The 56380-nt window shown below is 63.6% G+C and carries 53 protein-coding genes and 1 pseudogene (2 of these 54 only partly in view); 37 read left to right on the top strand and 17 right to left on the bottom strand.

All coding sequences use genetic code 11. The features are described from left to right. The 5 genes in view from ACFE8X_RS01580 to ACFE8X_RS01560 are tightly spaced (at most 14 nt apart) and all read left to right on the top strand, a layout consistent with a single transcriptional unit that may run on beyond the window. Positions 1–525 carry the 3' portion of an aldose 1-epimerase family protein gene (locus ACFE8X_RS01580; protein WP_375449679.1) on the top strand. It extends 657 nt beyond the left edge of the window, so 525 of the gene's 1182 nt are visible here — the last part of the coding sequence; its start codon lies off the left edge, out of view; the stop codon is at positions 523–525. Further along, the gene (locus ACFE8X_RS01575; RefSeq protein ID WP_375449678.1) at positions 522–1295 is read left to right on the top strand and encodes an SDR family NAD(P)-dependent oxidoreductase; all 774 of its coding nucleotides are present in this window, start codon (positions 522–524) and stop codon (positions 1293–1295) included. The genes ACFE8X_RS01580 and ACFE8X_RS01575 overlap by 4 nt, the downstream gene beginning before the upstream one ends. Before the next feature lie 14 nt (positions 1296–1309). Next, positions 1310–2503, top strand: a complete 1194-nt coding sequence (locus ACFE8X_RS01570) for a CaiB/BaiF CoA transferase family protein (RefSeq protein ID WP_375449677.1) — start codon at positions 1310–1312, stop codon at positions 2501–2503. Then, complete coding sequence (locus ACFE8X_RS01565) at positions 2500–3645, top strand: extracellular solute-binding protein (protein WP_375449676.1); 1146 nt, start codon at positions 2500–2502, stop codon at positions 3643–3645. Before ACFE8X_RS01570 ends, ACFE8X_RS01565 begins: the two co-directional genes overlap by 4 nt. Beyond that, positions 3642–4424, top strand: coding sequence for an enoyl-CoA hydratase/isomerase family protein (locus ACFE8X_RS01560; protein WP_375449675.1), 783 nt, complete (start codon positions 3642–3644; stop codon positions 4422–4424). The genes ACFE8X_RS01565 and ACFE8X_RS01560 overlap by 4 nt, the downstream gene beginning before the upstream one ends. Before the next feature lie 32 nt (positions 4425–4456). On the opposite strand, the gene ACFE8X_RS01555 is transcribed toward ACFE8X_RS01560, so the two are convergent. From ACFE8X_RS01555 to ACFE8X_RS01530, 6 genes are all read right to left on the bottom strand, one after another. Next, a complete protein-coding gene (locus ACFE8X_RS01555) occupies positions 4457–5203 on the bottom strand; it encodes an SDR family oxidoreductase (RefSeq protein WP_375449674.1) in 747 nt (248 codons plus the stop codon). Beyond that, the gene (gene eno / locus ACFE8X_RS01550) at positions 5200–6519 is read right to left on the bottom strand and encodes a phosphopyruvate hydratase (protein ID WP_375449673.1); all 1320 of its coding nucleotides are present in this window, start codon (positions 6517–6519) and stop codon (positions 5200–5202) included. Before eno ends, ACFE8X_RS01555 begins: the two co-directional genes overlap by 4 nt. Continuing rightward, a complete protein-coding gene (locus ACFE8X_RS01545) occupies positions 6516–7526 on the bottom strand; it encodes a phosphotransferase family protein (protein ID WP_375449672.1) in 1011 nt (336 codons plus the stop codon). Before ACFE8X_RS01545 ends, eno begins: the two co-directional genes overlap by 4 nt. A gap of 40 nt (positions 7527–7566) precedes the next feature. Beyond that, complete coding sequence (locus ACFE8X_RS01540) at positions 7567–7758, bottom strand: hypothetical protein (protein ID WP_375449671.1); 192 nt, start codon at positions 7756–7758, stop codon at positions 7567–7569. A gap of 208 nt (positions 7759–7966) precedes the next feature. After that, complete coding sequence (locus tag ACFE8X_RS01535; protein ID WP_375449670.1) at positions 7967–8722, bottom strand: SDR family NAD(P)-dependent oxidoreductase; 756 nt, start codon at positions 8720–8722, stop codon at positions 7967–7969. 1 nt (position 8723) lies between these two features. Beyond that, positions 8724–9425: a creatininase family protein gene (locus tag ACFE8X_RS01530; RefSeq protein ID WP_375449669.1), complete on the bottom strand. Its 702-nt coding sequence runs from the start codon at positions 9423–9425 to the stop codon at positions 8724–8726. A 127-nt stretch (positions 9426–9552) separates the two neighbouring features. Here ACFE8X_RS01530 and ACFE8X_RS01525 point away from each other — a divergent pair, with 127 nt between their 5' ends. Together ACFE8X_RS01525 and ACFE8X_RS01520 are read left to right on the top strand one after the other, a co-directional pair. Then, positions 9553–10500, top strand: a complete 948-nt coding sequence (locus ACFE8X_RS01525) for an isoaspartyl peptidase/L-asparaginase family protein (RefSeq protein WP_375449668.1) — start codon at positions 9553–9555, stop codon at positions 10498–10500. A gap of 162 nt (positions 10501–10662) precedes the next feature. Further along, positions 10663–11379 (top strand): GntR family transcriptional regulator, encoded by a 717-nt coding sequence (locus ACFE8X_RS01520; protein WP_375449667.1) that lies wholly within the window; start codon positions 10663–10665, stop codon positions 11377–11379. A gap of 9 nt (positions 11380–11388) precedes the next feature. Here the strand turns inward: ACFE8X_RS01520 and ACFE8X_RS01515 are convergent, their stop codons facing one another. The 10 genes from ACFE8X_RS01515 to ACFE8X_RS01470 all read right to left on the bottom strand — a co-directional run bounded on the left by ACFE8X_RS01515 (position 11389) and on the right by ACFE8X_RS01470 (position 23302). Beyond that, positions 11389–13062 (bottom strand): M14 family metallopeptidase, encoded by a 1674-nt coding sequence (locus ACFE8X_RS01515; RefSeq protein WP_375449666.1) that lies wholly within the window; start codon positions 13060–13062, stop codon positions 11389–11391. Between the two features lie 22 nt (positions 13063–13084). Next, positions 13085–14089 carry an ABC transporter ATP-binding protein gene (locus ACFE8X_RS01510; RefSeq protein WP_375449665.1) on the bottom strand — a complete coding sequence of 335 codons (1005 nt, stop codon included), beginning with the start codon at positions 14087–14089 and terminating at the stop codon, positions 13085–13087. Continuing rightward, positions 14086–15096, bottom strand: a complete 1011-nt coding sequence (locus ACFE8X_RS01505) for an ABC transporter ATP-binding protein (RefSeq protein ID WP_375449861.1) — start codon at positions 15094–15096, stop codon at positions 14086–14088. The genes ACFE8X_RS01510 and ACFE8X_RS01505 overlap by 4 nt, the downstream gene beginning before the upstream one ends. Before the next feature lie 46 nt (positions 15097–15142). After that, positions 15143–16546 carry a dihydroorotase family protein gene (locus ACFE8X_RS01500; RefSeq protein WP_375449664.1) on the bottom strand — a complete coding sequence of 468 codons (1404 nt, stop codon included), beginning with the start codon at positions 16544–16546 and terminating at the stop codon, positions 15143–15145. Next, the gene (locus ACFE8X_RS01495; protein WP_375449663.1) at positions 16546–17973 is read right to left on the bottom strand and encodes a hypothetical protein; all 1428 of its coding nucleotides are present in this window, start codon (positions 17971–17973) and stop codon (positions 16546–16548) included. Before ACFE8X_RS01495 ends, ACFE8X_RS01500 begins: the two co-directional genes overlap by 1 nt. Continuing rightward, entirely contained in the window at positions 17970–19151 is a 1182-nt protein-coding gene (locus tag ACFE8X_RS01490; protein ID WP_375449662.1) for a pyridoxal phosphate-dependent aminotransferase, read from the bottom strand. The genes ACFE8X_RS01495 and ACFE8X_RS01490 overlap by 4 nt, the downstream gene beginning before the upstream one ends. Position 19152: 1 nt before the next feature. Further along, positions 19153–20382: an amidohydrolase family protein gene (locus tag ACFE8X_RS01485; RefSeq protein ID WP_375449661.1), complete on the bottom strand. Its 1230-nt coding sequence runs from the start codon at positions 20380–20382 to the stop codon at positions 19153–19155. Between the two features lie 76 nt (positions 20383–20458). Next, positions 20459–21541: an Ldh family oxidoreductase gene (locus ACFE8X_RS01480; RefSeq protein ID WP_375449660.1), complete on the bottom strand. Its 1083-nt coding sequence runs from the start codon at positions 21539–21541 to the stop codon at positions 20459–20461. 4 nt (positions 21542–21545) lie between these two features. After that, complete coding sequence (locus tag ACFE8X_RS01475; RefSeq protein ID WP_375449659.1) at positions 21546–22424, bottom strand: DUF4438 domain-containing protein; 879 nt, start codon at positions 22422–22424, stop codon at positions 21546–21548. Beyond that, entirely contained in the window at positions 22421–23302 is an 882-nt protein-coding gene (locus ACFE8X_RS01470; protein WP_375449658.1) for a DUF4438 domain-containing protein, read from the bottom strand. Before ACFE8X_RS01470 ends, ACFE8X_RS01475 begins: the two co-directional genes overlap by 4 nt. 194 nt (positions 23303–23496) lie before the next feature. Here ACFE8X_RS01470 and ACFE8X_RS01465 point away from each other — a divergent pair, with 194 nt between their 5' ends. The 14 genes from ACFE8X_RS01465 to ACFE8X_RS01400 all read left to right on the top strand — a co-directional run bounded on the left by ACFE8X_RS01465 (position 23497) and on the right by ACFE8X_RS01400 (position 37183). Next, positions 23497–25017 (top strand): carboxypeptidase M32, encoded by a 1521-nt coding sequence (locus ACFE8X_RS01465; RefSeq protein ID WP_375449657.1) that lies wholly within the window; start codon positions 23497–23499, stop codon positions 25015–25017. Positions 25018–25035: 18 nt separating this feature from the next. Then, entirely contained in the window at positions 25036–26232 is a 1197-nt protein-coding gene (locus ACFE8X_RS01460; RefSeq protein ID WP_375449656.1) for a pyridoxal phosphate-dependent aminotransferase, read from the top strand. A 9-nt stretch (positions 26233–26241) separates the two neighbouring features. Further along, entirely contained in the window at positions 26242–26727 is a 486-nt protein-coding gene (locus ACFE8X_RS01455; RefSeq protein WP_375449655.1) for a VOC family protein, read from the top strand. 5 nt (positions 26728–26732) lie between these two features. Then, a complete protein-coding gene (locus ACFE8X_RS01450) occupies positions 26733–27734 on the top strand; it encodes a succinylglutamate desuccinylase/aspartoacylase family protein (protein ID WP_375449654.1) in 1002 nt (333 codons plus the stop codon). A gap of 22 nt (positions 27735–27756) precedes the next feature. Then, the gene (locus ACFE8X_RS01445) at positions 27757–28665 is read left to right on the top strand and encodes a polysaccharide deacetylase family protein (protein ID WP_375449653.1); all 909 of its coding nucleotides are present in this window, start codon (positions 27757–27759) and stop codon (positions 28663–28665) included. Beyond that, on the top strand, positions 28662–29147 hold the full coding sequence (locus ACFE8X_RS01440) for an ureidoglycolate lyase (protein WP_375449652.1): 486 nt from the start codon (positions 28662–28664) through the stop codon (positions 29145–29147). The genes ACFE8X_RS01445 and ACFE8X_RS01440 overlap by 4 nt, the downstream gene beginning before the upstream one ends. Continuing rightward, positions 29144–29821, top strand: a complete 678-nt coding sequence (locus ACFE8X_RS01435) for a GntR family transcriptional regulator (protein WP_375449651.1) — start codon at positions 29144–29146, stop codon at positions 29819–29821. Before ACFE8X_RS01440 ends, ACFE8X_RS01435 begins: the two co-directional genes overlap by 4 nt. Further along, complete coding sequence (locus tag ACFE8X_RS01430; protein WP_375449650.1) at positions 29818–30732, top strand: NAD-dependent epimerase/dehydratase family protein; 915 nt, start codon at positions 29818–29820, stop codon at positions 30730–30732. Before ACFE8X_RS01435 ends, ACFE8X_RS01430 begins: the two co-directional genes overlap by 4 nt. Next, on the top strand, positions 30729–31805 hold the full coding sequence (locus ACFE8X_RS01425; protein WP_375449649.1) for a Gfo/Idh/MocA family protein: 1077 nt from the start codon (positions 30729–30731) through the stop codon (positions 31803–31805). Before ACFE8X_RS01430 ends, ACFE8X_RS01425 begins: the two co-directional genes overlap by 4 nt. After that, positions 31802–33358 carry an ABC transporter substrate-binding protein gene (locus ACFE8X_RS01420; RefSeq protein ID WP_375449648.1) on the top strand — a complete coding sequence of 519 codons (1557 nt, stop codon included), beginning with the start codon at positions 31802–31804 and terminating at the stop codon, positions 33356–33358. The genes ACFE8X_RS01425 and ACFE8X_RS01420 overlap by 4 nt, the downstream gene beginning before the upstream one ends. A 98-nt stretch (positions 33359–33456) precedes the next feature. Continuing rightward, on the top strand, positions 33457–34431 hold the full coding sequence (locus ACFE8X_RS01415; protein WP_375449647.1) for an ABC transporter permease: 975 nt from the start codon (positions 33457–33459) through the stop codon (positions 34429–34431). A gap of 10 nt (positions 34432–34441) precedes the next feature. Next, positions 34442–35365, top strand: coding sequence for an ABC transporter permease (locus ACFE8X_RS01410; protein ID WP_375449646.1), 924 nt, complete (start codon positions 34442–34444; stop codon positions 35363–35365). Positions 35366–35390: 25 nt separating this feature from the next. Then, positions 35391–36458: a Gfo/Idh/MocA family protein gene (locus tag ACFE8X_RS01405; protein ID WP_375449645.1), complete on the top strand. Its 1068-nt coding sequence runs from the start codon at positions 35391–35393 to the stop codon at positions 36456–36458. Continuing rightward, complete coding sequence (locus ACFE8X_RS01400; protein WP_375449644.1) at positions 36455–37183, top strand: SDR family NAD(P)-dependent oxidoreductase; 729 nt, start codon at positions 36455–36457, stop codon at positions 37181–37183. Before ACFE8X_RS01405 ends, ACFE8X_RS01400 begins: the two co-directional genes overlap by 4 nt. 7 nt (positions 37184–37190) lie before the next feature. Here the strand turns inward: ACFE8X_RS01400 and gcvA are convergent. Further along, a pseudogene (gene gcvA / locus ACFE8X_RS01395) lies at positions 37191–38080 on the bottom strand (transcriptional regulator GcvA). A 104-nt stretch (positions 38081–38184) separates the two neighbouring features. Between gcvA and ACFE8X_RS01390 the strand changes: the two are divergent. From ACFE8X_RS01390 to ACFE8X_RS01315, 16 genes are all read left to right on the top strand, one after another. Next, entirely contained in the window at positions 38185–38595 is a 411-nt protein-coding gene (locus tag ACFE8X_RS01390) for a VOC family protein (protein ID WP_375449643.1), read from the top strand. Between the two features lie 28 nt (positions 38596–38623). Then, the gene (locus tag ACFE8X_RS01385) at positions 38624–39817 is read left to right on the top strand and encodes a hypothetical protein (protein WP_375449642.1); all 1194 of its coding nucleotides are present in this window, start codon (positions 38624–38626) and stop codon (positions 39815–39817) included. 2 nt (positions 39818–39819) lie between these two features. Continuing rightward, positions 39820–40902, top strand: a complete 1083-nt coding sequence (locus ACFE8X_RS01380; RefSeq protein WP_375449641.1) for a ketopantoate reductase family protein — start codon at positions 39820–39822, stop codon at positions 40900–40902. Then, the gene (locus ACFE8X_RS01375) at positions 40899–42014 is read left to right on the top strand and encodes a Gfo/Idh/MocA family protein (protein WP_375449640.1); all 1116 of its coding nucleotides are present in this window, start codon (positions 40899–40901) and stop codon (positions 42012–42014) included. The genes ACFE8X_RS01380 and ACFE8X_RS01375 overlap by 4 nt, the downstream gene beginning before the upstream one ends. Next, positions 42011–43627, top strand: coding sequence for a DUF885 family protein (locus tag ACFE8X_RS01370; protein ID WP_375449639.1), 1617 nt, complete (start codon positions 42011–42013; stop codon positions 43625–43627). Before ACFE8X_RS01375 ends, ACFE8X_RS01370 begins: the two co-directional genes overlap by 4 nt. Then, positions 43627–44649 (top strand): ABC transporter ATP-binding protein, encoded by a 1023-nt coding sequence (locus tag ACFE8X_RS01365; RefSeq protein ID WP_375449638.1) that lies wholly within the window; start codon positions 43627–43629, stop codon positions 44647–44649. Before ACFE8X_RS01370 ends, ACFE8X_RS01365 begins: the two co-directional genes overlap by 1 nt. Continuing rightward, positions 44642–45625: an ABC transporter ATP-binding protein gene (locus tag ACFE8X_RS01360; protein ID WP_375449637.1), complete on the top strand. Its 984-nt coding sequence runs from the start codon at positions 44642–44644 to the stop codon at positions 45623–45625. The genes ACFE8X_RS01365 and ACFE8X_RS01360 overlap by 8 nt, the downstream gene beginning before the upstream one ends. Before the next feature lie 220 nt (positions 45626–45845). Next, a complete protein-coding gene (locus tag ACFE8X_RS01355; RefSeq protein WP_375449636.1) occupies positions 45846–46775 on the top strand; it encodes a 2-hydroxyacid dehydrogenase in 930 nt (309 codons plus the stop codon). 50 nt (positions 46776–46825) lie between these two features. Beyond that, positions 46826–48436, top strand: a complete 1611-nt coding sequence (locus ACFE8X_RS01350; protein WP_375449635.1) for an ABC transporter substrate-binding protein — start codon at positions 46826–46828, stop codon at positions 48434–48436. Between the two features lie 66 nt (positions 48437–48502). Further along, the gene (locus ACFE8X_RS01345; protein ID WP_375449634.1) at positions 48503–49456 is read left to right on the top strand and encodes an ABC transporter permease; all 954 of its coding nucleotides are present in this window, start codon (positions 48503–48505) and stop codon (positions 49454–49456) included. Next, positions 49449–50330, top strand: coding sequence for an ABC transporter permease (locus ACFE8X_RS01340; RefSeq protein ID WP_375449633.1), 882 nt, complete (start codon positions 49449–49451; stop codon positions 50328–50330). Before ACFE8X_RS01345 ends, ACFE8X_RS01340 begins: the two co-directional genes overlap by 8 nt. A 153-nt stretch (positions 50331–50483) precedes the next feature. Further along, entirely contained in the window at positions 50484–52007 is a 1524-nt protein-coding gene (locus ACFE8X_RS01335; RefSeq protein ID WP_375449860.1) for an ABC transporter substrate-binding protein, read from the top strand. A gap of 285 nt (positions 52008–52292) precedes the next feature. Then, positions 52293–53252: an ABC transporter permease gene (locus tag ACFE8X_RS01330; RefSeq protein ID WP_375449632.1), complete on the top strand. Its 960-nt coding sequence runs from the start codon at positions 52293–52295 to the stop codon at positions 53250–53252. Continuing rightward, complete coding sequence (locus ACFE8X_RS01325; RefSeq protein ID WP_375449631.1) at positions 53252–54091, top strand: ABC transporter permease; 840 nt, start codon at positions 53252–53254, stop codon at positions 54089–54091. Before ACFE8X_RS01330 ends, ACFE8X_RS01325 begins: the two co-directional genes overlap by 1 nt. Next, positions 54088–55827 carry a dipeptide ABC transporter ATP-binding protein gene (locus tag ACFE8X_RS01320; protein ID WP_375449630.1) on the top strand — a complete coding sequence of 580 codons (1740 nt, stop codon included), beginning with the start codon at positions 54088–54090 and terminating at the stop codon, positions 55825–55827. The genes ACFE8X_RS01325 and ACFE8X_RS01320 overlap by 4 nt, the downstream gene beginning before the upstream one ends. Then, positions 55824–56380, top strand: the 5' portion of a protein-coding gene (locus tag ACFE8X_RS01315) for a serine hydrolase domain-containing protein (RefSeq protein ID WP_375449629.1). 448 nt of this gene lie beyond the right edge of the window; 557 of the gene's 1005 nt are visible here — the first part of the coding sequence; it begins with the start codon at positions 55824–55826; its stop codon lies beyond the right edge, outside the window. Before ACFE8X_RS01320 ends, ACFE8X_RS01315 begins: the two co-directional genes overlap by 4 nt.

The raw sequence follows: 56380 nt of genomic DNA, 5'->3' as shown, positions 1-56380 counted from the left end.
CTTTTGGACAAGGGCAGTCGCTACCTTGCGCCGATCCGCGACGTGGTGTGGGCAGGCCATGCCGGCGCGAACTATGAGGCGCAGGGCGTCGGCTACCGCACGCTTCCCGGTCCGCAGATCAATTTCAGCGAGCAGGTGTGGCAGCACGAAATGGGTGCCGATGCCCAAGGATTGGTGCCGGTCGCGCTGGTCAACGATCGCCTGGGTCTCGGCATGGAAGTCACCACCAGCAAAGCCCAATTTCCTTGCCAATATGAATGGCAGAACCTGCAGGCAGGCCAGTATGCTCTGGGGATCGAGCCATCCAGCAACCATGTACTCGGCAACCGGGCCGCCCGCGATCGCGGAGAAATGACCTGGCTCGAACACGCCGATGAGCGGCGCTACGACACAATGTTCCGCGTGCTGGATGGCGCTTCCGCCATCGCCGCCGTCGAGGCTCGTATCGTCGGCATCGCCATGCAGCCGGACGAGGATTATCCCGCCCCATCCAAAAATCACCTGCCGATCGAAGGCCGGTCATGAGCGGGTGCGACAGTTTTGGCTCTCTGGCCGGCAAGACGGTGCTCGCGACGGGGGCCGCCGGGGGGCTGGGCCTGACGACGACTTTGCATCTGCTCCGGGCCGGGGCAAGGGTCATTGCTGTCGACAACAATGCGACCAAGGGCGCGGCCCTGCTTGAGGCCGCCGCGGCGGAAGACCTCCATGGATTATGGCTGGAGCCTCTCGATCTCAGCGATCTTGATCGGCTGCGCGCCGAACTCGATGGCCTGGCCAAGCAGCATGGCGGCTTCGATGTCGTCTTCAACAATGCCGCGATCTATCCCAGCAAACCCTTCGAGGATTATTCCATCGCCGACTTTCAGCGCGTCCACCGCGTCAATGTCGAAGCCGGCATCGTCTGCGTGCAGGTCGCCCTGCCGGGCATGCGCGAAAAAGGCTGGGGCCGCATCGTCAACGTCTCTTCGGTGACCGTCAGTGGCGGCTGGGCCGATCTCAGCCCCTATATCCAAACCAAGATGGCGCTGATTGGACTAACCCGCGCCTGGGCGCGGGAGTTCGGCAAATGGGGCATTACCGTCAACGCGATAGCGCCGGGTGCCTTTCCCACCGACGCCGAAAAAATTCATCCCGACCTCGATGCCTACGAGCGGCGCATCTACGACCATCAGGCCATCCAGCGCCGCGGCGCTCCGGCCGATATTGCCAATGCCATGATGTTCCTGGCGTCCGAGGCGTCTTCCTTCATCACCGGCCAGACCATCAATGTGGATGGCGGCTGGGTCATGTCTTAAGATTCGGAGCGAGAATGGGTGTTCTTTCAGGCTATCGCGTGCTCGATTGTTCGATCGCCATGGCGGGGCCGTTCGCGGCGATGCGGCTGGGCGATCTGGGCGCAGACGTGGTCAAGGTCGAGCCGCTGAACGGGGAATGGCAGCGCCATGTTTCCGCCGGTGGAGCCAAGGGCAACAAGATCAACGTCTCGTTCCTGTCGCTCAACCGCAACAAGCGCTCGCTGGCCGTCGATCTCAAGTCAGAAGGCGGCAAGGCGGTGCTGGCCAACCTGGTTAAGCACGCCGATGTGTTCCTGCAGAACTATCGGCCCGGCGTGGCCAAGCGGCTAGGTGTCGACTACGAAACCCTGAGCGCCCTCAATCCAAAGCTCGTCTATGTGTCGATGTCGGGCTATGGCGAGACGGGTCCCTACGTTGATCGGCCGGGGCAGGACCTGCTGCTGCAAGGCCTGTCGGGGGCGATGTTGTCGGCCGGGCGGGATGGGGAAGCGCCGACGCCGGCTGGGCAGTTCCTGGTCGATGCGGTGACGGCCTATACCGCCTTCGAGGGCGTGCTGGCAGCGCTCTTGCATCGCGAACGAACGGGTGAAGGGCAACTGGTCGAGGTCAACATGCTCGACGCCATTACCACCTTGCAGATGCAGGAACTGTCGGTATTCACCGTTGCCGGCAAGCCCCAGCAGCGGTCCGCCGAGCCACATGCACATGCCTATATCCGCTCGCCCTACGGCACCTTCGCCACCGCGGACGGCTACATTATCGTGGCCTTTCCCGCCCTCAAGACCCTGGGCACGGTGATCGGCGAGCCGAGCTTTCTCGCCATGGACGACGAGCGCGATGCCTGGGCGCTGCGCGACCAGGTGTTTGCCATTACCCGCGAGCGTCTATTGAGCAAGACCAGCGCCGAATGGCTCAAGCTGATGGGCGATGCCGGCATCTGGTGCGGACCGGTCTATGGCTATGCCGACCTGGTCGTCGACGCGCAGATCAAGCACAATGGCACCTTTGTCGAGTACGACCACCCTACCGAAGGCCGGGTGAAAACGCCGGGCTTTGCCATCCGCTTTTCCAAGACTCCGAGCACGGTGGCGCGCGGCGCGCCGCTGGCCGGGGAGCACACCACCGATGTACTGCGCGAGGCCGGCTACGACGACCGGCGCATTGCCGAGCTCATGGCGCAGGGCGCGGTGGCCGGCCCGCAGCCATGAGCATGCCGGCATACCGCGCGCTGACCTGGGACCATCCCCGCGGCTACAATGCACTGGCCGCCGCCGCCAGAACCATGGCGCCCATGCATGGCCTCTCCATTGTGTGGGATAAGCAGCCGCTGGAAGGCTTTGAATCCGCGCCGATCGAGGAATTGTTCGCCCGCTATGACCTGGTGGTGCTCGACCATCCCCATATCGGGGCGGCGGTGGCCGCGGGGTGCCTGCAACCGCTCGATGGGCTGTTCGACAGTGCCGCGCTGGGGGCAATTGCCCGGCGCACGATCGGCCGGAGCTTTGCCAGCTACGGTTATGTCGGGCGGCAATGGGCGCTGCCGCTCGATGCGGCAACCCAGGTGCTGGCTTGGCGCCCTGACCTGATGAGCGCACCACCCAGGACCTGGGATGCCGTGGAGGAAGCCGCCGACTGGCTTGGCCTTGCCCTATCGATTGCCGGCCCGCATGCAATTCTCGCCATTCTGTCTGTGGCGGTGGCGCTGAGCCCGTCGCCCGCGTCCTGGGGCGAAGATTGCTTTGTCGATGAACGCAGCGGCATCCGCGCGGTCGAGTTGCTGACGCGCCTCATGGCCCGCGCCCGGCCGACTCTGCTGCCGGCCAATCCCATCGGCATTCTCGAACACATGGCGCGCCATGACGATGTCGCCTTCTGTCCGCTGATCTTCGGTTACGTCACCTATGGCCGGCCGGCAGCGGGCCGCCACGCCATTGCATTTGCCGAAGCGCCCCGAGCCGCCCTCAACAGCCATCCTGGCTCGACCCTGGGCGGCACCGGCATTGGTATTTCAACACGGGCGAAGGTGACACCCCAACTGCTGGCCCATCTCGATTGGCTCATGGGCGAGAGTACCCAGGCAGGGTTCATTTCCGCTCACGACGGCCAGCCCAGCGCCCGCAGTGCCTGGACCAGCGACAGCATCAATGCCCACTGGAACGGCTTTTATCGCAACACTAGCGCCACCATGGATGCTGCGATCGTTCGGCCGCGCTTTGCCGGCTACATCGCGTTCCAGGAATGGGCCTCGGCGTTCTTGCGCAGCGCCATCGCCGGAGGCATCCCGGCACCCGACATCGTGGCCGAAATCAACACCCGCTACCATGCCGCCAGAGGAAACCTGCAGCCATGACCGACACCCCCAGCGAAACCATCGGCGTCGAGCACCGGGGCGCAGTGGCCATCCTCACCATGGACCGCCCCACCAAGCTCAACGCCATGACACCCGCCATGGCCGACAGGTTGGTTACGGTGCTGCAACGCTTCGCGATCGACGATGCGGTACGTTGTGTCGTGCTGACGGGGGCCGGCGAGCGCGCCTTTTGCGCCGGGTCCGACATCCGCCAGCTCGATGAATTTCATACACCCTGGGCGTTCCGCAACCGTGCTGATTATTGCGCCACCATCCGCACCTTCCCCAAGCCGATCATTGCCGCGATCAACGGCTATGCGCTGGGTGGCGGGCTGGAAACGGCAATGGCATGCGATATCCGGATCGCGGCAACCACTGCCAGCTTTGCGGCGCCCGAGATCAAGCTGGGCTGGATCGGGGGCGGCGGCATGGCGGCCGGCCTTTCCCACGCCGTCGGTCCCTCCAATGCCGCGTTGATGATCCTGACCGGCGACTCCATCGATGCCGCCACCGCCGAGCGTTGGGGCCTGGTGTCCAGTGTCGTCCCGCCGGGAGAACTGTTGGACGCTGCCGTAGCCATGGCGACCACTATTGCCGCTCGCGCCCCGATCGCCGCCGAGACCGCCAAGCTCAACCTGAAAGCCGCCTGGACCATGCCGCTCAACGATGCCATCGCCTATGAAAAGGACCTGCAGACCATCTGCTTCACCACCGAAGACGCCAGCGAAGGCCGTGCCGCGTTCAAGGAAAAACGCGCTCCAGTCTTCCGGCGGCGGTGAGTGTAGTGCTCGTCTGAGACAGCGGTAAAAGTCTAGGCCGTTGCCCCGCCATCGAGCAGCAGGGTCGCGCCGGTCATGAACGCGCTTTCGTCGGCGCCAAGATAGGCGGCTAGTGCCGCGATCTCCTCGGGCGTGCCGAAACGGCCCATCGGCTGGCGGGCGATAAAGGCGGCGCGGGCCGCCACCGGATCGGGCATGGCGGCAATGCGTTCGCCCAGCGAGGGCGAATCCACTGTACCCGGACAGATCGCGTTGCAGCGCACCCCTGCGCTGGCGCAATCGACGGCGATAGCCTTGGTCAGCCCGATCAGCGCCGCCTTGGAGGCCCCATAGGCCGCGCGATTGGCAAAACCCTTGATGGACGATGCCGCCGAGGCGATGTTGACGATCGAGCCGGCGCGCCGCTCAAGCATGGCGGGCAACGCCACGCGGATGGCGAAATAGGCGGTGTCGACATTGAGCGCGAACGAGCGGGACCAATCCTGCGGCGAGCAGTCGAGCACCGTGCCGTGATGCACCCAGCCGACGCAGTTGACCAGGATATCGAGTGGACCGAACGCGCCGATGGCGCTGGCGACCGCATCGCCATCACGGGCATCCAGCGTCACCGTTTCGATGCGCTTGCCCGTCAAACCGGCCAGCTGCGCGCCATTGATGTCGCTGGCCAGGACACGCGCACCCTCCGCGGCAAGGCGCTGCGCAATGGCGGCGCCGATCCCCTGGGCGGCGGCGCTGACATAGGCAATCTTGCCGGCAAGACGATCCGATGCTGGGCTCATGGCGCAATCTCCTGACGTGTGCTCTGCCCCCACCATGTCTTGGCGAGCGGTACACCTGCGGCAAAGGGCAGGCCCGCCAATTGCTCGATGCGAATGCATTCATTCCATTTGGCCAGCCGTTCCGAGCGGGCGAACGAGCCAACCTTCAACTGCCCGGCACCCAGGCCCACGGCCAGATGCACGATCGAAACATCTTCGCTTTCGCCGGAGCGTGCCGAAACCACGGAGGGCCAGCCGGCTGCGGCTGCCGTGCGCCAGGCGGCAATGGCTTCGCTGACCGTCCCGACCTGGTTCACCTTGAGCAGCATTGCATTGCACGCCTTGGCCGCTACGGCGCGCTCGACCAAGGCGGCATTAGTCACCAGCACGTCGTCGCCGATGATCTGTACGCGATCGCCATAGGCCTGGGTGAAGGCGCTGAGCCCCTCCAGATCGTCTTCGGCCAGTGGGTCCTCGATGGAGACGATCGGATAGCGGTCCAGCCAGCCGCCCAGCAGGTCGATCATCGCGCCGCTGTCGAGCGAGCGGTCGTCCAGCGCCAGGCGATATTGCCCCTTGGCGCCAAATTCGGATGCGGCAACGTCGAGCGAAATGACGACCCTGTCACCCGGCCGTTCGCCGGCTTTTTCCATGGCCTGCATCAGGGTATCGAGCGCCGCCTCGTTGGACGAGAATTCCGGCCACCAGCCGCCCTCGTCGGCAACGCCGCGCAAGGCTCCGCGCGTAGCCAGGATGTCTCCGGCGGCGGCATAGATTTCCGCGGTGATCTCGAACGCCTCGGCGATCGAGGCTGCGCCTGGCACCATGACCATGAAATCCTGGATATCGACCCGCCGACCGGCATGGGCGCCGCCGCCGAAAATCTGGATTTCGGGCAGAGGCAAGGACGGAGTGGCGCCATATTGGGCTGCGACATGCTGCCAGGACGCCACTCCTGCAGCCGCCGCTGCCGCGTGCAGCACCGCCAGCGACACGGCAACGGTGGCATTGCCGCCCAGCCTGGCCTTGTTGGTTGTGCCATCGAGCGCGATCAGGGCAGCATCTACGCCAGCCTGGTCGGCAGCGTCCAACCCGCGCAGCGCATCTGCCACCAGCGTGTTAACGCCATGGACGGCACCCAGCACGTCCCGGCCACCTAGCCTGGTGCCACCATCGCGCAGATCGATGGCTTCGCGCGTCCCGCGCGAGGCGCCGGCTGGGGCAATGGCGCGCCCCAATGCGCCACCAGCCAGTCGCACATCGGCCTCGACGGTGGGGCGACCGCGGCTGTCCCAGACTCGACGAGCCTGGATCTGGGTAATTGTCGTCAAGCTCATGACGGGTGCGTTCCACTGTTCTGGGCGGCGCCAATGATGGCCTCGACCCCCGCTGGCGGGTCTAGCAACAGGCGCCGTGCCAGGTCACGCAGGCGATCGCGCTGCCGCATGTCGAGATATTCCACCGGGGATTTGCCATCGACGCGCGCCAGCATCAGCGCCGGCAGCAGCAGCGCAACTCGCGCCTCGAGCCCCGGCCTGTCTTCCCAGACGACGCCATCGACATAGGCGGACCAGAGCGCGCGCGCCGTTTCGGACAGTGCCTCAGGCACTCCCTTGGGTGCCATTACCTTGATCGCCAGATGGTTGAGGCAAAAGGCGATGTCGAAAGCCGGATCGCCCTCCACGGCGCATTCGGCATCAAGGAACACCGGGCCGCGCGGACCCATCAGAATGTTTTTTGGACTGACATCGCCATGCACCAGCGCAATGCGGGCCGCGTCTTGCCCCTTGACCAAATGATCCAGCAAGGGCGCAAGATCGGGATGCTGGCCGGCGATGTGAACCAGATAAGGCTCGAGCCGCAACTGGCGGAAATCGCCCTTGTTGTCGAAGGCGGCGCGACCTGCCGGATCCTTCGCCGAACGGGCATGGATCGCGGCCAGCGCCGCGCCAACGGCGCCGGCGAAGGTCGGATCGACACGTCCCGCCAACAGCTCGATTTTCCAATTGGGATAAGAGGTTGGCTCCAAGTAAGCCATGGCAAAGCCACCAAGCCTGTCGCTTTGGCCAAAGAGTTGGGGAACCCGCTCGGGCGAAAATCCTGCAACATAATCCAGCCAGGCATAGTCCGCCGCGTTGCGCCCCACCGGTGCCGTCCAAACCGCAGCGACCTTGAGCTGGGTCAGTGCGAACTTGACGCAGAAATTGCCTTCGGCACTGCGCACCAAAGCGATATCGGACGAAACGCCGCCGGTGAGCGGCTGAACCTCGGCCGTAGCACCCTGCGGCAATAATTTAAGCTCGATCAGCAGATCTATGGCGCGCTTCTGGATCGGCTGCATCATGGCCAGACCTGTCTTGCGGTTGCGATAAGGGACCCGGCGGCTAGTCTAGCCGCTCGCCCTTGAACATCGGCATATCTTTGCTTCGCCCGCAAAACTGCACGGGACCGAGATCGGTGACGCGCCTGTACTCGACATAGACCTTGCCCCCGCCCGGCACCCCCGGGTCAATATCGTTGAATATGTCCACCACACCATAGCGTTGGCCGAGGTTTGCTGGAGTGATGGTCGCCATGCCAATGTCCTCGCCCGCCGTATCGGATATGCCTAAACGCCAGTGATTGTTCGACGTAAAAACATCATTACGCGTCAAAATAAATCAGTAACTCAATCAAAGTCAATCGCAATTGGTGTACACTCATCCCTGCCGCCGGCAGTGGACCTATCGCGCGCAGTAGCTTTAGGCCCTTTCACCTCCAACCAGAGCGGGCATGCGGTCGCGATCAGGCGCGTCCGCCATCTACGCTCAGAACTTGCCCCGATATCCATCCGGCAGCCGACGAACAGAGGAACATCACGGCGTTGGCGATGTCCTCTGCCTGACCGAGGCGCCGCATATGGATTGTTTCGATCAGCTTTTGCTGGCCGGCCTCGCCATAGCTCTCCCACTGCCGCTGCGTGGCGGGATTAGAAAGCACAAACCCTGGCGCAACGCTGTTGACGGTAATGCCATGCGGTCCCAGGTCGAGCGCCAACTGCTTGGTCAAACCAACCAGGGCATGCTTGGCGGCGCTATAGGCCTGGATGCCGGTGAGGCTGGGCCGCAGGCCCGCACCCGACGCGATGGTGACGATGCGGCCCGATCCCTTGGCTTTCATATGCGGCGCCACCGCCTGCGCACAGAAAAATGCGGCGTCCACATTGGCTTCAAACAACTGGCGCCAACTCTGCTCGCTCACCGCCTCCAGTTGTTGCGCGACCTGACCGCGCACGCCGCCTGCGGCGGTCACCAGAATGTCCACGCCGCCATACGCCGCTGCTACGCGCGCAATAGCCGTCTGGACTGTGCTCTGCTCCCCCAACTCGACCGCAATGGTTTCGATCGCGCCGGCCGATCTGGCCTGTTCGAGACCAGTTGCGTCGCGATCAAGCGCAACGACCCGTGCGCCGGCTGCCGCCATGCCGGCCACAATGGCCCGGCCGATCCCCTGCGCCGCCCCGGTAACGATGACGCTCTTGCCGGTGAAATCAAACTGCATGTCAGGCCCAGCCGTCGCGGATCAGCGCCTGCGTTTCGGCAATGGCGACCTCCCAGATCGCCTGCATCTCATCGTCGGCGCGCTGGTAGTGGCCGCCGAAATTGCCGTCTCCCAGATAGTCCTTCACCGCCGGCGCGCCCATGGTCTTGAGCTTGTCGAGATCGACCATCGGCTTGCGCTCTGCCGGCATGCCGATATTGGGCAATCGGGTCCAGGGAAAGTTTTCCATCCAGGAAGCATGGGAGGCAATGGGATCGATCTCATGAACCTTGGCCAGGGTCTTGGGTGCGTTCCACCAATTGTGCCAGCGAATGCGGCAATAGGCATGGCTGTTCAGCCACTCCAGTGCTGCGGTCTGGCCGGGCGTATTGCCGCCATGCCCGTTGACGAACAGAACGCGCCGAAATCCTGACGTCGCCAGGCTATCGAGGACATCCACGATGATGCGGGCATAGGTGTCCATCCGCAGCGAGATGCTGCCGGGAAAGGTCGCAAAATAGGGCGTGATCCCAAATGCCAGCACCGGGAAAACCACCACGCCCAACGGCGCGGCCGCTTCTTGCGCCAGTCTCGCCGCCAGGATTGAATCCACGCTGTTGCTGAGAAAGGCGTGCTGCTCGGTCGAGCCCAGGGGCACGATCGCGCGATCGTCCGACTGCAGATAGGTCTCGACCTGAAACCAGTTCATATCCGAGATGTTCACGCCGTTTCCATCCTGTTTTCTGGCAATCCTTGGGCCTAATAAGCTTGGCAGCTTATGCACTTGGGTCCAAGCTGGGCCGGTAAATCGATCGTTCGCCTATTATCAATCGCGGGAGTTTAGCGATCCAATGGCAAGTCTTGCAATCCATGGCGGCGCCGGCACGATTCCGCGCAGCGCATTTACGCCTCAAAGCTACCAGGCCGCACGCGACGGCCTTCGGGATGCCCTGCGTGCCGGCTGGGCCGTGCTGAACGATGGGGGATTGGCGGTCGATGCGGTCGAGGCGGCTGTTGTCGTGCTCGAGGATCATCCCAGCTTCAACGCCGGCCACGGCGCCGTGCTCAATGCCGCCGGCGATCATGAATTGGACGCCGCCATCATGGATGGTCGGACCCTTGCCGCAGGAGCTATTGCCGCGGCGCGCGCAACTCGCAATCCGATCCGCGTCGCGCGCCGCGTGATGGAAACTGGCGATTGCGTGCTGCTCACCGCCAGCGGGGCGGACCTGTTTGCGCGCGAACAGGGCCTTGAAATGGTTGATCAATCCTATTTCACCACCACACTGCGCCGGCAGCACTGGCAACGCGCCGACGAGGAGCGGGCCGGCTTGCTTAACAGGCCGCGCAGCGAAGCCGAAAAGCACGGGACGGTAGGCGCCGTGGCGTGCGATGACGACGGCAATCTGGCGGCAGCCACCTCGACCGGGGGCTATACCTACAAGCGTGTCGGCCGGGTTGGGGACGCGCCGATCTTCGGCGCCGGGACCTATGCTGCCAATGGCACGGTGGCGGTGTCCTGCACGGGGCAGGGCGAATTCTTCATTCGGCGCGGTACCGCACACGACATTGCGGCACGAATTCGTTACCGTTCTGATACCCTCGGCGACGCCGTAGCGGTCGCAATGGCTGAACTGACCAGCGATGGCTGCGGGGCCGGCCTGATCGCCATCGACGCGACGGGTGCGATGGAACTGCTGCACAATACCGAAGGCATGTATCGCGGCACCGTCGCCGCCGACGGCACGCTCAGCGTCGGCATTTACCGGGACGACTTCGCTGTCGTTGAACGTCTGTAGCGCGCACTTGCGACGACGGTATTGTCTCTCCAAGATCGTGTGAAAGGCTTGGGTGCGAGAACCATGCTTGTGCGATTTCAAGACGAAGTTGTCGGCTGTCGGCGCTGATGCTAGAAGCCACCCATGACGGCGCTCGCAACGCGAAGCGCCTGTTGAGGAGGCATGACTGTGCACGGCGACTCCGCCCTTGTCGAGCTGCCGCAGCCAAAGCGGATTTCGCTGTCCGAAAGCGCTGCCGATACGATCGCCGAGGCGATAGCCACGCGGATCATTTCTCCCGGAGAGCGGATCGTCGAGACCACGCTGGTGGAAAAGCTCGGCGTCAGTCGAGTGCCGGTTCGCGAGGCGCTCAAGGTGCTCCATGCCCAGGGGATCATCAGCGGCGGCGGTCATCGGGGCTATCGCGTCGCGGCCTTTGATCCCCATGTCACCCAGCAGATCATGGAAGTGCGACTCAGCCTTGAATCCTTCATGCTGCGCGATGCCATCGACAATTGGCGCCAGGGCATGGGCGATCCTTCGGTGCTGCAAGCCCCCATAAATAATATGAAGCTTTCGGCCAAGGCGGGCAGTCGGCGAAACTCGCTGGTCGCCGATCTCGAATTTCACCGTGTCATCCGCCAGGTCGCCAACAATCCCATTGTCGGCACGCTCTGGGATACCATTGCGCGCCATGTGCTGATCGTGTTCAATTTCGAGCGCTTCCGCGATGAGGATCTGGACGAAATCCCGCGCCAGCACGAGGCCTTTCGCGATTGGATCCTGGCCGAAATCGCCAAGCCAGAAACCGATTTCGCCCAATTGCAGGCGGCCCTTGAAGGCCACATGCTGCTGATCGCCCGCCAGAAGAAGCGTGGCGATGTGTCCATCTCGCGCTGACTACCTGCGCTAGCCGATCAGGACCGTGACCCGATCCGTGCCACCTTTTTCGGAGTGGCTGGTGACGGTAACGCTGCTGCCGCTTGACGCGCGCACCAGCCATTCCACGGGCCGGCCATTGGCGGTCCATTGCTGGCCCCAGGGTGACCACGGATAAAGGCGCTCGTTGCGGCCGGCCAGATGACCCAGATCGGCCGTTTGTGGATTCATCACCAACTCGCCGCCATCGACTGCAATGCCGACCCGGACGGGTTTGGCAACTTTATTGGCGATGGCAACATCCGACAGGTTGGATGGCAAATAGCCGTGATTGCAAACCACGGCGCGAACCTTATGGAGATCACCGCCCAACGCCGTGACCGTAACCGCGTCGACCTTGATCCGGGGCGCAGCGGCGGCATGCTTGAGGTTGAACAGCACGTTTTGCCGGACCATGTCTTCCAGCAGATTGCCTGGTGGATTGCGGTAGCTCCAGATATTGACCATGCCGCCGATCTCGATCCTGCCCAGTTGCGGGTGATCGAAGCTCTTCCAATCGCGCCAGCCTTTCTCGGCCATGTTGGCCTTGACGTAGTCATAGACCTTTTGCTGCACCGCTTCGTTGCGCGGATAAAGGTTGTAATAGCCTTCCTTGGGCACGCCGGCGGTGCGTTCGAGGTCCCAGAGCTCGGTGCCGAAGGAGATGATGCCCATTTCCTCATAGGTCCAGTCCATCAGCCCGCCGCGGCGCACCACAGATTTGTCCGGGGTGAATTCCTCGTAGATCGAGACCGTCGGGTAGCCGGTCAATGCCGTGCCGACCTTGCCGATTTCCTTGTAGAGATTGATATCGCGGGCGCTCATGGCCGCGTCGGGCTTGGTCATGGAGGGGCGCAGGATGATGCCGCCATGGGTGTGATAGGCGCACATGCCGCAGATATTGGGATGGTCGAGAATGAACTTGGCCATGCCGAAGGCTTCGGGCTCGGAGAGCGGATGGCTGCCGGCTCCGTATTCCTGCGGCGACCAATGGGTGGGAAAGTTCCGGTTCATGTTGCCGTCGAACGGCTTTTCGACCGGCACGGTGACGCCGTCGAAGTTACGAACCGAGCCTTCGGGGTAGATGCGATAATAGTCGCCGCCCTCTTCGCCGGGCTGGCGCTGCACCATGATATCGGGATTGCCGGTGCTCTTTTTCCACTCGCCCTTGCTGTCCGGCACGCGCATCCACACGATATAGCCGTCGCCGTCGATATCCTCGGGGATCAGCCCTTCCAGCCGATCGGCCCCCGGCATGAACCGGCCATTGCCGCACCAATTGTAGTAGGGCGGCAAAAGCGAGAGTTCGGCCCCGTCGGGATTGATGCGCGGGATGATATAGAACACCTGGGTATCGAGCAGGCGGGTGGCCTCCTCGTCGCTGCCATATTGGGTGAGCAGGTGCCACACGGCATAGAGTGCGGCGGCGGAGGTGGCGTGTTCCTCGGCGTGGATTTGCCCGTCGATGTAATAACCAGGCTTTTCAGCCGCTGGCCCAGTCTCGGGATTGGAAATCTCGATCAGCCAGACGTCCCGGCCCTGGAAGCTCTTGGCCAGCGAGGTCATCGTCGCCAAGTTCGGATAGGCCGCGACCAGCGCGCGCAGCCGTTCGGTCATCTCGTCATAGCTGTAGTAGCGGTCGAATTTCACGTCGAGGTCGGTCATGGCAATGTCCTGGTCGGCAATATCAGGGGGCGGTGCGGATACAGGCGGCAAACTGGCCGGACGAAACTTCCTTGAGCTCCGGCACGACCTTGGCACAGTCGGGAATGGCGATCGGGCAGCGCGTGCGGAACACGCAGCCCGAGGGCGGATTGATCGGGCTGGGGATGTCGCCGGTCAGGATGATACGGTCTTTTTTGGCCGTGATGTCGGGATTTGGCACGGCCGAGAGCAGGGCCTTGGTATAGGGATGGTTGGGCGCGCGGTACAGCGTTCGGGTGGGCGCGATCTCCATGATGCGCCCCAGATACATCACGATGACCCGGTCGCTGATATGCTCCACCACGGCAAGATCGTGGGCGATGAACAGCATGGTCAGGTTGAACTTGGCCTTGAGATCGTCAAGCAGGTTGACGACCTGGGCCTGGATCGACACGTCCAGCGCCGAGACCGGCTCGTCCGCGACGATGAAATCGGGCTCCACCGCCAGGGCGCGAGCAATGCCGATGCGCTGGCGCTGCCCGCCGGAAAATTCATGCGGGAAGCGGTCGAGATAGTCGCCGGAGAGGCCCACCTGTTCGAGCAGCGCCACGATGCGGTCCTCGCGATCGGCGGTGGTGCCGATCCTGTGCACGGCCAGCGCATGGCCCAGCATGGTGCGGATTTTTTCGCGCGGGTTGAGGCTGGCATAGGGGTCCTGGAAGACGATCTGCATGCGCTTGCGATAACGCCGCATCGCCGGCTTGGGCAGCGTGCCAATATCGGCGCCGTCGAAATCAATGGTGCCCGAGGTCGCCTCCTCCAGCCGCAGCACGGTGCGGCCAACAGTGGTCTTGCCTGAGCCCGACTCACCCACGAGCCCCACCACCTCGCCGCGCTCGATGGCGAAACTAACGCCGTTAACCGCCTTGACGTTGTTGACGACCCGATTGAACACGCCGCCGCGGATGGGAAAATACTTGGTGAGGTCGGTGACCTGCAGCAGCGTGTCCCTGCGCTTGAGGGGCACCATGTCCGGTGTCAGGCTCATGCCACGGCCTTTGTCTTGAGATCAAGTTCCTGCCAGCGCACGCAACGCACGCTGCGTCCACCTTCAAGCACGTCGAGCTGCGGTTCGGCGGCAGCGCAACGCTCCTGGGCAAAGGCGCAACGCGTGCGGAACCGGCATCCGCCGGGCAGCTTGGTCAGCAGCGGCACATAACCCGGAATGGTCTGCAGCTTGATCTTGACCTCGGACTCGCCCATGCGGGGGATCGATTGCATCAGCCCCGATGTGTAGGGCATCAGCGGCTTGGTGAAGATTTCCGCGACCGTTCCGGTCTCGACGACCTGCCCGGCATACATCACCACCACCCGGTCCGCCATTTCCGCGACAACGCCCAGATCGTGGGTGATGAAGACGATCGCCATGCCCATCCGGGCCTGCAGATTGCGCATCAGATCAAGAATTTGCGCTTGAATGGTCACGTCGAGCGCCGTGGTCGGCTCGTCCGCGATCAGCACGCTCGGTTCGCAGGCCAGCGCCATCGCGATCATGGCGCGCTGGCGCATGCCGCCGCTCATTTGATGCGGATATTGGTCGGCTCGCCGCGCCGGCTCGGGAATGCCGACCAGTTCGAGCATCTCGATGGCGCGCTGGTGCGCTGCTTTCTTGTTGAGTTTGTCGTGTTGGACAACGACTTCGGCGATCTGGGTGCCGATGGTGTGGACGGGATTGAGGCTGGTCATCGGCTCCTGAAAGATCATGCCGATATCATTGCCGCGAATGGCGCGCATCTCACGCTCCGACAGGCCCACCATATCCTTGCCGCGCAGCCGGATGGTTCCGCGCGAGATGCGGCCGACCTTCTTGGGCAGGAGCCGCATGATCGACAGGCTGGTGACCGATTTGCCTGAGCCGGATTCCCCAACGATGGCGAGGGTTTCGCCGGCCTTGACCACGAAGCTGACGCCATCGACGGCGCGCACGTCCTGGCCTTCGCCGACGATGAAGGAGGTCTGCAGGTCATCCACTTCGAGCAAAGGCGGGGCGGTCACGGGAGTTGATGTCATGTCGGAGGCCTCCGAGGCAAAACGGTCATGCTCAGGCACTCACTGTATTCGACTGAGACGTCCGGTGTTTCGGCGAAACGTAGCGGCCCCAGCCGGGTTCACCGACGGGAACGCCATCGTAAACCACACGGCCACCGACCAGCGTGCCCCTGATGCGTCCCGAAAAGCGAGCGCCGTAATAAAGCTGGGCGACATCGCGGGCAAAGGTCAGCAGCGTGTCGCGCCCGATCTCAGTGACGCCCTTCATGTCCACCAGCATCAGGTCCGCATCGGCGCCAACCGCGATGCGCCCCTTGCCCTCCAGACCAAACCGTTCGGCGGCATTGCCGCTCAGCAGTGCCATGGCCTGTTCAAGTCCGACCCGCCCCCGTGCCACGGCATCGAGCATAGCAGGCACCAGCACTTCCGAGCCCGGTGTGCCAGGGGGGGCGTTGATAAAATTGTCCGCGCTTGCGAGCTTTTCGGCATAGGAGAACGCGGCGTGGTCGGTAGTGACATGCCCGATCGTGCCATCGGCCAGCGCCGACCACAAGACGTCCTGATCAGCCTGGCTGCGCACCGGCGGATTGATCTTGGCGAACACGCCGGCGCGGGCCACGTCCGCTTGCGTGCGGAACAGATAGTGCGGGCAGGTTTCAGCGGAAAAGTCGGAGCTGCCGGCAAAGCGGCGCAATACGTCCACGGTCAGGGCGCTGGTGACATGGGCGATGTGAAGCCTGGCCTGCGCCTCGATGTTCATCGCCAGCAGTTTGGCGACCGCAACCGCCTCGCAGATCGCCGGGCGCGCCGCCAGATGGGTGGCGGCATCAGCCGGATCCATTGCCCTGGCAGCATGGTTACGACTGGCCAGCAATTGAGCGCTTTCGGCATGAACCACGATGGGCAGGCCGGTAGCCGCGACGGCCTTGAGCGCCCTTAATTGGTCAGCTTCATCGGGAAACGACAAGCCGAGGAATTCGTCATCGCGCCCCGCTGGCGCGGTGGTGGTGAAAATCTTGAAAGCCACGATCCCGCCGGCGGCCATGGCGGCGACGCTGGCGGTGGTCAGGTCACCGGGCGCGGCATAAAGGCCGAAATTGATCAGCGCATGCTCGGCAAAATGGGCGCGCCGAATTTCGACCTGTTCGGCCGTATTGCAGCACGGCTTGGAAATCGGCATTTCGAACAGCGTCGTGATGCCGCCGGCCGCCGCCGCGCGCGTTTCGCTCTCGACGGTGCCGCGATCGGGATAGGCCGGCGCGCGGATATGAAAGTGGATATCGATGGCGCCCGGCAGGAGGTGTTGGCCGGTGGCGTCGATGGTTTCGGCCGCATTGCCGGCGCCGCGCGGCAAAAGCGCGGCGATCTTGCCATCGGCCAGCGCGACGTCATGGTCACCAAGGCCTTCGGGTGTAAGCACTTCGGCATTGCGGATGATGGTGTCGTAGGCCGCCACTATTTGAGTCCCAGTTCGGTCAGGGCCCTGGCGACGCCATCAAGATTGGTCAGGTGCATGCTGGCATAATTGGGCGCCAGCACCACGCCATGCCCGCCGGCGCGATAGGTCGCCATCACCGAGCGGTAGGCGATGTCGGGGGTCATCCTGGCAGTCTCGGGCTTGGCGCGCGGGGCATCGACGCCAAGGCCCATGAACACCTTGGCCTTGCCATTGACGCCGCGAACGGCATCGGCGCATTGGCCGAACACATAGGTGTCGGGGTCCATGCCGGCCGCAACGACGCCGGCATAGGGCGCTTCCTTGAGGCCGAGGATGCGGTAGAGGACGGCGGTGGCCTCATCGGGCGAGAAATCGCGCAGAATGGTCTTTTGGAAGAAGCCAAGCTCTTTGGTGAACACCTCGCCGGCCTGGTGCTGGTAAGTGATCGGCTTGACCCAGTCGGCATAGAGCGTCTGCTCTTCCCACGGCCATTGGGCGCGCCGGAAGATGTTGAAGTGGTTGCGGTTCCACACATTGAGCCCGAACGACAGGCCGGGCTTGCACCATTTGACCAAGCCATAAAGTTCGCGGTCGAGGTCCTTGTTGCGCTCGAGCCAGAACTTTTCCCAGATCAGCGCTTCGGGATTGGCGAGCAAAGTGCGGATGAAAGTGATGAACGCGCCGTCGGCGAAGTCCTTGCCGGATGCAGCGTCCTGCATGAAGTCGTAGAGGTTGAGCAGGGCGCGGCGGCAGGCTTCGACATCGATGCCGCGTTCCGTCGCTTCCTTGCGGGCATGGGTTGAGAAATCGCCCGGTGCGCCGCCCTGGATCAGGGTATCGAGCGGCGAATTGCGCTCGTTGCACCACATGACGCCGTCGATATCGTAATTGCGCACCTGATCCTCGACCATAGACAGGATCCAGTTGCGATAATCGGGATGGCTGGTGGACGGATCGCTGCCGAGGCGGCCGAAGATGTCGACCTCCATGGCCTGGGCGAGGTTGGGGATGTCGACCGTATTGGTGGAACCATGACCGGTATATTTGAAGAACGGCTCCATCAATTCGATAAAGACCTTCATGCCGCGCTCGTGGGCGGGTGCGATCACCATGTCCAGGATGTCCTTGCCCTCGAACTCGGAGTCCTTGGCGCGAAAATCCTTGATGAAGGTGCCAGTGTAGTACTTCGGATCGGGCTGGAAATAGGCGCCGCCCTTCATGGCGAAGGGCTCGGGCACGCCGTGGTCGGGCCAGCCATCGAGCTTGTATGAGATGGATCGGCCGGTCTTGAGGCCGAGCCAGGACACTGTGCCCAGCATCAGCACATTGACGCCGACACGCTCCTTGAGGATGTCGAGCACGGTCTCGACGCCTTCGTCGATGAAGTTGATCGGGCTGACCTGGATGCCGACGAATTTGTCGGCGGGATTGGGCTTGTCGCTCATGCGGCGGCCTTGGCGTGCTTGGCGATGAAACCCGTCATGCGCTCGACGGCTTGCTCGATCAGCGGCAGCGGCTGGAGAAACGACATGCGGATATAGCTCGGGTCATGATCGCCGAACATGGTGCCGGGGAACAGCATGACACCCGTCTCGCGCAGCAGCTTTTCGCAGAAATCGGGGGTCGTCATGCCGGTGCCCGAGACATTGATATAGACGTAGAACGCGCCACCGGGGTTGCCGTAAGTCAGCCCCATGGCGTCGAGCGCGGGCAGCAGATAAGCGCGGCGCCGGGCATATTCGTCGATCATCGCCTGGATCGGCTCCTGCGGGCCGGTGACAGCGGCAAGCGCCGCGTACTGGCTGACGGTGCAGGTGTTGATCGAGAGCGTGTGGCGGGTATCGGTAATGCGGGTGACGAAGTCGGCGGGAGCGGCGAGATAGCCCACGCGCCAGCCGGTCATCGCATAGGTCTTGGAGAAACCGTTGAGCGTGATGGTGCGCTCCTTCATCCCCGGGAGGGTGGCGATGGAGAGGTGCTCGTTCCCCTCGTAGATGATCTTGGCGTAGATCTCGTCGGAGACGATGATCAGGTCATGCTTGATCGCCAGATCGGCGATCTTGCGGATTTCCGCTGGCGGGGTAACGGCGCCGGTCGGGTTGTTGGGCGATACCAGCACGAACATGCGGGTCTTGGCCGTGATGCGCTTTTCGATCTCGGCCACGTCGAGGGCAAAGTCGTTTTTCTCGAAGGTCGGGACCGGGATCGGCACGCCGCCGGCCAGGTTCACCGCCATGTCATAGGTGGTAAATCGCGGCGAGGTCAGCAGCACTTCATCGCCCGGCTTGATCAGCGCCAGCATCAGGAGCGTGATGGATTCCTGCACACCCGCAGTGACCGCGATTTCCTCGGCAGTGTAGTCGAGCCCGTATTCCTTGTTCAAGTCGGCCGCGATCGCCGCGCGCAGTTCGGGAATGCCATAGGGCGAGGTGTAGTGGTGCTTGTTTTCGTCGATGGCCTTTTTGGCGGCAGCAACAATATGGGCCGGCGTGTGGAAATCGGGATCGCCGCGGCCCATGGCGATGACATCGGTCGTGGTCGCGGCGATGGCCAGCATCCTGGTGCGGAACGATCCGTCATCCTCGGTGATGCGGGGCGCCATGCGGTCGTTGAGAACACTCATCTCAATGCATCCTCTTGCCGGCGATGAAGGTCATCACGACGCGTTCCAGCGCAAACAGGTCCTCGTCGGGCTTGCCGTCGACGACGATCAGGTCGGCTTCCTTGCCGGCTTCGACCGTGCCGATCTTGTGGTCGAGTTTGGAAAGTTGCGCGGCGCGGATGGTGATGGCGCGGAGCGCATCGAGCCGGTTGGGGCAGACGCCGACTTCGACCATGAAATCGAGTTCCGGGGCGATTACGTTGTGCTCGACGGCGGGGCTACCGGCATCAGTGCCGAAGACGATCGGCACGCCGGCCTTGGCGGCGCGGACGAGCCCATCGAAGCGCGACTTGTCGGCGACGGCTTTCTGGCGCTCGGCGACCTTCCATTCGGGAATGCCGAAGGCTTTGGCGATGTCGGGCTTGGCCTGCATGACCAGCGCCGAAAACGTCGTGACGATCGGCACTTTCTTGTCGAGCAAAAGCTGGATGGTCTCGTCGCTCATCGAGCCGCCATGCTCGACACAATCGACACCGAATTCCACGACCCGCTTGATGCAGGCATCGTAGGTGGCGTGCGCAGTGACCGGCAGGCGGTTGCGGTGGGCCTCGTCGATCAGGGCTTCGAGCTCGGCATCGGTGAATTCCAGCGTGTCGTGGCAGGCCATGATCTTGATGAGGTCGGCGCCGCCCTTGACCTGGTCGCGCACCGCGCGACGCATCTCGTCGGCGCCCGAAGCTTCGCGGCAGACCCAATAGGTATGCCCGCCGGTCTGGATGATGCTTTCGCCGGAAACCAGCAGGCGCGGGCCGGGGAAAATGCCTTGGGCGACGGCCTGCTTGGCGAACAGATTGGCATTGTGCACACCGAGGTCGCGGACCAGCGTCACACCGGCGCGGAGACACTTGAGCATATTGCCGGCGGCCTTGTAGGCGCGGATCTCTCGGCTGTCATACATGGACTGCCAGGACAGCTCATGGATACCGTCCCAAGACAGATGCCCATGCGACTGGATGAGCCCCGGCATGATCGTCTTGCCGCCGGTATCGGTGACCGGCACGGTCGTTGTGCCCATGTCGGCGCGGTTGCCAACGCGGGTAATTTTGCCGCCGATCACTTCGACGAAGCCATCCTTGATCACCTCGTCGCCGACGGCGGTAATGATGCGGCCGGTGAGCACCTGGTCGACCGCCTTGGTGTCGAACATCGGCTTGGTGATCTTGGTGTAATGCCAGGCTGCGGGTTCAGGCATGGTGCTCCTCAGGACATGCTAGAGCGCGACGACGCGCTGATTGACGGGATAGTCGGCACGACGGTCGCCAGCGCCATCACAGCCGCTGGTCCTGATAGGGGCCGAGGACGGCGATTTCTGCGGAAAGGCCGAGTTCCTTGCCCAATGCCTGCAGGTCCGCCAGCACTTCATCGTCGAGCGGCACACCGCCGACGGATTTTTTGGCAACGCGGCGGGCTTCCTGTTCGCCGGGAATGAGTACTTCGGAAAAACCCGGGCGGGTCTGGCGCGATTTGACCATGGCGGAGAACTCGCCCATGCGGGCCTTGAACGTTTCGAGCGGCATGAACCATTCGATATCCACGGCGGTCAGGCTGTGCGAGACGTCGAGCTTGGCCTGATCGGCATAGGGGGTGAGCCCGAAGCCGCCGCCACCGATGACGCCGGTCAAAACGTCGGTCATGAAGGCGAGGCCATAGCCCTTGTATTCGCCGATGCCGAGCAGCGCGCCCTTCATGGCGGCATCGGGATCGTCGGTGATCTCGCCATCGGGGGTCAGCGCCCAGTCGAGCGGCATCTTCTTGCCCTCACGCGAATGCCACAGCATCATGCCCTTGCCGGCCGTGGTCAGGGCGAAATCCATAACGGCGGGAAAGCCGAGATTGGTCGGCGCGGCGATACCCCAGGGATTGGTGCCGACGGCGCCTTCGCGCGCGCCCCAGGGCGCCATTTCGGGGCCAGCATTGGTATAGGCGATACCGACGCAGCCGGCTTCCATGGCCTGGCAGGCGTGGACGGCCGACGAGCCGTAGTGGGTCGAATTGCGCACGATGACCTGGCCGATGCCGCAGACCTTGGCCTTGTCGATCGCCAGCTTCATGGCCTTGGCGGCCGCGACAGTGCCGATACCGTTATGGGCATCGACGAGCGCGAGGGCCGGGCTCTGCTTGACGATCTCCCAAGGGGCGCTGGGGTCGACCAGCTTTTCGGCGATGCGCTCCTGGTAGCGGCGCAGGCGGCGGACGCCCTGTCCGTGGCCGGGATGGAAGCGCAGTTCGGAAAAGATCAGCGCGTCGGCGAAAATTTTGGCGTCTTCGGCCGTGAGGCCGAGGGCCTCGAAGCCTTGCGCCATGAAGCGTTCGAGGCTTGGCTTGTCGACGTTGGTCAGGGGTATGCCCACGGGATCAGGCCTCGAGCTTGAGCAGGGAGGCGATATTGGCGTTGGCGTCGGGGTAGGACCCTAGTTCGCCTTTTGGCGCCGTCATGATCACGGTCATGCCGGGGCCGTAACCTGAGCGCGGTCCGTCAGTCTGGCCAACAATGCCAATGCTCATCGCGCCGCGCAGGTAGCCGTGATTGTAACGGCTGTCGGTATTTTCGATTGCCACCATGTCGCCCAGCTTGAGCTGGTCGAGCCCGGCCTCCTTGAGCGCCGCCCTGTCGGTCGACTGCATGTGAAGGCTCCCGCCTTCGCTGGTGAGGCCGGCGCCGGCGCCGACGAGGAAGGCGGGGACGGTCGCAACGACGCCGAACTTGAGCACGCCGTCTTCTTGCCTTTTGGGGAGGGCCTTCAGGAGGTCCGGCGACAGACCCTTGCAGTTGATCGCCTCGTGCCCTTCGATCGAAATGCCGGTGCCACAGGACTTGACCAGGATCTGATCGCCCACGGCCATTTTCTTGCGGGTTTCGACCGGGAAGTGAATGATGACCTGCTCGGAAAACCGCCCCGATTTGCCGGTGACGACGCCCTTGGCGCCTTGCGCCTGGCCGGTCATAACCGTGGCGGTGTTGCCCAGGCACGCGAATACGTTGAGGCCGCGATTGCGCAAGTCGTCGGTGCCCTTGATCGAGACGCCTGGATGGATGCAATCGGCCGCCCAGCCAAAGGCACGATCGCCCACCGAAACGTTGTAGACGATGCCACCCCAAGCCGGCAGCAGGAAGGGCGTGCCGTCGGCGGCGAGGCGATAGGGTTCGGCGGGCAGGCCGGGAAAGCTCGGATGGGCGATGACGCCGCCGACCGAGACGGCAACGAGGTCGGCTTCGTTCAAGGACACGGTCATGCGAGCGCTCCGATTCGGAAGTAGTTGGAGATATTGGCCCTCGGATCGATCTCGAATTCGATGCCGCCCTCGGCGCAACTCATCAGCGTCATGATGCCTGGGCCATGGCCGGTCATGATGGAATCGCCATGGATGCAGATGGCGATCGAGACGGCGCCCTCGCGATAGGAGCGGCCGAAATGATGGTCGGCATGGCGGATGGCAATGATGTCGCCCAGCCGCATCTGATCGATGCCGAGATCGGCCATCAGCGCCCGGTCGCCGCTCATCAGGTCCTGGTCGACATACTCCGAATTGAGCTCGGCGCCCGAACCCATGATTTCTATGGGCAGTTCCATGGCGACGGGGAGCCTCAGCCCGCCATTGCCGGCGCGGGTCAGGCGCAAAGCCTCAAGCAGCTTGGGGCTGGTTTTCTTGAATTCGACCTGCGGGAACTCTGCGAGCGCGATACCCCGGCCGACCGCTTCGATCTGGATCTGGTCGCCGATATTGAGGAGGTCGTTGACATCGTCTGGGAAGGCGACGAGCAGCCGGGCGTGCTCGCCGGTCACGGTGCCCTTGGCGCCCTTGGCAAGACCGGACATGACGGTCGCTTCGTTGCCGACGCAGCTGAGATAATGTAGCGCCATGTCGGACTTTTCGTCCGGGTGCGCGATAGAGACGCCGGGTTCGACATGATCCCCGGCCCAGCCGAAGGCGCGGTCGCCGACGCTGGCATTGTAGGTTACCCCGAACATGCCGGGCAGAATGACACCCCGGCCGTCGGGATAGTGCGTGTAGTGGCCCGGGCGCAACGATGGCGTGCTGACAAAACCGCACACCGCCATGGCGACAAGCGCGTCGGAATTGGCAGTCAGGCCCCCCAGATCGATGCTCATTTATGCGGTTCCACTATTTTCCAAAGCCCCGGTTGCATCGCTTGACAACCGCCAAATTCCCTGTCCAACATTAACTCGTTAGATTGTCGACAATCTGATAGCCGACAAATGTGCACACGGATCGGGCGTCGTCAAGCGCCCGATCAACAAAGCGGCAAAAACCGTCGTATCGAACAGGAAAGACAGCAGGAACAATGAGTTATGCACAGCTTATGGAAACGGTGGGGCAGGTGAACGACCTGCTGAACAGCCAGTCGATCCTGAGCTGGGATGCCCGCACCATGATGCCCCATGGTGGCCACGAAACGCGCGGCAAGCAGTTGGCGACGCTGTCGGTTTTGACCCGTGACCTGCTGGTTTCGGCTGCGACACGCAGCCAACTCGACCGCGCGGAGGCAGAAACGGCGTCCATGGCTGACGATGCTGTGGAAAAGGTCATGGTAGCCCATGTGCGCGAAGCCATCGACTACCACTTGGCCATTCCCGCCGAGCTGACCCGCCGCCGCGTCGAACTGGGCGCCAACGGCCACGCCATCTGGGCCAAGGCGCGCGCGGAAAGCGACTTCAGCCAGTTCGCGCCCATGCTCGAGCAGACCGTCGCGCTGAACCGTGAATTGGCCGAGGCCATCGGCTATGGCGAGCATCCCTATGATGCCTTGATGTTCCGCTTCGAGCCCGGCGAAACGGTCGCGACGCTCAAGCCCCTATTCGATCGTCTGCGCGAGGGCCTGATCCCGCTGGTCAAGGCGATCGGCAGTAAGGATCAGCCGCGTTTCGACTTCCTCGAACGCCATTACCCGATCGACAGGCAACACGAATTCGCGCTCTCTATGGCGCAAAAGGTCGGCTACGACCTCAATCGCGGCCGGCTGGACACGACGCTGCATCCGTTCGAGGTCTCGTTCACGCGCAACGACGTGCGCATAACCACGCGGTTCAATCCCAATTATGTGGCGGCCAGCCTGTTTGGCGCCCTGCACGAAGCGGGGCACGGGCTATACGAGCAGGGCGTCGATCCGGCCTATACCCGCACGCCCTTTGCCACCGATCTCGTCGGGCTTTATGCAGTGGGCGGCACCAGTTTCGGGGCGCATGAATCGCAATCGCGCCTGTGGGAAAACCAGGTCGGCCGCAGTCGCGAATTCTGGGCGGTCAATTTCGCCGAGGCGCAGCAATTCTATCCCGAGCAATTGGCCGATGTGACGGCGGAAGAGTTCTTCCGCGCCGTCAACCGCTGCAAGCCCGGCTTCATCCGCGTCGAGGCGGACGAATTGACCTATGATTTCCACGTCATGCTGCGCACCGATATCGAGGCGGCGCTGATCGACGGCTCGCTCGCGGTCAAGGACCTGCCCGAAGCCTGGAACGCCAAGATCAAGGAGTATCTGGGGCTCGATGTGCCCGACGATGCTCATGGCGCGCTGCAGGACGTGCATTGGTCATCGGGCCAGATCGGCACGTTTTGCAACTACACGATCGGTAATGTCATGGCCGGGCAATTGTTTGAAACGGCCAGCAAGGACAACGTCATCGCCGATGGGCTCGCCAGCGGCAATTATGAACCGCTGCGGGCTTACATGGTGGAAAACGTGCACCAGCACGGTCGTCGCTACGGGCGCGACGAGCTGCTGGTCAAGGCGACAGGGCGCAAGCTCGATCCCGAGCCCTATATCGCCCACCTCACGGCTAAATATTCCGAACTCTACAGTCTCTAGGGGAGGGGGAACATGCAGATGAGCGACCTCCATGCCAATCGCCTGGCCAATCGCGTCAAGCTCAAGGACGCCCATATCATCACCAGGATGGCCGACATCGCCGAAGGGCTGACCGACGTCATCAAGCTGGGCCGCGGCGATCCCGATCTCGATACGCCCGCCCATATCGTCAAGGCCGGCCAGGATGCCCTGGGTCGGGGCGAGACCCATTACGGGCACCCGCTCGGCCTGCCGGCTCTGCGTAAAGCGATCGCGGAAAACATCAAAACCTATGGCGGCGCTGATTATGCGGTTGACGAGATTGTCGTCACCCCCGGCGGGCAGCAGGCCATGTTCATCATCGCGCTGTCGCTGCTCAATCCGGGCGACGAGATCATCGTGCCGTGCCCCGGCTACAATCCCTATGGCCAGGCGGCCGAGATTGCCGACGCGGTGGTGGTGCCGGTACGGATGGGGATGGACACCAATTTCACCCTGACCGCCGAGATGGTCCGAGCCGCCATCACGCCTCGATCCAAAGTGCTGGTGCTGATCAATCCGAACAATCCGACCGGCACGGTCACAGCGCCTGACGAAGTGGAGAAGATTGCGAGGCTTGCCATCGAGCACGACCTGATCGTCATCTCCGACGAGATCTATGCGCGCCTGACCTATGGCAACCAGCGCATCCAGCCGGTGGCGGCGCTGCCCGGCATGCGCGAGCGCACCATTACGCTGTCGGGCTTTTCCAAGGCCTATGCCATGACCGGCTGGCGCATCGGCTATTTCGCCGGGCCGCGCGAATTGATCGTCGCCATGGCCGAGATCAACCATGCCTTCGCCATTTCGACCGCCTCGGTCAGCCAGCATGCCGCACTCGCGGCGCTGACCGGCCCGCAGGATTGCGTCGAGCAGATGCGCCTGATCTATGACGAGCGCCGCCAGGCGCTGTGCGCGGGCCTCGATGCTTTGAGCATTCCCTATGCCGAGCCGCAGGGGGCGTTTTACGTCTATGCCAATGTTTCCGCGGTCGGCCTACCGGCCAGCGTGTTCTGCGAGCGGCTGCTCGCGGAGGGCCGGGTGCTGATGTATCCCGGCACGATCTATGGCGACTATACCGACGATTTCGTCCGCATGTCGCTGACCCAGCCGGTCGAGCGCATCCGCGAAGCCATGACCCGCATCCAAACCGTCGTTACCGCCATCCGCGCCGAGCGCACAGCGCCCGCAGCCTGAGGAGCAATCATGTCTGCCCTATCGACCAACCCCAATGTCCGCTCCATCAAGCACATGGCATTCGCCGTGCGCGACGCCAAGCAGGCACTGTCGGCTTATTCGCACTTTCTCGATGTGCCGACCGATACGGCCATAATCGACTATGCCAAGTCCAAGAACCGGGTGGCGCTGTTTGAGCTGGGCGGCATCGAATACCAGCTCTGCCAGTCCATGGAGGAGGGCGGGCGCTTCGATGCCTGGATCAAGCAGCGCAATGCCGAAGGCTTGCACCACATCTGTTACGCGGTCGACAATATCGATGCGGCGCTCGAACACGCCAAGTCGCAGGGGGCGGACCTGCGCATCTGCCAAGCCTGCGGCGTCTATGGCTCTCATGCCCATCCCGAAGGGTTCGTGGCCTTCCTCGACAATGACGCGGGCGGCATCGAGATCGAATTCATGCAGGTCTATACGCCCGACGAACTCGAACACTACAAAGCGGTCAAGGGGATTTGATGGGCATGTCTGAGGCAGAGAGCATCACTGTCGGTACCGCGACCGCTGCGCCCGGCACCATCGTCCGCGGTGTCATTCCCGTGACCGAACTGGCCGGCGGCACCAAGGTCGAAATCCCGCTGGTCATCGTCAACGGCGCCAAGCCCGGCCCGGTCTTCTGGGTGGATGGCGCCATCCATGGCGACGAGCCCGAAGGCCCGATGGCCTGCGCCATGGCGCTTAAGGATGTCGATCCGACGCAATTGTCGGGCACCCTTGTCATGGTGCCGGTGATGAACGTCATGGCGTTCGAAAACAGTAATCGCGGCAATCCGCTCGATACGTTCTCGTTCGACATGAACCGCATCTATCCCGGGAAAGCCAATGGCTATCTCAGCGAACGCGTCGCCTGGGCGCATTCGGAATGGATGAGCAAGGTCGCCGATTTCGAAATCTCGATCCATTCGGGCGGCGCGCACTCGTTTCTCGCCAAGGCCATTTTCGTTGATGAGACGCCGGCCTCGGTCGAACTCGCCATGGCGATGGGCGATGGCTGGGGCTGCATCATGAGCAATTTCCTGCCCAAGGGTTCGCCGATGGCGCAGATGAAGGAAATCGGCAAGACGGGGATCACGGTCGAACTGGGCGGACGCTCGGCAACGTCGCCGGAAAAGTTCGCCGAAGTGTCACGGCACCTGGCCGAATCGATCATCAATATCCTGCGCCATTACAAGATGTATCCCGGCACCCCGACCTATCCCAAGGATGCGACCAAAGGTCAGCAGGAGGCCTTGCTGGCGCCGGCCTCGGGCATTTTCGTGCCGACGCCGGGCGTGGATTTCCTCAAGCCGATGAAAAAGGGCGATAGTCTCGCCAGGATCCTCAACATCTTCGGCGACGAACTGGCCCATCTGGTCGCGCCGGCGGACGGCATGTTCTTCGGCCTGCGGGCGCTGCCCAATGTGAATACCGGCGACTGGTGCTGTTTCTTCAACAAGGTCGAGGGACCGCGTGACTGGACGCCGTAAAATGTCCGGTTGGGGGCAAGACATGCGCGACTTCGTCGGCTACGCAAATCGACCGCCCACCGCACGCTGGCCCAATGATGCCGGCGTGGCGGTCAATTTCGTCCTGAACTACGAAGAAGGCTCCGAATATTCTCTCGCCGATGGCGACGGGCGTTCGGAAACCGCCTTGATCGAGGTCAACGCTGCCCGCGTCCCCGCTGGCAGCCGCGATTTTGCCTCCGAAAGCATGTATGAATACGGCTCGCGCGTCGGCTTCTGGCGGTTGTACCGACTGTTTCGCGAACGCGGCCTGCCGCTCACTGTGTTCGCCGCCGCTTTGGCCCTGGAGCGCAACGACGATGTCGCGCGCGCCATTGCCGATACCGATTGGGACCTCGTCGCCCATGGCTATCGCTGGATCGAGCATTACCGGCTCGACGAGGCCACCGAGCGCGACCATATCGCCCGGGCACATGCCAGCATCGAGCGCACCACGGGCCGCGCACCGCAGGGCTGGTACTGCCGCTACAGCCCCAGTGCGAATACGCGCCGGCTGGTCGTCGAACATGGCGGCTATGGCTATGACAGCGATGCCTACAACGATGAAATTCCCTATTGGCTGGACGTGGGGGGCATCCAGCACCTGGTGTTGCCCTATTCGCTGGTCACCAACGATGCCAAGATCCTGGGCAGCGGCGGCATCCAGAATGCGGCCGACTATGCGCAATTCCTGATCGACAGCGTCGACGTGCTCGCCGCCGAAGGGCGCGCCACGCCGCGGATGATGTCGGTGGGCCTGCACCCCCGCGTCATCGGCCATCCCGGCCGCATTGCCGGCCTGATCAAATTTCTCGATCATCTCGCCGGGCGCAACGATATCTGGATCGCGCGCCGCGCCGATATCGCCGCCCATTGGCGCGCGGTCATGCCCCCCAGCGAGGTGGCCGCATGACCCGCGGCCTGGTTGTCGGCACCGCCCCTTCGGCTGACGCATTCGCCCCCTTCGGCACGTTCATCGACAAGCCGGCCGAGCCCGGCCAGCGCCGGTTTTATTCGCAATGGTTGGGTGGCGAGGCGCTCGAAGCGGTGTTCCACGTCAACAATGTGTCGCCGGTAAGCCTGCCAGTCATGCTGACCAAGCTGGAGCGGCACCCCCACGCGGCCCAATGTTTCGTGCCGCTCGATGTCGAGCGCTACCTCGTCGCGGTCGCACCGTCCGCGCCCGACGGCTCGCCCGATCCGCAAGGTCTCATCAGCTTCCTGCTACCCGGTTCGGTCGGTATCGTCTATGCCCGCGGCGTGTGGCATGCCGGCGCCAGCGTCCTCGACCGGGTAGGGGCCTTCGCCGTGCTGATGTGGCGCGGCGCCAATGACGATGACGTCATGGTCGATATCGAGCCGGTGCAACTGCTCGCCGGAGCCGGCGAGCCATGAGCACCGAGCAGACGGCCACCGACATCCCGCGCATCGAAAACGTGCCCCTGCGCGTCTCGGTCGCCGATATCATCCGCCAGGCGATCCTCAACGGCACCATGCGACCCGGAACCCCCGTGGTCGAAATGGCGCTGGCCGAACAGCTCAACGTCTCGCGTGCCCCGGTGCGTGAAGCGATCCAGATTTTGGAAGCAGACGGCCTGATCGAGAGCGAGCCATACAGGGGCAAGCGGGTCAAGCCGCTGACGCTCAAGGAGGTCGAGGAACTCTATAGCCTGCGCGAACAATTCGAGGCTTTTGCCATTCGCCGCGTTGTCGAGCGGCAAGCCGATGTTTCCGAACTGCGCGCCCATTCCGACGCCATGTTCGCCGCGGCCGAACGCAGCGACCTTGCCGCCCTCAACGTCGCCGATGAAGCCTTCCATCGGGCCTTGATCAAGCTGGCCGACCACGATCTGATGCTCTCGCTCTGGGACAATCTCTATCTGCGCATCCGCCAGATCATGGCGCTGCGCAACAGCGCCAATCGTGATCTGCGGGCCGTTGCCCGCAATCATCCCCCGATCATCGAGGCCATCGAGCGCCGCGACATGATCATGGCCATCTCGCTGATTTCCGACCACACCCGGTCCGCTTCCCAGATCACTCCCGAAGAGCTGGGGATCATGTCATGACGCCCCATGTTCTCGTTACCGGCGCCGGCGGCTTCGTCGGATCGCACATGGTCGAGGGTTTCCTGGCCATGGGCCATGCCGTGACCGCGCTCGACCGTGGCTTCGATGCGCCCACTCGTACCCGCCTGTCCCGCGCCACCCTGGTCGAGACCGCCCTGACCCGCAACGCCCTAGCCTGCTTGCCCAAATTCGACCTCCTCATCCACGGCGCCGCCATTACCACCCCACCGGCGGATCTCGGCCTGAGCGAGTCCGAACACATTCGGGCCAATGTCGACCTGCTGCTCGATTGCCTGGATTTCGCGGCGGCAAGCGGCGCCCGCGACTTCGTGTTCCTGTCGTCCTCGGGCGTCTTCGGGCTCGATGATGGTGATGCCATTCATCTCGAAACCACGCCGGCGCGGGGCGACATCCCCTATGCTTTGGCCAAGCGCGCAGGAGAAAAGGCGACGGAAGCAGCCGGCCTCGGCTTGCTCCGCGCCGTCTCCGTGCGGCTCGGCCCTCTTTATGGCCCCCACGAGGCCCCGCGGCAAACCCGGATGATCGTCTCCCAGGTCCGACGCTGGCTCGACACTGCCGTGGCTGGCGCGCCGATCATGGTGCCGATGCCGGATGAACGCCGCGACTGGACGTTCGCGCCTGACTTGCCCTTTGCTCTCGAAGCCCTGCTGCGCCACGAGCCTCCGATCACCGGCATCGTGCACCTGACATCGGCCGACATCATCGCCAATATCGACCTGGCGGCCGCCATTGCCAACCTCGTCGGCGGTGTCGCCCCGTCCATTCAGCCAAGCGGCGCCCGGCCGCGCCTGCCAATGGCCAGCAGCCGGCTGGACATGCCATCGCTTTATCCCTGGACGTCCCTGGCCGCCGGCCTGGCGCAAACGCTTGCGGCAGAGGCGCCCCGATGAGCCCGCTGCGCCTCATCCTTGTCGGCCTCGGCGCACGAGCCCAGTTCTGGATGCGCGTCATTCGCGACAATCCCGATTGCACCATCGTCGGGCTGGTCGATCCATCCGAACCGGCCCGCCTGCGCGCGCTCGAACAATGGCCTGACGCGATCACTGCCGCTGACGTCGGCCTGCTCGCCCGGCTCGAAGCCGACGCCGTGCTGCTTGCCACGCCCCCCGGCGGTCGCGAGGCGCAGATAGAGGCCGCCTGTGCCGCCGGTCTTGCCATCCTGGCCGAGAAGCCTCTCGCCGACAGCGTCGAACGCGCCGCCCGCTATGTGGAGATGGCCGAAGCCGCCAATGTACCGCTGATGGTGGGCCTCAATTTCCGCTTTCTGCCGGTCACGCAAAAGACGCTGACGTTGTTCGACGACACTGTCGGAGCGCCCGAATTCGCCCGCTTCACCTATGAGCGCTGGCGCGATGGCTGGAAGCCCAATTTCAACAAATACCCCCTCACCATGGACCAGCCCATGCTGTGGGAGCAGTCGATCCACCATTTCGACCTGATGCGCTACGTCTATCGGTCAGAACCGGTCTCGGTGTTCGGCAAGACCTTCAATCCCGGCTGGTCGATGTATCGCGACGACGCCAATGTCTCGGCGCTCATCACCTTCGCCAATGGCGTGACGGTCAATTACCAGGGGCTTTGGCAATCCAATTGGCAGACACCGGGTTTCCAGTGGCGCAGCGAATGCGCCCGGGGCGTGGTCGTGCAGAACGATCAGTTCGGCGCGCTCAACTATGCCTTGCATGACGATGCGGTGCTGACCCCGGTGTCGCTGCCGCCTTATGAACAATGGATCAACGACGCGGTGGCGTTGCTCGCCGCGTTCGTGGCCGCCCTCCGGGGCACGGCACCGCTGCTGTGCTCGGGCCGTGACCACCTCAATTCGCTTCGCATGGTTCAAGCCTGCATTCTTTCCGCTCAACAGGGCCAAGCGATCAATCCGGCCGATCTCGACAATGATGCGAAGCGAGAGATCGGCCATCCTTCCACCCACTCTGCAATCCAGCAAAGGACGTCCCTATGAAGACCATGAGACATCTCCTCATGGCAGGAACCGTGGCGCTCGTCGCGCCCATGGTGCCTGCCTTCGCCGCGCCGCCTGCAGATACCATCGTCGTGGGCATTTCCGCCGATGCCTCCACGTTCGATCCGCCGCAGATTTCCTCGCGCGACAATTCCAACATCGCCAGCCACATCTTCGGCACGCTGACCGAGATCAGCCCGGAAGGCGAAGTCATTCCCAGCCTGGCCTCATCCTATGTCGAGGCGGAGGACGGGTTGTCCATCACCTATACGATGCAGTCCGATCTCACCTGCGAGGACGGCGAAGTCCTCAATGCCGAGGACGTGGCCTATTCTTTCACCCGGGCAGCCGATCCGGCCAATGCCTTCACCGGCAGCACGCCGGGCTTCGTCTTCTCCTCGATCGGCTTCAAGGGCGCCGAGGCGGTCAGCGACAGCGAAGTCAAGATCAACATCGCCGCGCGCAATCCCATCGCGCCCAGCCTCATCGGCGAGGTGATGATCCACTGCAAGGATTCTTACGAAAAGCTGAGCCTTGAGGACGCATCGGCCAAGCCGGTCGCCTCGGGTTCCTATCGCCTGGTCTCGTGGGATCGCGGCTCGCAGGTCGTGCTCGAAAAGATCAAGGACCCGGGGACGTTCAAGACCATCATCTATCGCATCATTCCCGAAGCCTCGACCCGCTCGGCCGAGCTGATCGCCGGCAATGTCGATATCATCACCAACGTTGCGCCCGACCAGCTCGATGCCATCAACGGCTCGGGCGCGGCGGAGGTCAAATCGGTGCAGGGCACTCGCCGTATCTATGTCGGCTTCAACCAGCGCGAGGATTTCGCCTCGACGCCGGGCGGCGCCGCCATCCAGAAGCCCGAGGTGCGCCGGGCCATGCAATATGCCATCGACGTGCCCTCGATCTGCAAGCAATTGCTGAACTTCGAGTGCACCCGCGCGACCGGCATGGTCAACGCCCCCAACAACAATGCCGCACTGACGCCCTATCCCTACGATCCGGATATGGCCGAAAAGCTGCTCGATGAAGCCGGCTACCCCCGCGATGCGGATGGCGTTCGGTTCACCATCAAGCTGCAGGGCCCGCGTGGCCGTTACCTCAACGACGCCAATGTGGAACAGGCGATCGGGCAGTATCTGGGCGATATCGGCATCCAGACCGAAGTCGAACTGATGGAATTCGCGTCGGTCTATGTGCCGCTGATCAACAAGCACGATGCCGGCCCGCTGTTCTTCCTGGGCTCGGGTGGTAACCTCGCGACGGCCGAATACGACATGACCGATATCGCCACCCCCGATTCGGGCACCAACTATACCGGCTGGAACAACCAGCAATGGTTCGACGGCTGGAAGAAGCTCGAAACCCTGACCGACCCGGCCGAGCGCAAGGTCGTTCTCGATGAGATGCAGAAGGTGTTCTACGACGACAGCCCGTGGCTGCTGCTCTACTTCCAGCCCGATTTCTACGGCGTCTCCAAGCGCATCACCTGGGACCCGCGCCGCGACGAGCGCGTCTATCTGCAGGGCGCGACGCTCGCCCCATGATCAACCCGGACGCGCGGGGCATGCCTCGCGTGTCTATCTGCCCAGGGCGCGCGGTCCCGACCGCGCGCCCGCCTCCACCGGAACATCGGATCAGCCCAATGTGGACTTTCATCATCCGGCGCCTGCTGCAAAGCGCGATCGTTATCATCGGCGTGACCCTGATAACCTTTACCGCCCTGCAGATGAGCGGCGATCCGACCTATCTCTACGTCAGCGAACGCGCCACCGCCGATGAAATCCAGCGCACTCGGGTGGCACTCGGGTTCGACCGGCCCTTGCCGGAGCAATATCTGAGCTTTCTGGGCAAGCTGGCGCAGGGCGACTTTGGCAAATCGCTGTCCTACAAGCGCCCCGCGCTCGATGCCGTGCTCGAAGCCCTGCCGGCAACGATCGAATTGACCCTGTTCTCCATGATCCTTGCCATCGGGCTAGCCATCCCCCTCGGCGTATTCGCGGCCCTTTACCGCGGTACCGCGCTCGACGGCTCGATCATGACCACGGCGATGCTGGGACAATCCATCCCCAGCTTCTGGCTGGGCATCATGATGATCATGTTCCTGGGCCTGCAACTGCGCTGGTTCCCCATTTCAGGGCACGTACCGTTTCTGTTGCCGTTGCTGCAAGGCCAGTTCGCCACCGCCTTCACCCAGCTTCCCCAAGCGCTCTACTATCTGATCATGCCCAGCGTTGCGGTCGGCTTTTATTCCCTTTCGCGCAATGCGCGACTGGTCCGCTCCTCCATGCTCGAAGTGCTGGGTCAGGACTATGTGCGCACCGCCCGCGCCAAGGGCATTTCGGAAACGGCAGTGGTCATCCGCCACGCGCTGCGCAATGCCTGGCTGCCGGTCGTGACCCTGATCGGCCTCGAGTTCGGCTTTCTGCTCGGCGGCGTCGTCGTGGTCGAGATGGTGTTCTCCTGGCCCGGCATCGGCCGGCTGGTGTTCAACGCCATCAACCAGCGCGATATCCCCGTGGTCCAGGCCTCCGTCGTCATCCTGGCGCTGGTCTTCATCGCCCTCAACCTCATCGTCGATCTGGTCTATGCCAAGATCGATCCGCGCGTGAAACTCTAGGAGACCGGTGATGTCGGTTGAAACTGCGCCCGTTGCCAGGCTCCGTGCCAAGGCGACATCGCACCGCGCCCGCGAAATCCGGCGCGCCATCCGCAGCATGGTGCAGGCCAAATGGCCGCTGGTGGCGCTGCTGATCCTGCTTGCCGTCACCATAGCGGCGATCTTCGGTCCGGCCCTTGCCCCCCACGATCCCAATCGGCAGGACATCATGATGCGCCTGGCCGATCCCCTGGCCTCCGGCCGTCGTAACGCCTTCTTCCTGCTCGGCACCGACGGGCTGGGCCGCGACGTCTTCTCGCGCCTCCTTTATGGCGCCCGCGTATCGCTGCTGGTCGGCATCTGCGCCATCCTGGTGGGCGGCACCATTGGCGTGATCGCGGGCCTTGTCGCCGGCTATTTCGGCGGCTGGATCGACGACGTCATCATGCGTCTGGGTGATATCCAGCTGGCCTTCCCGTTCATCCTGCTCGCCATCATGTTCCTCGTGATCCTCGGGCCGGGCGTGATCAACATCATCATCGTGCTCGGTGTTGGGCAGTGGGTGACCTATGCCCGCATCGTGCGCGCCCAGACCCTGTCGCTGCGCGAAAAGGAATATGTGGAGGCCGCGCGCGCCCTGGGCGATTCCACGGTCCTGATCATCTTTCGCACTATCCTGCCCAATATCATTGCGCCGCTGACGGTGATTGCCTCCTTCAACGTCGCCGCCGTCATCCTGTCGGAAGCGTCGCTGTCCTTCCTGGGCCTGGGGGTGCCGCCCAGCGTGCCCACCTGGGGCGCCATGCTGGCCGATAGCCGCGACCAGTTGATGGCCAACAAATGGTGGCTGGCCTTCTTTCCCGGCATTGCCATCGTCATCACCGTTTTGTCTTTCAACATCCTGGGCGACTGGTTGCGCGACTTCCTCGACCCGCGCCTCAAGACCATGGCCTGAACGGTTCAACCAGAGAGCAAGACCCATGAAAGTCGGTATTGTTGGCGCCAGCTTTGCGCGCGCCGCCTATCTGCCCGCACTCCGGCATGTGCCCGGCGCCGAGGTCGTGGCCATCGCCTCCGGCCGCATCGACAGTGCGCAGTCCGCCGCCGAGGCCTTCGGCGTGCCCGCCGCCTATGATGACTGGCGCGTGATGCTCGACAAACACGCGCTCGATCTGGTGCTGATTGCCACGCCAACCGATTTGCATGCGCCCATCACGCTCGCCGCCCTCGACAAGGGCGCCCATGTGCTCTGCGAAAAGCCCACCGCCATGAACGCGGGTGAAGCCACCGCCATGCTCGACAAGGCCGAGGCGCTCGGGCGCCTGCACATGATCGATCACGAACTGCGCTTCAATCCTGACCGCGCCAAAATCGCGGACATGATCCGCAATGGCGATCTGGGCGACATTCGCCACGTCAACATTGCCAATATTGGCTCGTCGTGGGCCAATCCTGGCGGCCGCCCCAGAGGCGATTGGTGGAGCCTGTCCGAGCACGGCGGCGGACGCTTGGGCGCCAATGGCAGCCACCAGGTCGACCTGCTGCGCTGGTGGCTGGGCCCGGCAGCCTCCGTGGTCGGGCAGGCGCTCACCATTATTCCCGACCGGCAGGACAAGGCCACTGGCGAACCCTGGACCGCTACGGCCGACGATCTTGCCCATTTCACGCTGGAGATGGCCAGCGGCGCCTTGGCACAGGTCTTCATGAGCGGCGTTGCGGCCAACAATATCGGCAATTTGGTCCAGGTTTTCGGCTCCAAAGGCACCATCCTGCTCGACGAACGGCTGCTCTTCTCCAAAGAGGGCGGCGGTTTCGAGGACATATCGGTCCCAGATCCCAATGCGGCACTGCCGGGCCTCAACAAGGGCATCTGGAACGTCTCTCTGGTGGCCGCCTTGCGCGAATTGGCGGACGCCATCGCCAGTGGTCGCAAGTTGCAACAGGGCGCGACGTTCTTTGATGGTCTGGCCAACCAGATCGTCCTGGACGCGGTCAAGCAATCAACCACGCGTCGCGCCTGGATCGATCTACCGAAGGAACGGCGATGAGCTTTAAACTCGCGCAACAATCGGTCATCGTTACCGGCGCCGCCCAGGGCCTGGGCGCGGCTATCGCCCGGCGCTTTGCTCAGGAGGGCGCACGGCTGGCGCTGCTGGACTACAACGCCGCAAGCCTCGCCGATACCGCCCAGGCCTGTGGCTCCAAGGCAATGCCGATCGAGGTTGACTTGTCGAGCGCCGACGACACCGATCGTGCCATCGCCCAGGCATTGGCGCAACTCGGCACTGTCGATACGCTCATTCATAATGCCGCCATTCTCGATCGGCGCCTTTTCGTTGACGAGACCTTCGCCAGTTTTACCAGGACCCTTAATGTGGGGCTGCAAGCCGGCTTTCAGCTCGCCCATGCCGTCTGGCCCGGCATGGCGGCGCAGGGTGGTGGTGCCATCGTCTTTGTTTCGTCCCGTTCGGGTATCGAGGGCTTTGTCGAGGAAGCCGCCTATTGCGCGTCAAAGCATGCCCTTGAAGGCCTCGCCAAATCGCTTGCGATGGAAGGCCAGCCACACGGCATCACCGCCAATACCATCAGCCCGGGCATGTATATGCGCACGCCCATGTCCGATCGAAACTACAATGAAGATCTCAAGAGCAAATGGGTCGACCCCATGCTGTTGACCTCGGCATTCGTTTCGCTCGCCGAACGCCGCGATCCCGCCAGCAGCGGCCAGCGCATCGATGCCTGGGCATTGTCTCGGCAAATCGACGGGCGCTGACCAATCTCTATTCCAACTGCTCCAGCAGCCATTTGCGGAAGATTTTGACGCGCGGCAATTCGCTCTTGGCCGCCGACGTGATCAGGTAGTAGGCGCCGGGTCCCGCGATCCGGTCGCTGAACGGGGTGATCAGCTTGCCGGTGCGGATATCGTCCTCCACCAGGAAACTGGGCAACAGCGCGACACCCAGGCCAGCAATCGCGGCCTGAATGACCATGAAAAAATGTTCCAGCGTCGGGCCCCATTGCTGTTCCTCGCGATGGGCACCGACCGAACGAAACCAGTGCTCCCAGCTATTGGGCCGCGTCGAGTGCCGGATCAGCCGATGATTGCGCAGGCTGTCGTAAGTGGTGATCGGATAGGGTCCGTCCATCAGCTTGGGGCTGCACACCACAGGATTTCCTCGCTCATCAGCGGATCGATGATGGCGTCCCGCCACTGCCCGTGCCCGAACCGGATCGCCACGTCGATACGCTCCTTGGTGAAATCCAGTTCGCCGTCGCTCGACAGGATGTTGAGCAATATCTCGGGATGGGCTTCCTGGAACGAGGGCAGGCGCGGCAGCAGCCAGCGCGTGCCGAACGTCGGCAGCATGCCGATCGACAGCGTGCCCTTGCCTTCCTTGGATGAGATCAGCTCAACCGTGCCCGCCTCGATCAGGTCAAGCGATTCACGCACCAGCGCATTGTAGAACCGGCCCTGATCGGTGAGTTCGATACGCCGTCCCTCGCGGCTGAACAGGGGAACCTGCAGGTAATCTTCAAGGCTGCGAACCAATCGGCTGGCGGCGCTCTGGGTAACATTCAGCTCTTCGGCGGCCCGGGTAAAGCTGTTGAACCGTGCCACCGCCTCGAAGGTTCGGATGGCATTGAGCGATGGAAGCAGGCGTCCGCGCATAAATTGCATTCTTTCAAGTCATCGAATGTCGATCTTTATGCGGCTTGCGGGCATTCGCCAAGAGAATAGCTTTTTGCCGTTCAGGTTCAACAAGGCGCCTTACGATGATCCCCTTCCACATGGCATTCGCGATCGATGACAAGGATGCGGCTCGCCATTTTTATGGCCATGTCATCGGCTGCAAGCTGGGCCGGGAAGCCGAGAACTGGATCGACTTCGATTTCTTCGGCCATCAGATTTCCGCTCACCTCAACACCGATCCCAAATCGGCTGCAACCTCGAGGGTTGGCGCCGACATGGTGCCGCTGCATCACTTCGGCGCCGTGCTGCCCTGGAGCGATTGGAACAATCTGATCGCCCGCCTGCGTGCAGCCGCTTGGCCATTCGTCATGGAACCGAAGGTGCGCTTCGAGGGCGAAGCCGGGGAGCAGGGTACGTTCTTCCTCAAGGACCCGGCCGGCAACGCCATGGAATTCAAGTCCTTTCGCAATCCGGACGCCATTTTCGAGCATTGAGCACCGTTCAACCACAATCGAGATTGTCATGAATTCATTTGCCATTGGGCGCGACTTGACCGCCGTCACCATGGGCATCGACGCCTTCGAGCGGAGCCGGCCGGCCGAGGGCAGCCTGCTGGGCGGCGAGGGACTGGTGCCGATCTATCTGGGCAAGGACATCGTCGAAGCACGGTCCTATGGCGATCGCGACGCCATCAAGGCCGATATCGTCGCGCTCGAAACCGCCACGGCCGAGTTGCCCGCGGGCCCGCGCAAGGTGTTCCTCGAGGGCATGCTGAAATCGATCCGGGTCGCACTCAAGATGCTGTCCGGCGCCAGCCCGTCTTTCGAGGAAAAGGTCACCGACCTGGTCGGCGCGCCGGCCGGCCGCGAAGATGCGGCACTGATCGAGGATGCCCGCGCCAGGGTCGATGCGCTGCTGCGCAAGTCGGGGTTCGTCACGGGTTCGCTCGGCGAACGCGTCCAGGCCTGGGAAGCGGCGCGCGCCGTGCCGACCGAGAGAATCGAGCCGGTCTTCCGCGAACTGATGGCGGATGCCAAGGCGCGGACCGACAGGCTGATCTTCGATACCGGCGACTACGACATGGTGCTCAACCCCGTGCGGGGCATGTTTTATACCGCCCGCTGCTCGTTCGATCAGGGCAAGATGGATCTCAATTTTGACCTGAGCTTTACCCGCGCGGCCCTTAAGCATCTGGTATGCCATGAAGTTTATCCCGGCCACTCGACCCAGTTGCTGTCGACCAGGAAGGCGGTCGACGACGGCAGGGCGCCGGCCGATGCGCTGCTGATCACCACCGACGCGATCACCGGCTGCGTGCAGGAGGGCATTGGCGATCAGGGTGCGCATCTCATTGATTTCATTGAAGATAATGACGACGAAATCCACTTGGAACTGCGCCGCGTCCGCTCCGCGGCCCAGACCAGCGCCGCCTGGATGCTGATGGTGGAGGGAATGCCGCGCGAAGAGGTGGCCAATTACCTGCGCGACACCGCGATGGGGCAGGAAGCGTGGGTGCAGGGGCGCTTGCGGATGGCGGCGCATCCGTTCCGGGGGCCGTTTATTTCGTCCTATTGGGCCGGTAATGAGAGCGTGCGGCGGGTGCGCGAGCGGGTGAGTAAGGAGCAGTGGCCAGTCTTTCTCGATGCGCTCTATTCCAACGCCAATAGCCCGCAAAGCCTTGAAATGTTTCCCCAAACCGTCATTGAGAAAGTCTAGGCATGAAGTTCACCATTATCGGTTCGGGAGCTATTGGCGGTCTCGCCGGCGCCTATCTGACCAAGGCCGGGCATGATGTGACGCTGGTCGATCGCTGGGCCGAACATGTCGCGGCGCTCAACAAAGAAGGCATGACCATTGATGGCGTGCGCGGCGACATGAATGTCCGCGTCAAGGCGCTAACACCCGATCAGCTAAGCGGCGATTTGGGTACCGTTCTGATAGCAACCAAGTCGCAACACACGCTCGAAGCGCTGCAACAGATCATTCCGCTGCTGACGCCAGAGAGCCTCGTCGTGTCCTACCAGAACGGGTTCAACGAACCCGACATGGTTGCCGCTTTGAACGTGGCGGATCTGCCCGGCGACAAGATCATCGTGGGGTCCATCCCCAATTATGGCGGAGCCCTGGTCGACCCCGGCTATATCGAATTCGTGCATGAGGGGCCGATCCAGCTCGGCGAACTCAGCGGGCAGATGACGCCGCGGCTCAAGGCGTTGGGTGATGCCCTGTCGGCGCTGACCGAGGTACAGTATTCGGACCGCATCTGGGGTCAGATCTGGGCCAAGGAAGTCTATTCCGCCCAGATCGTCTTTTCGGCACTGGCCGACGCCAAGATCCGCGATACGCTGGGCGTGGAGAAATACGCTCGGACCGCCGGTGCGGTGGTCAAGGAAGCGCTGGAGATCGCCGACGCCAACGGCATCGACGTGCAGGCCTTCGATTTCTTCGATCCGGCCAATTACCGGGTCAAGACGCCCGAGGACACCAAAAAGCTGCTGGCCAATATCGATCATGCGATCTGGCTGCTCAAGAAGGACCAGGACACCAAGCCGGCCCATGATTTCAAGAAGAAGGGCTCGGGCATCTGGTGGGATATCGTTTACCGCAAGCGCCCCTCCGAGACGCGCGCCTTTGCCGGCAAGCTGATCGAATTCGGCAAGAAAGCGGGTGCCGATACGCGGCTCAACGAGAAGATGGTCGCCATGATCTACGAGATCGAGGAGGGTAAGCGCGAACTGGGCTTCCACAACTACGACGAACTCGAAGCCTATGCGGCCGCCATTGGAAAGACCCTGCCATGACCAGCAAACTCGGTGTCGGCCTGATCGGCGCGCATACCTGGGCCGACAAGGCGCACCTGCCCGGCTACACGGCCCATGAGCGGGTGGACCTGATCGCGGTGTGCGATATCGATTCCGATCGCGCCAAGGCGATGGGCGAGAAGTACGGGGCCAAGAAGGTTTATAGCGATCCGGAAAAGCTCATCGCTGATCCTGACGTGCAAATGGTGGACGTCTGCACACCCACGCATACCCACCTGCCGCTGAGCCTGTTGGCAATCGATGCCGGCAAGCATGTGCTGAGCGAAAAGCCGCTGCACACGGAAGCGGCGCCGGCCTTTGAAGCGGCGGCAAAAGCCGATGCCAAGGGCGTGCGCACCAAGCTGGGGTTCACCTTCCGCTACTCCCCCGCCATTCGGCAGATCAAGAAGTGGATCGACGACGGCACGTTGGGCGAAATTTTCCACATTCATGGCTTCGAGCAGAACTCGCAATGGCTCGACCCGCAGGAACCGCTGCGCCAGATCACGCCCGGCGTCGATCGCAACAGCCTGATCCCGGCCTCCATCGTCGGCTACGGCTCGCACCTGATCGACCTGATGCGCTGGCTGGGTGGCGAGTTCGGCTCGGTCGCCTCGACCATGAAGAATTTCATTCCCGAACGCATCGTGCGCGGCGAAGTCGGGCTGCAAAAGATAAAGGTCGAGGACGGCGCCGTGGCGCTGGTGGAATATGCCAGTGGCGCGCAGGGCCTGTTGCAGACATCCTATGTGGCGGTGGGCAATTATCCCGGCGTCGAGCTGCGGGTTTATGGCTCCAAGGGCGCTGCAGTGGCGCGCCTGATCTCGGAATTCGGGACGGCCGAGACACTCAAGCTTGCCAAGGCAGAAGCCGTGGAGTTCATTCCCCATGATATCGGCCCCGAGGCGCTGCCGCCGGGCACGACGCTGAATACGCCATGGCCGGAACTCTATTATCGCAATCTGGTCCGGCACTTCGTCGATGAAATCCTCGACGACCGGCCGCAGGAATGCACGTTCTATGATGGCGCCAAGAGCCAGGAGATCGTCGATGCGATCATCAGGGCCAATTTCGAGCGCCGCTGGGTTGACCTGCCGGGCAGCCACGCATGAGCGAACGCTACGACCCCGCTATTGTCGATCAGTTTCTAAGCCATTATTGGGCGTTTCATCCGGTGGATGCGACGTTCATGGGGTCCAGGGATTATGACGACGTGCTGCCGTTGGCCGGTCCGCAAACACTGGAGCGGGAACTTGCGGGCATCGCCAAACTGCAGGCATTGTTGGACAACAGCGACGAGCCGCAAAGGCTTGGCGATCGGCTGGACCGCAAGATGATGCAGGCGGAGCTCGCGGTTCAAAAGGAAGCGGCAACGTCGCGGCCGCGGCTGCACAACCCGGCCTGGTATTCGGGCGAGGCGGCGTTTGCAATTATCTCACTGCTGCTGCCGCAATCGGCGCCGATCCGGCACGTCGGGCTGGTGGCGCGGCTGAACGGCATTGCGGCATTTCTTGGCCATGCTGCTGATCGCCTCAATGGCGTGGCCGTGCCCAAGGGCTGGTGCCAGCGGGCGCAGCGCGAGTCCGTGGCTATGGCCGGCTTCCTGCGCAGCGATATCAAGTTGCATGAAGAGTTCGCCGACGACTGGGCCGAGCCGGCGCGCCGGGCGGCCGATGCATTCGACACCTTTGCCGGCTTGCTGGATGGCCTGACCGACACAAGTCCAGCCTGCGGTGAAATCCATTTGTCACTGATCATGAGTCAAACTCATGGGTTGAGCATCAGCCCGCGCGAAGCGATCGATCTGGCGCAGGCCGCTTATGATCGGATGGGCGGCGAACTGGTCGAGATGGCCGAGGCGATCGATCCGGGCAAAAACTGGCAGGACATCGTCGCGGGCCTGGCCGAAATCCATCCGGCCGACGCCGAAGCAGTGCACGACAGCTATACGCTGTGGGACGTGAGGGCGATCGCGACGGGGCACGAACTGGTGACGCCGGCGCAGGAATACGATCTCGATTATCGCTGGATGGCGCCTTGTTTCCGCAAGATCAGCCAGCCGCTGTATTTCCTGTTTTACCGTTCGCCACCGGCCCTTAATCCGGGGGCAGGGAGTGTCTATTGGGTGACGCCGCCGGGCGAGGACGAAAATGCGTTTTTGCGCGGCAACAATACGGCCGTGGTCAAGACTATCCACTCGGTGCACCATGGCAGTGTGGGGCATCACACGCAGAATACGCGGGCGCGGGCAGCGGAGGCGCGGCTGGCGCGGATTGCGGGGACGGATTGTGCGCTGGGGTTGGCGTTTCTGGGTGCCGGCACGTTGATCGAGGGCTGGGCCTGTTATGTCGAAGACCTGCTGATGGAAGCACCGGGCTTTTACACGCCCGAGGAAATCCTGCTTCTCAAGCAATATGAACGACGCAATGCCGCCAGCGTCCTGGTCGATATCAGGCTGCATATCGGCGACTGGAGCCTCGAAGAGGCGATGGCGTTTTATCGTGAAGCCGGCTTTGCGCCGAGCCGGGTCGAGGGCGAGGTGATGCGCAATTCCATGCTGCCGGGATCGCGGCTGATGTATTGGATCGGCGTCGAAGGCATCAAGGCGCTGCGCCAGCGCTGGACAGGCGATACGCTGAGCTTTCACGATGCCTTGCTCAGCTATGGGCATATGCCGCTGGCCTGGATCGGGCAGGAGATGGAACGCGCGGGGCAATTGCGTTGATGGCAGCCGGAACGCCGCCGCTGCTCGAAATCCGCGACCTCGTCACCGAGTTTCGCACCGAAAGCGGTATCGTCCGTGCCGTCAAGGGGGTCGACCTGGTGGTCGAGGCGGGGCAGACGGTAGCCGTGGTCGGCGAAAGCGGGTCCGGCAAATCGGTCACCAGCCTGTCGGTGATGCGGCTCATTCCGTCCGCCATCGGCGGCATTGCCAGCGGGCAGGTGCTGTTTCGCGGCCGCGACGGGCAGGTGCGCGACCTGGCGCAGCAGCCGGAAAATGCCATGCGCAAGGTGCGCGGCAACGAGATCGCCATGATCTTCCAGGAGCCGATGACCAGCCTCAACCCGACCCAGAAGGTCGGCACCCAGATTGCCGAAGTGGCGCTGCTGCACCAGGGGCTGACGCGGGCGCAGGCCTGGCAACGGGCCGTGGATATGCTGGCGCTGGTGGAAATTCCCGAGCCGGCGCGTCGGGCGGACCTCTATCCCCACCAGATGAGCGGCGGCATGCGCCAGCGCGTGATGATCGCCATGGCGCTGGCCTGCAATCCCGCGCTGCTGATCGCCGACGAGCCGACCACGGCGCTGGACGTGACCGTACAGTTGCAAATTCTCGAACTGACGCGGCGGCTGCAGCGCGAGATCGGCATGGGGATCTTGTTCATTACGCACAATCTGGGCGTGGTCGCCGAAATCGCCGACACGGTGGCGGTCATGTATGGCGGGCGCATCGTCGAGCACGCCACGGTCGAAGACCTGTTCGATCGGCCAAGCCATCCCTATACGCGCGGCCTGCTCGCCAGCATGCCGACTGTTGACCGGGCGGCGCGAGCGGCGGGGACGGTGGCGCGGCTCACGGCCATTCCGGGCAGCGTGGTCGATCCGCGCAATCCGCCGGCGGGCTGCGATTTCAATCCGCGTTGCGCCTGGGCGATCGATGCCTGCCGCGCAGCGGTGCCGCCGATGTTCGATGTGGGCAGCGGCCATGGCGCGCGCTGCATCCGCTGGAGTGAACTCGATGGCTGAGCCACTGCTCAACGTCACCGATCTCAAGGTGCATTTTCCCGTCGGCAAGACCATGTTCAAGCCCGGCCTTACCGTCAAGGCGGTCGATGGCGTGTCCTTTTCGGTCGGGCGCGGGGAGGTTCTGGGCCTGGTCGGGGAATCGGGTTCGGGCAAGACCACGCTGGGCCGCGCCGCGCTGCGGCTGATCGAGCCTACGGCGGGGTCCGTACAATTCGATGGCGCCGAAGTGGTCGGCATGGCGGCGCCGCAGCTCAAGGCGCTGCGCAGCCGGATGCAGATCATTTTCCAGGACCCCTATGCCAGTTTGAACCCGCGCATGAGCGTGGGCCAGACCATCGGCGAGGCCTTGTTGCTGCACCATATCGGCAACCGCCGCGATCGCGCCGCACGGGTCGGCGACCTACTGGAAAAAGTGGGCCTGCCGCGCACCGCCGCCGCGCGGTTCCCACATGAATTTTCCGGAGGACAGCGCCAGCGCATCGGCATCGCCCGGGCACTGGCGGTCAATCCGCAATTCATCGTGGCGGACGAGCCGGTCTCGGCGCTCGACGTGTCGATCCAGGCCCAGATCATCAACCTGCTGCAGGATTTGCGGCAGGACCTGGGCTTGTCGCTGCTGTTCATCGGGCACGACCTGTCGGTGATCGAGTTTCTCTGCGACCGGGTGGTCGTGATGTATCTGGGCAAGATCATGGAAACCGCGACCGCCGCCGAGCTTTATGCGCGGCCACGCCATCCCTATACGCGGGCTTTGCTCGATGCGGCGCCGGTGCCTGATCCGCGGGCGCGGCGGCAGCGGATCACGCTCAAGAGCGACCTGCCGAGCCCGATCAACCCGCCCTCGGGCTGCGTGTTTCGCACGCGATGCCCCTTTTCGATCGACGCTTGCGGGCAGGTGGAGCCGGGGTTGGAGACGGTGGGGGATCGACACCAGGTGGCGTGTATTCGGGCGGGGGAGCTGGACTTGGTGGGGTAGGGCTAGCGCCGATGACGAGGGCTTTTGGCAAATGCTTCAGTCGACGCCTCCCCCTGGCAGGGGGAGGTATCGACTGGGGCATTGGGGCAAGACTTTACAGGGCCTCCAGGCCAAATTTTGTGCAGTTCTCGCGACTGCCTCTCGTATGAGTTGAAATGCAGATAAAGCGGATTTTTTCGGGCGTTGCATGCGGCCTTGCGGGCGCATCATGCTGACTGTCATGAAACGGATATTTGTTGCCTCGCGGGGCGATCCCGAGCATATGGCCAGCCTGTTCCGGACCCAGTTGCCGGAGCATGAGGTTTTCACCCAGGCGCCACAGCGCGGCGATGCACCGGTACCCTATATCGTGGTCGGCCGGCCGGCGCCGGGGCTGATCGCGTCGGTGCCGGGACTGGAGCTGGTGCTCAGCCTCAATGCCGGCATCGAGCATCTGCTGGCGAGCGGCGAAGTGCCCGATCACCTGCCCATCGTGCGGCTGGTCGACGATGGCCTGGCGGACGGCATGTCCGACTGGGTGCTCGGCCATGCGCTGGCCTGGCATCGCAACCTGGCGTTCTACAAGGATTTGCAGGCCAAACGCGAATGGTCGCCGCAGCCGGAAAAGCTGGCGCGGGAGCGGATCGTTGCCGTGTTGGGGGCGGGGGCGCTGGGCGCACAGGCCGCCGGCCATTTCGTGCGTTTCGGCTTCCAGACGCGGGTGTGGAGCCGCTCGTGCCGCCAGGTCGAGGGTGCCAAGAGCTTTGCCGGCCGGGACGGTCTGCAGGCGGCGGTGGCCGGCGCCGACATTCTCGTCAACCTGCTGCCGCTGACCGCCGAAACCGCCAATGTCGTGAATGCGAACGTGCTTGGGGCGCTGGCGCCGGGCGCCCTGTTTATCAATGGCGCGCGGGGCGGGCATGTGGTCGATGGCGATTTGATCGCAGCACTCGATGGCGGCGGGCTCTCGAGCGCTGCGCTCGACGTGTTCCGCACCGAGCCGCTCCCGGCCGATGATCCGCTGTGGAGCCATCCCAGGGTGCTGCTCTCGCCCCATGTTGCGGCGCCCACCCATGCGCGCACGGCGGTGGCCGAGATGGCTGAAACTATCAGGCGTTATGAGCGCGGCGAAAAATTACCGCATCTGGTCGACCGGGCGCTAGGATACTGAACGACCGGCAAACGGCAATCCCCACCGGGGCAACATGGAGAAGGACGATCATGACAGTTAAACTGACCCGCCGCGCAGCGCTTCAGGGCATGCTTGCCGGCACCGCGGCGATGACTACGATGCGCGCCTTCCCCGCCTGGGCCCAGGCGCCCGGTGGCACGTTGACCGTCGGCCTGACCTATGAAATCGACACCATGAACGTTTATTCGACCGGCTTTTTGGGCGATGCCCAGGCCGCCGTGGTCGAGGGGCTGCTGGCGCCCGGCTCGGACGCCAAATATGTGCCGGTGCTGGCGCTCGAAGTACCCACCATCGAGAATGGCGGCATCGTCGTGGCAGAAGACGGCAAGACCATGCAGATCACCTACAAGCTGCGCGACGGCGTCAAGTGGCATGACGGCGAGCCCTTCACCGCCGCCGACGTCAAATACACCTGGGAAGCGGTCAAGGACCCCGCCTTCATCGCCGAATCCAAGGACGGCACCGAAGAGGTCGAGAGCATCGAGACGCCCGACGACCTGACGGTGATCGTCAACTACAATACCATCCTGCCCACCTTCGCATCGACCTTGTTCACCTTCGGCATCATGCCGGCGCACCTGCTCAAGGGCACCGACCTCAACACCTCGAGCTATAACGAAACCCCGGTCGGTACCGGCCCGTTCAAGGTCACCGAGTTCGTGCGCGGCCAATATGTGGTCACCGAGCGCTTCGATGGCTATTGGGCCAAGGCCGAAAACGGCGATGCGCTGCCTTTTCTGGATTCGATCGTCTTCAAGATGATCCCCGACACCAATACGCTGATCACCCAGCTCAAGTCGGGCGAAGTCAACATGGTGGTCTCCACCCCCTATAGCCAGGCGAGCCAGGTCGAGGGGATCGACGGCATAACCCTGATCAAGGGTCCGCTGCTGAGCTGGCAGCATCTCGATTTCAACTTCAAGCGCCCCTCGCTGGCCGACCTGCAGGTGCGCAAGGCGATCGCTGCCGCCATCGACCGGACCGTCCTGAGCAAGGCGCAGGGCGGCTATCCCGAGCCGATCAGCTCGCCGGTGGTGCCGGTGTTCGACTTCTACGATCCCGCAACTCCGGTCATTGCCTACGATCCCGCCGCAGCCAACAAGCTGCTCGACGACGCCGGCTATGTGCCGGGCGGCGACGGCGTCCGCGCCAAGGGCGACGAGCGCCTGTCCTATGCCTTCATGGTTCAATCGGGCCGCGCCGACGACGAACTGGCCCAGCAGGTGATCATCGCCCAGCTCAAGGCCGTCGGCATCGAAGTCACCGCCAACAACCAGACCGGCGTCGCCTATCGCGAAGCGCGCTACAATGGCGGCTATGACCTGATCTATGGCCGCTGGATCACCTCGGCCGATCCGGTCTATTCGGTGTTCTGGGGCACGGGCGGCGCCAATAACGGCCAGTCCTATTCCAACCCGACGCTGGACGCGGCGTTCACCACCTTCGAGAACACGCTGGACCCCGCGGTGCGCAAGCAGGCCGCCAGCGAATTCCAGAAAATCTTGGCCGACGACCTGCCCACGATCTCGCTGACCACCAATGTCGCCCTGATCGCGGTCACCGACAAGCTCAAGAACTTCGTGCCCAATCCGACCAATATGACCAATTTCGTGCACACTGCCGATTGGTACATGGCCTAGTCTGCCCCCAAGGCGACACGCCCCGGCCCTGCACCGGCCGGGGCAATCTTATAACCAGGAGGCGGCATGAGTATCGGTTACGTCCTGCGCCGCCTGCTCGGCGCCATCCCGCTGCTGCTGGGAATTTCGGTCATCCTGTTTTCCATCGTGCACCTGGCGCCCGGCGGGCCGCTGGATATGTACACCGAAAATCCGGCCGTCAGCCAGCAAGCACTGGACCAGATCGCGGCGGCCTACGGGCTCGACCAGCCGGTGCCGGTGCAATATGTCCTCTGGCTCAAATCCATGCTGGTCGGCGACTGGGGCTATTCCATTCGCACCGGTCGCCCGGTGCTGACCGAAATCGTGCTGCGGCTGGGGCCGACGCTGGAACTGGGCGGGCTGGCGCTCTTGATCTCGCTGGCCATCGCCATTCCCCTGGGCATCATCAGCGCCTCGCGACGCGGCTCCCGGCTCGACAGCACGCTGACGCTGGCGTCCTTCGCCGGCATTTCCATTCCCGTCTTCTGGCTGGCGCTGCTGCTGCAATTGCTGTTCTCGGTGCAATTGGGCTGGCTGCCCTCGGCCGGCTACAAATCTATCGGCGGCGGCGATGTCATGGATCGCCTGAGCCATCTGGTCATGCCCGCGGCCGTGCTGTCGCTGGCGACAGTGGCGAGCTGGAGCCGCTTCATCCGCTCGGGCATGATCGACGTGCTCAACCAGGATTACATCCGCACCGCCTATGCCAAGGGGCGCTCCGAGCGCGGCGTCGTGCTGCTGCATGCATTGCGTAACGCCATGATCCCGGCCGTTACCGTCATCGCGGTAGATTTCGCCACGGTCATCTCGGGCGCCGTCATCACCGAAACGGTTTTTGCCTGGCCCGGCATCGGGCGCCTGTTCATGGAGAGCATGGACGGGCGCGACTATCCCATGCTGATGGGCCTGATGATGATGGGCTCGCTCGGCATCATCCTGGCCAATATCATCGCCGATCTCGCCTATGCCGCGCTCGATCCGAGGATCCGCTATGGTTGAGACCGCACTGCCGCTCGCCACCATCCAGCCGCCACAAAGCTATGGGCGGCGGGTGCTCAAGCGCTTCCTCAAGCACAAGCCGGCGGTCGCCGGACTGGCTTTTCTGGTCGTGCTCGCCATTGTCGTCATCATCGGCCCGTTCGTATCGCCCTATACCTTCGACGGGCAGGACTTCACCCTCATCGGCTCACCGGGGCCGATGAACGGGCAGCACTGGCTGGGCACCGACGAGCTAGGCCGCGACATGATGACCCGCCTGATCCATGGCGGGCGGGTCTCGCTGGCGGTGGGCCTGGCGGGGGCCCTGATCGCCACCTTCGCCGGCACGTTGGTAGGGGCCCTGTCGGGCTTTTATCGCGGCTGGACCGACGCGATCCTGATGCGCTTGACCGATGTGATGCTGTCCATCCCGACGCTGCCTTTGGTGCTGCTGCTGTCCGGGCTGTTCCGGCCCAGCCCGCCGCTGCTGGTGGCCATCGTCGGCATGCTGATCTGGATGGGCACGGCCCGCCTGGTGCGCTCGCAATTTCTGGCACTGCGCGAGCGCGAGTTCGTCGAGGCGGCGCGGGCGCTGGGGGCAGGGGGCGCGCGCCTGATGTTCCGCCATATCCTGCCCAATGCCATCGGCCCGATCACCGTATCGGCCACGCTGGCCGTGGGCAGCGCCATCATGCTGGAATCGGCGCTGAGCTTTCTGGGCTTCGGTATCCAGCCGCCCGTGCCCACCTGGGGCAATCTGCTCAACAGCGCCTCGTCCTGGCTCAGCGTCGCCCCCTGGCTGGCCATTCCGCCGGGCCTGCTGATCCTGTGCACGGTGCTGGCGGTGAACTTTCTGGGCGATGGCCTGCGCGATGCCATGGAGCCGAAGGAATAGCGCGGCGGCCTGGGCCGGCTTGTTGTAATTGCATGTCGCGGCAGCGAAATCGCTATGCGAAAACGGTTGTATCCGCTGGTCCGCTGATCGATAGTTGGTGCAATTCGGCGCCCCCGGCGACCCATGAACAAAATTGTTGCAGCGGAGAAGATCATGGCCCTGACGTTTCCCAATACATTGCTGGCCGGCCTGGCACTGACGGCCGCGCTGGGCGTTTCGGCCCTGGCCCTTCCGGCACAGGCGGCGACACTGCGCATGGCCTGGTCGCAGGACGCCACGGGGCTCGATCCGCACACCCAGACCGCGTTTTCGTCGTTGCGCCTGCTCGAGCTGGTGTACGAACCGCTGGTGCGGCTCGACGCCACGCTGACCATCGTCCCGGCCATCGCCGACAGCTGGGAATTTTCGGCCGATGGGATGACGTTGACCTTCAAGCTCGATCCCGCTGCCAAGTTTCACAATGGCGAACCGGTGACCTCCGCTGACGTCAAGGCGTCGTTCGAACGCATTCTCGACGAGGCCACGGCGGCAGTGACGCGGGCCAATTTCGGCTCCATCGCCGGCATCGATGCACCCGACCCGTCGACGGTGGTATTCAACCTGTCCCAGGCCGATGCGCCCATCCTGACCGCCATGACCGACCTCAATGCCGCAATCGTACCGGCCAGCGCCATCGCTGCGGGCACCGTGGGCACCGAGGCGATCGGCTCGGGCCCGTTCGAGCTCAAGGAATGGGATCCCAATGCCCGCGAGGTTCTTGTGGCCAATCCCGATTGGGCGGGCGGCACGGTGGGTATCGATGGCATCGACATCAGCGTCCTGCCCGACGAAACCGCCATCCTGGCCTCGCTGCGCGCCGGCCAGCTCGATTTCGCCCTGCTCAACGATCCGCTGGTCGCGACGCTGGTGCCGCGTGAAGCCAATCTGCAGCTCAATCGGGCGCCCGGCCTGGCCTACAATGTCCTCCAGCTCAATCCATCGCGCACCCCGATGGATGAAACCGGGGTGCGCCAGGCAATCTCCTGCGCCGTCAACCGCCAGGACGTGCTCGATACTGCATTGCTCGGGGAAGGCCAGATCACCGGGCCGCTCACCATTCCCGCCTATGCCTCCGATCCTGCTGCGCTGTTCTGCTACACCCAGGACATCGATAAGGCCAAGCAGTTGATGGCCGACGCCGGCTATCCTGACGGCTTCGAGGCCACCGTGATCGCCGCCACCGGCGAGCCCCCGGTCGCTTCGGCCGAAGCGCAGGTGCTGCAATCGCAGCTGGCCGCCATCGGCATCAAGCTTGATATCCAGATGATGGAGCTCAACGTCTATGTCGACAAATGGCTGGCCGGCGATTTTGACATGGCCGTCGCCCAGAACGGTGGCCGCGCCGATCCCTACACCATGTACAACCGCTACTGGACCAAGGCCGGCAATCTGCAAAAGGTCTCGAACTTCGCCGATGACGAACTCGATAGCCTGATGCAGCAGGGCCGCGCCGAAACCGACCCCGCCAAGCGCAAGGCCATCTTCACCCAGTTCGAGCAGCGCCTGGCCGAACAATCGCCCTGGATCTGGCTGTCGACCTCGTTCAGCTACACCGCCCAGCAAAAAACGGTCAGCGGCTTCGTGCCGAGCCCGACCGGCACGCTGTTCAGCCTGAGCGCGGTGACCATCGCGCCTTAAGCTCGGGCCCTCAAGTCCTTGCGGGCAGGCAATTGCTTATGGAACTGTGACTCCAGCTCCATCGTCCCCTCGCCCCTCTGGGGAGAGGGCCAGGGTGAGGGGTGCGATGCTGGGATATAGCTCCATACTGCAACATCGCACCCCTCACCCGGCGCGATGCGCCGACCTCTCCCCGGAGGGGCGAGGTGAGCTGGTGCCCAATGCGATAATCTTTCCTACGGCGACAAAAGCGATCATGGCTCGAAAAACCCGCCTGTTCATGCCGCTCCACATCAGAGCTCTTCCATGAATTACGTCACCCAGCGGCTGGCCGTTTTTCCGCTGATCCTGCTCGGCGTGTCGGTGATCGTCTTCATCGCCATCCGCCTGGTGCCGGGGGATGCGATCACGGCCATGCTGGGCACCGAGGCGGGATTGCTGACACCGCCGCAACGGGTGGCGCTTGCCGCCTATTTCGGGATCGACCAGCCCTGGCCGATCCAGTATGGGCGCTGGCTGCTCGGGCTGGTGCAGGGTGATCTTGGCATCTCGGTGACCTATGGCAAGCCGGTGCTGGCGGTCATTCTGGAGCGCTTTCCGTTGACCCTGGAACTGGCACTGCTGTCCATGCTGATCGCCTTGCTGGTCGGCATTCCGGCCGGCGTTTACGCGGCGACCCACAATGAGAAAGCCTCGGACCTCGCCGTGCGCATCTTCGCCATGCTGGGGCAATCGACGCCCAATTTCGTGCTGGGCCTGCTGATCATCTATGTGCTGTCGGTCGCCTTCGGGTTCCTGCCCGCCATGGGGCAGTTCACCCCGCTCCTTGTCGATCCCATCGGCAATCTGGGCCAGATGATCCTGCCGGCCATCACGCTGGGCTTTGCCTTTGCCGCGTCGGTCACGCGTATTGCGCGCTCCGCCATGCTCGACGTGCTGAGTGATGACTATGTGCGCACCGCCCGCAGCAAGGGCGCCCCGGCGCGCAGCGTGATCTGGCGCCATGCATTGCCCAATGCCTTGATCCCGGTGGTGACGCTGAGCGGCGTCGAGTTCGGCTATCTGCTGGGCGGCGCAGTGATCGTCGAGCAGATTTTTGCCCTGCCGGGCCTGGGGCGGCTGGTGCTCGACGCCATCGGGCAGCGCGACTATGCGCTGGTGCAGGGCTGCGTGCTGTTCGTGGCGCTCAACTTCATGATCGTCAACCTGCTGGTCGATCTGGCCTATGTGGCCCTCGATCCGCGCATTCGGCTCGGTGGCCGCTGATGGCTGTGCTGCGCGCCATTGCCAACCATACCAGCGGCCGCATCGGCGGGGCGATCATCCTGCTTTATCTGCTGCTGGCCATTGCCGGCGCGGTCGGCCTGACGCCGCACGACCCGCTTCAGCAATTCCGCATCGACCGGCTTTATCCACCCACCGGCAATTACCTGATGGGCACCGACCTGTTCGGCCGTGACGTGCTGAGCCGGCTGATGCTGGCGATCGGGCAGTCCTTCGTCATCGCCTTTTTGTCCGTCGCCTTCGCGACCATAGCCGGGACCATCATCGGTCTCGTCGCCGCCTGGTACGGCGCGGTCTGGGACGGCGTCCTGATGCGCTTCATGGATGTCCTGCTGGCATTTCCCGCGATCCTGCTGGCGCTGCTGGTGGTCGCCATCGCCGGTCCCGGGACGCTGACCAGCGTCACCGCGATCGGGCTGGTCTATACCCCCATTTTCGCGCGCGTCGTGCGCGGCCCGGCGCTTTCGCTCAAGAACCGCGACTTCGTCGATGCCGCGCGCACCTTTGGCTCCTCGCAGTTTTATATCCTGACCCGGCACCTGCTGCTCAACCTGGTCGCGCCCCTGACCGTGCAGGTCACGCTGGCTCTGGCCTGGGCATTGCTGACTGAAGCGGCGCTGAGTTTTTTGGGCCTCGGCACCCAGCCGCCCGCGCCCTCGCTCGGCGTCATGCTGAGCGAAAGCCGCAACCTGATGGAAACCGCGCCCTGGCTGATGATCTTTCCGGGCCTCGTCATCATGCTGGGCATTTTGGGCTTCAACCTGTTCGGGGATGCGCTGCGCGACGTCCTCGATCCGCGCTTGCAGCGGCGTGCACCATGAACCCCCTGCTGTCGGTCCGCGACCTGCGTGTCGGCTTTGGCCGCGATCCGGGAGCCAATGAGGTGGTGCGCGGCGTCAGTTTCGATCTCGAAGCCGGCCAGACGCTGGCCATTGTCGGCGAAAGCGGATCGGGCAAATCGGTGACGGCGCTGTCGATCAACCGGCTGGTCGATTTCGGCGGCGGCCGCATCACGAGCGGCAGCATCATGCTGCAGCGCGCCGCCGCCGCGCCCATGGATATAACCGCCGCCAGCGAGCGCGACATGGCCCGCATTCGCGGCAACGACATCGCCATGATCTTTCAGGAGCCGATGACCTCGCTGAACCCCATTCAGACCGTGGGCACCCAGATCGCCGAAAGCTTCCGCCTGCATCGCGGCCTGACCGGGCGACAGGCCGAAGCGGCCGCCAGGGACGCGCTGGACCGCGTGCGTATTCCCGATGCGGCGCGGCGTCTCAGGTATTATCCGCACCAGCTCTCGGGCGGCATGCGCCAGCGGGTCATGATCGCCATTGCCCTCGCCACCAATCCGCGCCTCCTGATCGCCGACGAGCCGACCACCGCGCTCGACGTGACCGTGCAGGCCCAGATCATGGCTCTGCTTGCGCAGTTGCGCCGCGAAACCGGCATGTCGATGATCTTCATCACCCATGATCTGGGGCTGGTGGCGGGCATCGCCGATACCATCATGGTCATGCAGCATGGCGTTGCGGTCGAGCAGGGCGATTTGAGCCAGGTGCTCGACCAGCCCCGGCACGACTACACGCGCCATCTGCTGGGGGCCGTGCCCCATTTCAGAGCCGGCCGGGCGGTGCGCACCGACGGGCAGGCCAAGGGCGAGCCGGTGGTCGGTGTCGAGGGCCTGGCGGTGCGGTTCCCGGTGTCCGCCGGCCCGTTCCGCCGCCCGCTCGGCGCCGTCCATGCCGTCGATGGCGTCGATTTCGCGCTGCGGGCCGGCGAAACGCTCGCCATCGTGGGCGAGAGCGGCTCGGGCAAATCCACCACGGCGCGGGCCCTGCTTGGGCTGGTGCCGCCAACGCGTGGCGCCATCGCCGTGCATGCGTCCCGGGCCCGGGGCAAAAACCATCGTCCCGTGCAGATGGTGTTCCAGGATCCGTTTGCCTCGCTCAATCCCCGCCTGACGGTCAGGAGCCTTCTGGCCGAGCCCGCGATCGCCGCCGGCCTGCCCAACGATGCCGCCTTGCAGGCTAGCATGCTGGCGCTGTTGCAGCGCGTCGGCTTGCCGGGCGATGCTCTGACCCGTTACCCGCACGAATTTTCCGGTGGCCAGCGGCAGCGGCTCTGCATCGCCAGGGCGCTGATGCTCAATCCAGAAATCGTGGTGCTGGACGAGGCGGTTTCGGCACTTGATGTTTCGGTGCAGGCCAAGGTTTTGCAATTGCTGGTCGAGCTGCAAACCGAGTTTGGCCTCGCCTACCTGTTCATCTCCCATGACATGGCCGTGGTCGAGCGCATCGCCCACCGCATCGCGGTCATGTATGCCGGCCAGATCGTCGAGATCGGCAGTGCCGCGGCCGTGCTGTCCAATCCGGTCCATGCCTATACCAGGCGCCTGATTGCCGCCGTGCCGGCCATCGAGCGCCGGGGCCGGCAGTTCGAGCTGGATACCCGCGAGGTGCCATCGCTGGTGCGCCCGGCGGGGTTCGAGCCGGAGCCGGCAGTTTGGGTCGAGGCCGGCGCCGATCATCTTGTGCGCGCGGAGGCATCGCCATGAACCTTCTACAAGCAACGCTCGAACGAGCCTTCGAGCCCGTCCAGATCGCGGTGGCGACGGCGCGCATTCCCGGCGGGGTGCTGGGCATAACCGAGCGCGACGGCAATCGCGCGATTCGCGCTACCGGCCGTGCGCAAACCGTTCCCCAGGCCCGGCCCATGCAGGAGAACACCTGGTTCGACCTGGCGTCGCTAACCAAGGTGATGTTCACCACGCCGCGCATCCTGGCGCTGGCGGAGGCCGGAACCATTGCGCTGGACGCCCCGCTGACTTCGGTGCTGCCCGATTTTCGCCACTACAATGCCGACGCCTGGGAGCGCAAGATCACCTTCCGGCAATGCCTGGGCCATCAGACGCCGTTTCCCGCAGTCGTGCCGCTGTATACCTATGGCCGCGACCCGGACCTGCTGCGCGCCTACCTGCTGCAGCACGAATGGCCCGCTGGTCCTTCGGTCTATTCCGATATCAATTTCATCCTGCTGGGCCTGGCGCTGGAACGGCTGGAACGCAAGACCATCCGGCAGATGGACGCCGGCGCCGGGCTGGCCTGGTC

It is taken from the genome of uncultured Devosia sp., assembly GCF_964244875.1.
Classification (GTDB): domain Bacteria; phylum Pseudomonadota; class Alphaproteobacteria; order Rhizobiales; family Devosiaceae; genus Devosia.
Note: the sequence above shows the minus strand (reverse complement) of the source record. Positions and strands in the feature narration are given on the sequence as shown.

What these genes read in the sequence shown, in the direction of transcription:
- ACFE8X_RS01495 (WP_375449663.1), bottom strand. Translation starts at nt 17,973, where the DNA reads ATGAGCGACAAGCCCAATCCCGCCGACAAATTCGTCGGCATCCAGGTC.
- eno (WP_375449673.1), bottom strand. Translation starts at nt 6,519, where the DNA reads ATGAGCTTGACGACAATTACCCAGATCCAGGCTCGTCGAGTCTGGGAC.
- ACFE8X_RS01420 (WP_375449648.1), top strand. Translation starts at nt 31,802, where the DNA reads ATGAAGACCATGAGACATCTCCTCATGGCAGGAACCGTGGCGCTCGTC.
- ACFE8X_RS01320 (WP_375449630.1), top strand. Translation starts at nt 54,088, where the DNA reads ATGAACCCCCTGCTGTCGGTCCGCGACCTGCGTGTCGGCTTTGGCCGC.
- ACFE8X_RS01410 (WP_375449646.1), top strand. Translation starts at nt 34,442, where the DNA reads ATGTCGGTTGAAACTGCGCCCGTTGCCAGGCTCCGTGCCAAGGCGACA.
- ACFE8X_RS01415 (WP_375449647.1), top strand. Translation starts at nt 33,457, where the DNA reads ATGTGGACTTTCATCATCCGGCGCCTGCTGCAAAGCGCGATCGTTATC.
- ACFE8X_RS01555 (WP_375449674.1), bottom strand. Translation starts at nt 5,203, where the DNA reads ATGAGCCCAGCATCGGATCGTCTTGCCGGCAAGATTGCCTATGTCAGC.
- ACFE8X_RS01355 (WP_375449636.1), top strand. Translation starts at nt 45,846, where the DNA reads ATGAAACGGATATTTGTTGCCTCGCGGGGCGATCCCGAGCATATGGCC.
- ACFE8X_RS01445 (WP_375449653.1), top strand. Translation starts at nt 27,757, where the DNA reads ATGCGCGACTTCGTCGGCTACGCAAATCGACCGCCCACCGCACGCTGG.
- ACFE8X_RS01380 (WP_375449641.1), top strand. Translation starts at nt 39,820, where the DNA reads ATGAAGTTCACCATTATCGGTTCGGGAGCTATTGGCGGTCTCGCCGGC.
- ACFE8X_RS01515 (WP_375449666.1), bottom strand. Translation starts at nt 13,062, where the DNA reads ATGACCGACCTCGACGTGAAATTCGACCGCTACTACAGCTATGACGAG.
- ACFE8X_RS01565 (WP_375449676.1), top strand. Translation starts at nt 2,500, where the DNA reads ATGAGCATGCCGGCATACCGCGCGCTGACCTGGGACCATCCCCGCGGC.
- ACFE8X_RS01455 (WP_375449655.1), top strand. Translation starts at nt 26,242, where the DNA reads ATGTCTGCCCTATCGACCAACCCCAATGTCCGCTCCATCAAGCACATG.
- ACFE8X_RS01340 (WP_375449633.1), top strand. Translation starts at nt 49,449, where the DNA reads ATGGTTGAGACCGCACTGCCGCTCGCCACCATCCAGCCGCCACAAAGC.
- ACFE8X_RS01450 (WP_375449654.1), top strand. Translation starts at nt 26,733, where the DNA reads ATGTCTGAGGCAGAGAGCATCACTGTCGGTACCGCGACCGCTGCGCCC.
- ACFE8X_RS01575 (WP_375449678.1), top strand. Translation starts at nt 522, where the DNA reads ATGAGCGGGTGCGACAGTTTTGGCTCTCTGGCCGGCAAGACGGTGCTC.
- ACFE8X_RS01540 (WP_375449671.1), bottom strand. Translation starts at nt 7,758, where the DNA reads ATGGCGACCATCACTCCAGCAAACCTCGGCCAACGCTATGGTGTGGTG.
- ACFE8X_RS01325 (WP_375449631.1), top strand. Translation starts at nt 53,252, where the DNA reads ATGGCTGTGCTGCGCGCCATTGCCAACCATACCAGCGGCCGCATCGGC.
- ACFE8X_RS01330 (WP_375449632.1), top strand. Translation starts at nt 52,293, where the DNA reads ATGAATTACGTCACCCAGCGGCTGGCCGTTTTTCCGCTGATCCTGCTC.
- ACFE8X_RS01460 (WP_375449656.1), top strand. Translation starts at nt 25,036, where the DNA reads ATGAGCGACCTCCATGCCAATCGCCTGGCCAATCGCGTCAAGCTCAAG.
- ACFE8X_RS01475 (WP_375449659.1), bottom strand. Translation starts at nt 22,424, where the DNA reads ATGACCGTGTCCTTGAACGAAGCCGACCTCGTTGCCGTCTCGGTCGGC.
- ACFE8X_RS01560 (WP_375449675.1), top strand. Translation starts at nt 3,642, where the DNA reads ATGACCGACACCCCCAGCGAAACCATCGGCGTCGAGCACCGGGGCGCA.
- ACFE8X_RS01360 (WP_375449637.1), top strand. Translation starts at nt 44,642, where the DNA reads ATGGCTGAGCCACTGCTCAACGTCACCGATCTCAAGGTGCATTTTCCC.
- ACFE8X_RS01350 (WP_375449635.1), top strand. Translation starts at nt 46,826, where the DNA reads ATGACAGTTAAACTGACCCGCCGCGCAGCGCTTCAGGGCATGCTTGCC.
- ACFE8X_RS01520 (WP_375449667.1), top strand. Translation starts at nt 10,663, where the DNA reads ATGACTGTGCACGGCGACTCCGCCCTTGTCGAGCTGCCGCAGCCAAAG.
- ACFE8X_RS01370 (WP_375449639.1), top strand. Translation starts at nt 42,011, where the DNA reads ATGAGCGAACGCTACGACCCCGCTATTGTCGATCAGTTTCTAAGCCAT.
- ACFE8X_RS01365 (WP_375449638.1), top strand. Translation starts at nt 43,627, where the DNA reads ATGGCAGCCGGAACGCCGCCGCTGCTCGAAATCCGCGACCTCGTCACC.
- ACFE8X_RS01435 (WP_375449651.1), top strand. Translation starts at nt 29,144, where the DNA reads ATGAGCACCGAGCAGACGGCCACCGACATCCCGCGCATCGAAAACGTG.
- ACFE8X_RS01510 (WP_375449665.1), bottom strand. Translation starts at nt 14,089, where the DNA reads ATGAGCCTGACACCGGACATGGTGCCCCTCAAGCGCAGGGACACGCTG.
- ACFE8X_RS01535 (WP_375449670.1), bottom strand. Translation starts at nt 8,722, where the DNA reads ATGCAGTTTGATTTCACCGGCAAGAGCGTCATCGTTACCGGGGCGGCG.
- ACFE8X_RS01345 (WP_375449634.1), top strand. Translation starts at nt 48,503, where the DNA reads ATGAGTATCGGTTACGTCCTGCGCCGCCTGCTCGGCGCCATCCCGCTG.
- ACFE8X_RS01335 (WP_375449860.1), top strand. Translation starts at nt 50,484, where the DNA reads ATGGCCCTGACGTTTCCCAATACATTGCTGGCCGGCCTGGCACTGACG.
- ACFE8X_RS01570 (WP_375449677.1), top strand. Translation starts at nt 1,310, where the DNA reads ATGGGTGTTCTTTCAGGCTATCGCGTGCTCGATTGTTCGATCGCCATG.
- ACFE8X_RS01525 (WP_375449668.1), top strand. Translation starts at nt 9,553, where the DNA reads ATGGCAAGTCTTGCAATCCATGGCGGCGCCGGCACGATTCCGCGCAGC.
- ACFE8X_RS01465 (WP_375449657.1), top strand. Translation starts at nt 23,497, where the DNA reads ATGAGTTATGCACAGCTTATGGAAACGGTGGGGCAGGTGAACGACCTG.
- ACFE8X_RS01385 (WP_375449642.1), top strand. Translation starts at nt 38,624, where the DNA reads ATGAATTCATTTGCCATTGGGCGCGACTTGACCGCCGTCACCATGGGC.
- ACFE8X_RS01405 (WP_375449645.1), top strand. Translation starts at nt 35,391, where the DNA reads ATGAAAGTCGGTATTGTTGGCGCCAGCTTTGCGCGCGCCGCCTATCTG.
- ACFE8X_RS01425 (WP_375449649.1), top strand. Translation starts at nt 30,729, where the DNA reads ATGAGCCCGCTGCGCCTCATCCTTGTCGGCCTCGGCGCACGAGCCCAG.
- ACFE8X_RS01375 (WP_375449640.1), top strand. Translation starts at nt 40,899, where the DNA reads ATGACCAGCAAACTCGGTGTCGGCCTGATCGGCGCGCATACCTGGGCC.
- ACFE8X_RS01490 (WP_375449662.1), bottom strand. Translation starts at nt 19,151, where the DNA reads ATGAGTGTTCTCAACGACCGCATGGCGCCCCGCATCACCGAGGATGAC.
- ACFE8X_RS01470 (WP_375449658.1), bottom strand. Translation starts at nt 23,302, where the DNA reads ATGAGCATCGATCTGGGGGGCCTGACTGCCAATTCCGACGCGCTTGTC.
- ACFE8X_RS01400 (WP_375449644.1), top strand. Translation starts at nt 36,455, where the DNA reads ATGAGCTTTAAACTCGCGCAACAATCGGTCATCGTTACCGGCGCCGCC.
- ACFE8X_RS01440 (WP_375449652.1), top strand. Translation starts at nt 28,662, where the DNA reads ATGACCCGCGGCCTGGTTGTCGGCACCGCCCCTTCGGCTGACGCATTC.
- ACFE8X_RS01430 (WP_375449650.1), top strand. Translation starts at nt 29,818, where the DNA reads ATGACGCCCCATGTTCTCGTTACCGGCGCCGGCGGCTTCGTCGGATCG.
- ACFE8X_RS01390 (WP_375449643.1), top strand. Translation starts at nt 38,185, where the DNA reads ATGATCCCCTTCCACATGGCATTCGCGATCGATGACAAGGATGCGGCT.
- ACFE8X_RS01545 (WP_375449672.1), bottom strand. Translation starts at nt 7,526, where the DNA reads ATGATGCAGCCGATCCAGAAGCGCGCCATAGATCTGCTGATCGAGCTT.
- ACFE8X_RS01485 (WP_375449661.1), bottom strand. Translation starts at nt 20,382, where the DNA reads ATGCCTGAACCCGCAGCCTGGCATTACACCAAGATCACCAAGCCGATG.